The 55,274-nt window shown below is 54.7% G+C and carries 61 protein-coding genes (2 of these 61 only partly in view); 25 read left to right on the forward strand and 36 right to left on the reverse strand.

Annotated features, from left to right (window positions below; all coding sequences use genetic code 11):
* The 3 genes in view from QBD29_RS16055 to QBD29_RS16065 are tightly spaced (at most 21 nt apart) and all read left to right on the forward strand, a layout consistent with a single transcriptional unit that may run on beyond the window.
* Positions 1-150, forward strand: partial view of a DUF2157 domain-containing protein gene (locus QBD29_RS16055; protein WP_280099091.1) — the final stretch only. It extends 1,134 nt beyond the left edge of the window; 150 of the gene's 1,284 nt are visible here — the last part of the coding sequence; its start codon lies beyond the left edge, outside the window; its stop codon occupies positions 148-150.
* Positions 147-701, forward strand: a complete 555-nt coding sequence (locus QBD29_RS16060; protein WP_280099092.1) for a GDYXXLXY domain-containing protein — start codon at positions 147-149, stop codon at positions 699-701. The genes QBD29_RS16055 and QBD29_RS16060 overlap by 4 nt, the downstream gene beginning before the upstream one ends.
* Before the next feature lie 21 nt (positions 702-722).
* On the forward strand, positions 723-2,612 hold the full coding sequence (locus QBD29_RS16065; RefSeq protein WP_280099093.1) for a PhoX family phosphatase: 1,890 nt from the start codon (positions 723-725) through the stop codon (positions 2,610-2,612).
* Between the two features lies 1 nt (position 2,613).
* On the opposite strand, the gene QBD29_RS16070 is transcribed toward QBD29_RS16065, so the two are convergent.
* A complete protein-coding gene (locus QBD29_RS16070; protein ID WP_280099094.1) occupies positions 2,614-3,459 on the reverse strand; it encodes a sugar phosphate isomerase/epimerase in 846 nt (281 codons plus the stop codon).
* Positions 3,460-3,463: 4 nt separating this feature from the next.
* Complete coding sequence (locus tag QBD29_RS16075) at positions 3,464-4,450, reverse strand: fatty acid desaturase (protein ID WP_280099095.1); 987 nt, start codon at positions 4,448-4,450, stop codon at positions 3,464-3,466.
* Between the two features lie 95 nt (positions 4,451-4,545).
* On the opposite strand from QBD29_RS16075, the gene QBD29_RS16080 reads away from it, so the two are divergent.
* Positions 4,546-5,385, forward strand: coding sequence for a LysR substrate-binding domain-containing protein (locus QBD29_RS16080; protein ID WP_280099096.1), 840 nt, complete (start codon positions 4,546-4,548; stop codon positions 5,383-5,385).
* On the opposite strand, the gene QBD29_RS16085 is transcribed toward QBD29_RS16080, so the two are convergent.
* Positions 5,375-5,719, reverse strand: a complete 345-nt coding sequence (locus QBD29_RS16085; RefSeq protein ID WP_280099097.1) for a hypothetical protein — start codon at positions 5,717-5,719, stop codon at positions 5,375-5,377. The two genes, QBD29_RS16080 and QBD29_RS16085, sit on opposite strands and share 11 nt — an antisense overlap.
* A gap of 171 nt (positions 5,720-5,890) precedes the next feature.
* On the opposite strand from QBD29_RS16085, the gene QBD29_RS16090 reads away from it, so the two are divergent.
* Both QBD29_RS16090 and QBD29_RS16095 read left to right on the forward strand, forming a co-directional pair.
* Positions 5,891-7,744 carry a DEAD/DEAH box helicase gene (locus tag QBD29_RS16090; RefSeq protein WP_280099098.1) on the forward strand — a complete coding sequence of 618 codons (1,854 nt, stop codon included), beginning with the start codon at positions 5,891-5,893 and terminating at the stop codon, positions 7,742-7,744.
* A gap of 105 nt (positions 7,745-7,849) precedes the next feature.
* A complete protein-coding gene (locus QBD29_RS16095; RefSeq protein ID WP_280099099.1) occupies positions 7,850-9,187 on the forward strand; it encodes a hypothetical protein in 1,338 nt (445 codons plus the stop codon).
* On the opposite strand, the gene cobM is transcribed toward QBD29_RS16095, so the two are convergent.
* The 7 genes from cobM to QBD29_RS16130 are packed head-to-tail and all read right to left on the reverse strand — an operon-like array spanning position 9,184 to position 15,835.
* Positions 9,184-9,975: a precorrin-4 C(11)-methyltransferase gene (gene cobM / locus QBD29_RS16100; RefSeq protein WP_280099100.1), complete on the reverse strand. Its 792-nt coding sequence runs from the start codon at positions 9,973-9,975 to the stop codon at positions 9,184-9,186. The two genes, QBD29_RS16095 and cobM, sit on opposite strands and share 4 nt — an antisense overlap.
* A gap of 24 nt (positions 9,976-9,999) precedes the next feature.
* Positions 10,000-11,799 (reverse strand): precorrin-3B C(17)-methyltransferase, encoded by a 1,800-nt coding sequence (gene cobJ / locus QBD29_RS16105; protein WP_280099101.1) that lies wholly within the window; start codon positions 11,797-11,799, stop codon positions 10,000-10,002.
* A 37-nt stretch (positions 11,800-11,836) separates the two neighbouring features.
* Positions 11,837-12,538 (reverse strand): precorrin-2 C(20)-methyltransferase, encoded by a 702-nt coding sequence (gene cobI / locus QBD29_RS16110; RefSeq protein WP_280099102.1) that lies wholly within the window; start codon positions 12,536-12,538, stop codon positions 11,837-11,839.
* On the reverse strand, positions 12,535-13,734 hold the full coding sequence (gene cbiE / locus QBD29_RS16115) for a precorrin-6y C5,15-methyltransferase (decarboxylating) subunit CbiE (RefSeq protein WP_280099103.1): 1,200 nt from the start codon (positions 13,732-13,734) through the stop codon (positions 12,535-12,537). Before cbiE ends, cobI begins: the two co-directional genes overlap by 4 nt.
* The gene (locus tag QBD29_RS16120; protein ID WP_280099104.1) at positions 13,731-14,378 is read right to left on the reverse strand and encodes a precorrin-8X methylmutase; all 648 of its coding nucleotides are present in this window, start codon (positions 14,376-14,378) and stop codon (positions 13,731-13,733) included. Before QBD29_RS16120 ends, cbiE begins: the two co-directional genes overlap by 4 nt.
* On the reverse strand, positions 14,375-15,604 hold the full coding sequence (locus QBD29_RS16125; protein ID WP_280099105.1) for a sirohydrochlorin chelatase: 1,230 nt from the start codon (positions 15,602-15,604) through the stop codon (positions 14,375-14,377). The genes QBD29_RS16120 and QBD29_RS16125 overlap by 4 nt, the downstream gene beginning before the upstream one ends.
* Before the next feature lie 3 nt (positions 15,605-15,607).
* Entirely contained in the window at positions 15,608-15,835 is a 228-nt protein-coding gene (locus tag QBD29_RS16130; RefSeq protein WP_280099106.1) for a DUF6732 family protein, read from the reverse strand.
* Positions 15,836-16,175: 340 nt separating this feature from the next.
* Between QBD29_RS16130 and QBD29_RS16135 the strand changes: the two genes are divergently transcribed.
* Positions 16,176-16,850 (forward strand): gamma-glutamylcyclotransferase, encoded by a 675-nt coding sequence (locus QBD29_RS16135; protein WP_280099107.1) that lies wholly within the window; start codon positions 16,176-16,178, stop codon positions 16,848-16,850.
* Here the strand turns inward: QBD29_RS16135 and QBD29_RS16140 are convergent.
* A complete protein-coding gene (locus QBD29_RS16140) occupies positions 16,847-17,617 on the reverse strand; it encodes an MBL fold metallo-hydrolase (protein WP_280099108.1) in 771 nt (256 codons plus the stop codon). The two genes, QBD29_RS16135 and QBD29_RS16140, sit on opposite strands and share 4 nt — an antisense overlap.
* A gap of 159 nt (positions 17,618-17,776) precedes the next feature.
* On the opposite strand from QBD29_RS16140, the gene QBD29_RS16145 reads away from it, so the two are divergent.
* Together QBD29_RS16145 and QBD29_RS16150 are read left to right on the forward strand one after the other, a co-directional pair.
* Complete coding sequence (locus tag QBD29_RS16145; protein WP_280099109.1) at positions 17,777-18,754, forward strand: glutathione S-transferase family protein; 978 nt, start codon at positions 17,777-17,779, stop codon at positions 18,752-18,754.
* 51 nt (positions 18,755-18,805) lie between these two features.
* The gene (locus tag QBD29_RS16150) at positions 18,806-19,609 is read left to right on the forward strand and encodes a trypsin-like peptidase domain-containing protein (protein WP_280099110.1); all 804 of its coding nucleotides are present in this window, start codon (positions 18,806-18,808) and stop codon (positions 19,607-19,609) included.
* Here the strand turns inward: QBD29_RS16150 and QBD29_RS16155 are convergent.
* A complete protein-coding gene (locus QBD29_RS16155; RefSeq protein WP_280099111.1) occupies positions 19,606-19,977 on the reverse strand; it encodes a response regulator in 372 nt (123 codons plus the stop codon). The two genes, QBD29_RS16150 and QBD29_RS16155, sit on opposite strands and share 4 nt — an antisense overlap.
* 162 nt (positions 19,978-20,139) lie before the next feature.
* On the opposite strand from QBD29_RS16155, the gene QBD29_RS16160 reads away from it, so the two are divergent.
* The 4 genes from QBD29_RS16160 (at position 20,140) to gap (ending at position 23,525) form a co-directional block, all read left to right on the forward strand.
* Positions 20,140-20,514 (forward strand): DUF1636 domain-containing protein, encoded by a 375-nt coding sequence (locus QBD29_RS16160; protein WP_280099112.1) that lies wholly within the window; start codon positions 20,140-20,142, stop codon positions 20,512-20,514.
* Between the two features lie 2 nt (positions 20,515-20,516).
* Entirely contained in the window at positions 20,517-21,491 is a 975-nt protein-coding gene (locus QBD29_RS16165; protein ID WP_280099113.1) for a pyridoxal phosphate-dependent class II aminotransferase, read from the forward strand.
* A gap of 3 nt (positions 21,492-21,494) precedes the next feature.
* Positions 21,495-22,448, forward strand: coding sequence for an adenosylcobinamide-phosphate synthase CbiB (gene cbiB, locus QBD29_RS16170; protein ID WP_280099114.1), 954 nt, complete (start codon positions 21,495-21,497; stop codon positions 22,446-22,448).
* A 78-nt stretch (positions 22,449-22,526) separates the two neighbouring features.
* Entirely contained in the window at positions 22,527-23,525 is a 999-nt protein-coding gene (gap, locus tag QBD29_RS16175) for a type I glyceraldehyde-3-phosphate dehydrogenase (RefSeq protein ID WP_280099115.1), read from the forward strand.
* Here gap and QBD29_RS16180 read toward each other — a convergent pair.
* The 3 genes from QBD29_RS16180 to QBD29_RS16190 are packed head-to-tail and all read right to left on the reverse strand — an operon-like array spanning position 23,522 to position 25,850.
* Complete coding sequence (locus QBD29_RS16180; protein ID WP_280100988.1) at positions 23,522-24,274, reverse strand: lysophospholipid acyltransferase family protein; 753 nt, start codon at positions 24,272-24,274, stop codon at positions 23,522-23,524. The genes gap and QBD29_RS16180 overlap by 4 nt on opposite strands.
* Positions 24,271-25,173, reverse strand: a complete 903-nt coding sequence (locus tag QBD29_RS16185) for an FtsX-like permease family protein (RefSeq protein ID WP_280099116.1) — start codon at positions 25,171-25,173, stop codon at positions 24,271-24,273. Before QBD29_RS16185 ends, QBD29_RS16180 begins: the two co-directional genes overlap by 4 nt.
* Positions 25,173-25,850, reverse strand: coding sequence for an ATP-binding cassette domain-containing protein (locus QBD29_RS16190; protein WP_280099117.1), 678 nt, complete (start codon positions 25,848-25,850; stop codon positions 25,173-25,175). Before QBD29_RS16190 ends, QBD29_RS16185 begins: the two co-directional genes overlap by 1 nt.
* A gap of 178 nt (positions 25,851-26,028) precedes the next feature.
* Between QBD29_RS16190 and QBD29_RS16195 the strand changes: the two genes are divergently transcribed.
* Positions 26,029-27,705, forward strand: coding sequence for a zinc-ribbon domain-containing protein (locus QBD29_RS16195; protein WP_280099118.1), 1,677 nt, complete (start codon positions 26,029-26,031; stop codon positions 27,703-27,705).
* 37 nt (positions 27,706-27,742) lie between these two features.
* Here the strand turns inward: QBD29_RS16195 and QBD29_RS16200 are convergent, their stop codons facing one another.
* The 6 genes from QBD29_RS16200 to argH form a co-directional block, all read right to left on the reverse strand.
* Positions 27,743-28,210: a DUF1203 domain-containing protein gene (locus QBD29_RS16200; RefSeq protein ID WP_280099119.1), complete on the reverse strand. Its 468-nt coding sequence runs from the start codon at positions 28,208-28,210 to the stop codon at positions 27,743-27,745.
* Between the two features lie 74 nt (positions 28,211-28,284).
* Positions 28,285-30,876, reverse strand: a complete 2,592-nt coding sequence (locus QBD29_RS16205) for a TIGR02302 family protein (protein WP_280099120.1) — start codon at positions 30,874-30,876, stop codon at positions 28,285-28,287.
* Positions 30,877-30,903: 27 nt separating this feature from the next.
* Positions 30,904-32,175, reverse strand: coding sequence for a diaminopimelate decarboxylase (lysA, locus tag QBD29_RS16210; protein WP_280099121.1), 1,272 nt, complete (start codon positions 32,173-32,175; stop codon positions 30,904-30,906).
* A 148-nt stretch (positions 32,176-32,323) separates the two neighbouring features.
* Entirely contained in the window at positions 32,324-32,644 is a 321-nt protein-coding gene (locus tag QBD29_RS16215; protein WP_280099122.1) for a DUF2834 domain-containing protein, read from the reverse strand.
* A gap of 394 nt (positions 32,645-33,038) precedes the next feature.
* Positions 33,039-33,467: a hypothetical protein gene (locus QBD29_RS16220; RefSeq protein ID WP_280099123.1), complete on the reverse strand. Its 429-nt coding sequence runs from the start codon at positions 33,465-33,467 to the stop codon at positions 33,039-33,041.
* 384 nt (positions 33,468-33,851) lie between these two features.
* Entirely contained in the window at positions 33,852-35,249 is a 1,398-nt protein-coding gene (gene argH / locus QBD29_RS16225) for an argininosuccinate lyase (protein WP_280099124.1), read from the reverse strand.
* A gap of 43 nt (positions 35,250-35,292) precedes the next feature.
* On the opposite strand from argH, the gene QBD29_RS16230 reads away from it, so the two are divergent.
* The 3 genes from QBD29_RS16230 (at position 35,293) to QBD29_RS16240 (ending at position 37,351) form a co-directional block, all read left to right on the forward strand.
* Positions 35,293-35,898, forward strand: a complete 606-nt coding sequence (locus tag QBD29_RS16230) for a TlpA family protein disulfide reductase (RefSeq protein ID WP_280099125.1) — start codon at positions 35,293-35,295, stop codon at positions 35,896-35,898.
* A 41-nt stretch (positions 35,899-35,939) separates the two neighbouring features.
* Complete coding sequence (gene coaA, locus QBD29_RS16235; RefSeq protein WP_280099126.1) at positions 35,940-36,902, forward strand: type I pantothenate kinase; 963 nt, start codon at positions 35,940-35,942, stop codon at positions 36,900-36,902.
* 152 nt (positions 36,903-37,054) lie between these two features.
* On the forward strand, positions 37,055-37,351 hold the full coding sequence (locus QBD29_RS16240; protein WP_280099127.1) for a hypothetical protein: 297 nt from the start codon (positions 37,055-37,057) through the stop codon (positions 37,349-37,351).
* A gap of 46 nt (positions 37,352-37,397) precedes the next feature.
* On the opposite strand, the gene QBD29_RS16245 is transcribed toward QBD29_RS16240, so the two are convergent.
* The 4 genes from QBD29_RS16245 to QBD29_RS16260 all read right to left on the reverse strand — a co-directional run bounded on the left by QBD29_RS16245 (position 37,398) and on the right by QBD29_RS16260 (position 38,902).
* Positions 37,398-37,862: a hypothetical protein gene (locus QBD29_RS16245; RefSeq protein ID WP_280099128.1), complete on the reverse strand. Its 465-nt coding sequence runs from the start codon at positions 37,860-37,862 to the stop codon at positions 37,398-37,400.
* Positions 37,863-37,873: 11 nt separating this feature from the next.
* Positions 37,874-38,050 (reverse strand): hemin uptake protein HemP, encoded by a 177-nt coding sequence (locus QBD29_RS16250; RefSeq protein WP_280099129.1) that lies wholly within the window; start codon positions 38,048-38,050, stop codon positions 37,874-37,876.
* Positions 38,051-38,054: 4 nt separating this feature from the next.
* On the reverse strand, positions 38,055-38,210 hold the full coding sequence (locus QBD29_RS16255) for a hypothetical protein (protein ID WP_280099130.1): 156 nt from the start codon (positions 38,208-38,210) through the stop codon (positions 38,055-38,057).
* Positions 38,211-38,326: 116 nt separating this feature from the next.
* On the reverse strand, positions 38,327-38,902 hold the full coding sequence (locus tag QBD29_RS16260; protein ID WP_280099131.1) for a DNA-3-methyladenine glycosylase I: 576 nt from the start codon (positions 38,900-38,902) through the stop codon (positions 38,327-38,329).
* 231 nt (positions 38,903-39,133) lie between these two features.
* Between QBD29_RS16260 and QBD29_RS16265 the strand changes: the two genes are divergently transcribed.
* From QBD29_RS16265 to QBD29_RS16275, 3 genes are all read left to right on the forward strand, one after another.
* Positions 39,134-39,880, forward strand: a complete 747-nt coding sequence (locus tag QBD29_RS16265) for an EAL domain-containing protein (protein ID WP_280100989.1) — start codon at positions 39,134-39,136, stop codon at positions 39,878-39,880.
* Between the two features lie 215 nt (positions 39,881-40,095).
* Positions 40,096-41,271: an acetyl-CoA C-acetyltransferase gene (locus QBD29_RS16270; protein ID WP_280099132.1), complete on the forward strand. Its 1,176-nt coding sequence runs from the start codon at positions 40,096-40,098 to the stop codon at positions 41,269-41,271.
* Between the two features lie 72 nt (positions 41,272-41,343).
* Positions 41,344-42,066: a beta-ketoacyl-ACP reductase gene (locus tag QBD29_RS16275; RefSeq protein ID WP_280099133.1), complete on the forward strand. Its 723-nt coding sequence runs from the start codon at positions 41,344-41,346 to the stop codon at positions 42,064-42,066.
* 60 nt (positions 42,067-42,126) lie between these two features.
* On the opposite strand, the gene QBD29_RS16280 is transcribed toward QBD29_RS16275, so the two are convergent.
* From QBD29_RS16280 to QBD29_RS16290, 3 genes are all read right to left on the reverse strand, one after another.
* On the reverse strand, positions 42,127-42,291 hold the full coding sequence (locus QBD29_RS16280) for a YdcH family protein (protein WP_280099134.1): 165 nt from the start codon (positions 42,289-42,291) through the stop codon (positions 42,127-42,129).
* Positions 42,292-42,543: 252 nt separating this feature from the next.
* Entirely contained in the window at positions 42,544-43,311 is a 768-nt protein-coding gene (locus QBD29_RS16285) for a methyltransferase (protein ID WP_280099135.1), read from the reverse strand.
* Positions 43,308-43,529: a DUF2007 domain-containing protein gene (locus QBD29_RS16290; protein ID WP_280099136.1), complete on the reverse strand. Its 222-nt coding sequence runs from the start codon at positions 43,527-43,529 to the stop codon at positions 43,308-43,310. The genes QBD29_RS16285 and QBD29_RS16290 overlap by 4 nt, the downstream gene beginning before the upstream one ends.
* 116 nt (positions 43,530-43,645) lie before the next feature.
* Here QBD29_RS16290 and QBD29_RS16295 point away from each other — a divergent pair, with 116 nt between their 5' ends.
* The gene (locus QBD29_RS16295; protein ID WP_280100990.1) at positions 43,646-44,584 is read left to right on the forward strand and encodes a polyprenyl synthetase family protein; all 939 of its coding nucleotides are present in this window, start codon (positions 43,646-43,648) and stop codon (positions 44,582-44,584) included.
* Here QBD29_RS16295 and QBD29_RS16300 read toward each other — a convergent pair.
* From QBD29_RS16300 to QBD29_RS16310, 3 genes are all read right to left on the reverse strand, one after another.
* The gene (locus QBD29_RS16300) at positions 44,560-45,378 is read right to left on the reverse strand and encodes a 4-(cytidine 5'-diphospho)-2-C-methyl-D-erythritol kinase (protein WP_280099137.1); all 819 of its coding nucleotides are present in this window, start codon (positions 45,376-45,378) and stop codon (positions 44,560-44,562) included. The two genes, QBD29_RS16295 and QBD29_RS16300, sit on opposite strands and share 25 nt — an antisense overlap.
* A complete protein-coding gene (locus tag QBD29_RS16305; protein ID WP_280099138.1) occupies positions 45,368-47,083 on the reverse strand; it encodes a tetratricopeptide repeat protein in 1,716 nt (571 codons plus the stop codon). Before QBD29_RS16305 ends, QBD29_RS16300 begins: the two co-directional genes overlap by 11 nt.
* Positions 47,084-47,237: 154 nt before the next feature.
* The gene (locus QBD29_RS16310) at positions 47,238-48,893 is read right to left on the reverse strand and encodes an electron transfer flavoprotein-ubiquinone oxidoreductase (RefSeq protein WP_280099139.1); all 1,656 of its coding nucleotides are present in this window, start codon (positions 48,891-48,893) and stop codon (positions 47,238-47,240) included.
* A 247-nt stretch (positions 48,894-49,140) separates the two neighbouring features.
* Between QBD29_RS16310 and greA the strand changes: the two genes are divergently transcribed.
* A complete protein-coding gene (gene greA, locus QBD29_RS16315) occupies positions 49,141-49,611 on the forward strand; it encodes a transcription elongation factor GreA (RefSeq protein ID WP_280099140.1) in 471 nt (156 codons plus the stop codon).
* Between the two features lie 58 nt (positions 49,612-49,669).
* The gene (locus QBD29_RS16320) at positions 49,670-50,674 is read left to right on the forward strand and encodes a hypothetical protein (RefSeq protein WP_280099141.1); all 1,005 of its coding nucleotides are present in this window, start codon (positions 49,670-49,672) and stop codon (positions 50,672-50,674) included.
* A 3-nt stretch (positions 50,675-50,677) separates the two neighbouring features.
* Here the strand turns inward: QBD29_RS16320 and glp are convergent, their stop codons facing one another.
* The 4 genes from glp to fdhD are packed head-to-tail and all read right to left on the reverse strand — an operon-like array spanning position 50,678 to position 53,898.
* On the reverse strand, positions 50,678-51,934 hold the full coding sequence (gene glp / locus QBD29_RS16325; RefSeq protein ID WP_280099142.1) for a gephyrin-like molybdotransferase Glp: 1,257 nt from the start codon (positions 51,932-51,934) through the stop codon (positions 50,678-50,680).
* Positions 51,931-52,425: a molybdopterin-guanine dinucleotide biosynthesis protein B gene (gene mobB, locus QBD29_RS16330; protein ID WP_280099143.1), complete on the reverse strand. Its 495-nt coding sequence runs from the start codon at positions 52,423-52,425 to the stop codon at positions 51,931-51,933. Before mobB ends, glp begins: the two co-directional genes overlap by 4 nt.
* Positions 52,422-53,033 (reverse strand): molybdenum cofactor guanylyltransferase MobA, encoded by a 612-nt coding sequence (gene mobA, locus QBD29_RS16335; protein ID WP_280099144.1) that lies wholly within the window; start codon positions 53,031-53,033, stop codon positions 52,422-52,424. Before mobA ends, mobB begins: the two co-directional genes overlap by 4 nt.
* On the reverse strand, positions 53,026-53,898 hold the full coding sequence (gene fdhD, locus QBD29_RS16340; RefSeq protein WP_280099145.1) for a formate dehydrogenase accessory sulfurtransferase FdhD: 873 nt from the start codon (positions 53,896-53,898) through the stop codon (positions 53,026-53,028). Before fdhD ends, mobA begins: the two co-directional genes overlap by 8 nt.
* 52 nt (positions 53,899-53,950) lie before the next feature.
* Here fdhD and QBD29_RS16345 point away from each other — a divergent pair, with 52 nt between their 5' ends.
* Both QBD29_RS16345 and QBD29_RS16350 read left to right on the forward strand, forming a co-directional pair.
* The gene (locus QBD29_RS16345; protein ID WP_280099146.1) at positions 53,951-54,667 is read left to right on the forward strand and encodes an AzlC family ABC transporter permease; all 717 of its coding nucleotides are present in this window, start codon (positions 53,951-53,953) and stop codon (positions 54,665-54,667) included.
* Positions 54,664-54,999, forward strand: coding sequence for an AzlD domain-containing protein (locus QBD29_RS16350; RefSeq protein ID WP_280099147.1), 336 nt, complete (start codon positions 54,664-54,666; stop codon positions 54,997-54,999). Before QBD29_RS16345 ends, QBD29_RS16350 begins: the two co-directional genes overlap by 4 nt.
* 9 nt (positions 55,000-55,008) lie before the next feature.
* Here QBD29_RS16350 and QBD29_RS16355 read toward each other — a convergent pair whose 3' ends face one another.
* On the reverse strand, positions 55,009-55,274 hold the 3' portion of the coding sequence (locus tag QBD29_RS16355) for an Lrp/AsnC family transcriptional regulator (RefSeq protein WP_280099148.1). 193 nt of this gene lie beyond the right edge of the window; only the last 266 of its 459 coding nucleotides appear in the window; its start codon lies off the right edge, out of view; its stop codon occupies positions 55,009-55,011.

Raw genomic sequence — 55,274 nt, forward strand, 5'->3', positions numbered from 1 at the left:
GGCCTGATGATGCTGTGGGTCTATTTCGAAACCATCGGCACCTTGCTTGGAACCAGCGCGTTTTACGCTGTGGCAGGTGTGCTGCTGCTCGCGGGTGTGTTCATTGTGCCCCGTCTGACCCGAACCCCTGTCAAAGGAATGGAAAAATGAACAAACGTTTCCTAATCATCGGCACTTTGATTGCCGTGCTTTTACAAACGGCGGTGTTGGGCAAAATCATCACCGACAGAGCCAACGCGCTCGAAGCGGGGCAAGAGGTTCAGCTGGAAACAGGTTTCATAGACCCCCGCGATCTATTTCGAGGCCACTACACGACCCTGAACTTCATGATCGAAACCATCAATCGAGACAGCGTCACAGTCGATGGCACATTTACATACAATCAAGATGTGTACGTTGAACTGGACACATCAGCGGAATTTGCTACGGCCAAACGGCTTACGGCAACGTACCCAACCAATGCAACAGGCCCTGTCATTCTGGCACAAGCCCGCACCCCAATTTCAGAGGCCCAACTGCAGATTCGCCTGCGTGTCCCCTTTAAACGGTTTTACGCCGCCAAAAATCGCGCATTGGAATTGCAGAACATGCAAAGAGAGCGCAAACTCGGTGTCATCCTGTCAGTCGCAAATGACGGGTCCGCGATGATCAAAGGGCTCACCATTGAGGGCGAGAAAATCTACGAAGAGCCGCTATATTAACTGGAACCAAACGAGAGACACATGCCTGATTTTGACGATGATATCTCGTTTGATGAATATGACGATCTCCACAGCCCACGCCCTGATCACACCGCGTTTGAAGATATCGTAGACGCCGCCATTTCACGCCGTGGCCTGCTCGCAGGTGTCCTGAGCTTTGGCGTTGGGTCTTTCGTTCTGGGCACATCCGCGCTTACAAAATCAACGCAGGCAAAGACTACTCCGTTTGGATTTGTACAGGTTCCCGCATCCACCGCAGACACAGTCGTGGTGCCAGACGGATTTGAATGGGACGTGGTCGTGCAATGGGGCGATCCCCTCTGGTCTGACATCCCCGCTTTTGATCCAGAAACACGCGGCACGGCGGCTTCTCAAGCACGCGCATTCGGGGACAACAATGACGGTATGGCGTTGTTCAATTTCGATGGAAAAACCGTCCTTGTGGCCAATAACGAATACGCCAATCGCAAAATCATTTGGGGCAATCGCACCAAAGGCAAGCCCCAGTCCGACGATGATTTGCGAAAGGGTAAAATGGCCCATGGCGTTTCGATTTTGGAATTGACAGAGCGCGATGGCACGTGGCGCCCCGTGATCGACAGCCCGCTCAATCGCCGCATCACCCCTGATACGAACATGGTGCTTACGGGCCCCGCGGCGGGCCATGATTTGCTGAAAACCGCAGCCGATCCCACTGGAACCCGAACCAGGGGCACGTGGAACAACTGTGGCAACGGGGAAACGCCGTGGGGCACGTATTTGGCCTGCGAAGAAAACTTCAATGGATATTTCTCATCCTCGGACAAAGATGTGGTCATCAGCCCCGAATTGAAACGGTATGGAATCCGAACATCCGATTGGGGCTATGGTTGGGCGGAAATTGACGACCGGTTCGATGTCTCCAAACACCCAAATGAGCCGAACCGTGTGGGCTACGTGGTGGAAATTGATCCCCGCAATCCGTCTTCCACCCCGAAAAAACACACGGCTCTTGGCCGTTTCAAACACGAAAACGCAGATGTACAAATCGCCAAAGACGGTCGTGTTGTGGTCTATATGGGGGATGATGAACGGGGTGAGTATTTATACAAATACGTTTCGCACAATAAATATGTCGCAGGGGAAAACACAGACACCCTGCTAACCGATGGTACGCTGTATGCCGCGAAGTTTCACGCAGACCAGCGCGGCGAATGGCGCGCCCTCACTCCTGAAACCACGGGCATGTCCCGCGCCGACATCAGCATCCACACCCGCCAAGCCGCATCCGCCGTTGAGGCCACCACCATGGACCGCCCTGAATGGGTCGCATCCAATCCCAACAGCGTGCAATCCTATGTGGCGCTGACCAACAACAAAAACCGTGGTCGAAAACCAAACGCAGGGGGCGATGACACATCTGTGAATCCCGCCAACCCTCGAGTGAAAAACCTCTATGGCCAGATCGTACGCTGGATGCCAGACGATCAGGACCACGCGGCACACCGTTTTAACTGGGACATTTTTGTGCTGGCAGGGAACCCAACAGTTCACACCGATGCCTATGCAGGGTCTGCCAACGTCACTGCAGACAATATGTTCAATTCCCCCGATGGCCTGTCGTTTGACAGCACCGGAATGCTGTGGATTCAAACCGACGGTAAATACACCAACACGGGTGATTTTGCGGGGATGGGCAACAATCAGATGCTGGTTGGGGATCCCGCCAGTGGCGAAATTCGCCGATTCATGACGGGGCCAAAGGAATGTGAAATCACAGGCATCACATGGTCACTTGATCGTAAAACCGCCTTTGTAGGCATTCAGCACCCAGGGGACAAAGGCGGCGGTCATTTCCCCAATGGCGGCCGGTCTGTGCCCCGATCCGCCATAATTTCTGTGCGCCGCACAGACGGCGCCGCGTTTGGCTAAATCAGCTTTTAGCCTCCATCGCGGCCCACATATCCTCTACCCAGCCTTTAATGACCAGCGCCTCTTCCCAACGGTTTGACATTTCACGCCCATCAGGGCCTGTCATGGCGTATTCAGGCGGACCCAACTCACACAGAAAGATGCAATCCCCATCCGCGTTGCGCGCGCGCCAACCTTCAAGCCCTTCGCGCCACCACCCTTTAAACAGCTCCACCCATTTTTGGTTCTGCGGGAAATCCAACTGCAATTGAATTTGCTGACGGCTGGCAACCCGCCCCTGAAAACTATCTGACCGTTCTAAAATGCGGCTCATCAGCCCCATGTCACGCTCACTCAGCGGATACCAAAACTCCCGATCCACCACATAGTGGCTCAGATCCGCACACATACGCATTTCAGGGATGGAATCGAGCAGGCACAAAGTGGAATACAAATCATTCGTAATACAATTGCGGTGTGCTTCGAACTGAATGGGCATGCCCTCTTCCTCGGACATCTCAATCCACTTGCGGATTACAGGGATCATGCCATCCACCGACAATGGCATCACCTGCCCGATTACATCCACAAAAGGCGAGCCGAAGTCTTTGGCCATTTTCAATGTGTCCCGCAGGCTTTCAACCGTCTTTGGAAACGCCACAATCAACGGCGTCAGACCAGCGGCTTCCATCAACGGCTGAACTTCATAGGCTTGCGCAACATCCCCCGCGCCCAGATCGATGGCCATACCATCGTACCCAGCACCCGCCACCATTTCGACCACCTGATCATAAGGCAACTTAATCCCTGTTTGATCATGGGGCTGCATTGCCCAAAGGGATGTGTATGTTTTTAGAGTACGGGCCATCAGATCACCCTTCGGCCTGCATCCGCACCGTCCGTCCGCCAGTACGCGGAATAACCCAAACCTCGTTCATCGGATATTGTCCCTCATCCTTGGCGCTCAACTTCTTGATCACCTCAATCTGGAATTCGATCCACCCCATGCGATGCACTTCACCCGCATTGCCTTCGATTTTAGCATTCAGTTCGCGCAGTTTCCAAAACGGCACGGACGGGAAAATATGATGGGCAGTATGATACGGCATCTGCCAGCACAGCCACCGCATCACCGCATTGGTGCGTGTGGACCGCGTGTTTTCCAAAATATCATCCTCATGGCTCAGGCCCAGATGCTCGATGGTGTTTTGCAACTGATGCACAGGTTTCGTAACCAACAGCGGCACAATCCAAAACGTCAACGCAAACCAAGACCCCGTTGCCAGCGACGCGACCAAGATCAACAGATACAACCCCACGTGAATGCGGCTTTCCTTGATCAGTTTGGCCTCTTCTTCCTTGCGCACAAACGGCTCGATGATGATGCCACGCGCCCGTCGCACAATGCCAAAAATCCGATTGCGCCAATAGGTGATGCCGGACACCCACAACAGATAAGTCCCAAGCGTATAGGGTTCACGCACCAGCTCCCCATCCCGCTCCCAATTGCCCGTGTGGCTGTGATGAGCAAAGTGCATCACTTGATCAAAATCACGCGGATAAAACTGCAAAAAGCCGATGATCCGGCCAAAGACTTCGTTCAATTTGCGGGTTTTGAAAACCGTCGCGTGGGACAATTCATGTTGTGCTGCATAAAGGAAGTTCAACAACACACCCAAAACAAAACCAGTGGCCAAAACCCACCACGTGCCAAGCGCCATCCAATGCAAACTCCCTGCAACGCCAATGGCGCCCCAATGACTGGCCATTTGCAATCCACCATACAGATCAGATCGTTCATTCAACGCCCGCAACTCTGCGGGCTCTAACAATTTGCGGCGTGAAAAACTGGCATCCATGGCGTGATTCCTTCAGTTGTACTTCCCTCAACCTACAATTTGATTTTTTTCAGCACTAATGGCATATTTTCAGATAAACCCTGAAAGAAACTAACATGTCACTGCCGCCGCTGCCCTCCATAACGGCCCTGGAAACGCTCGATCGACTTGGCTCGATCAAAGCCACGTCCGAAGCGTTGAACCTGACACAATCCGCCATCAGTCATAAGTTAAAGACGCTCGAAGCCACGCTCGGCTTTCCATTAACGGTTGCCGATGGGCGCGGGATTATCCTCACGTCCCAAGCCCGCCAATATGTGCGGGCCGTTCGCCCTGCCCTGATCGCGCTGCAAGACGCGCATCAGACCATTTCAACCGCTTCTGGTTCGTTAACTGTGTCCTGCGCGTCAGGATTTGCTGCAAACTGGCTCGCTCCGCGCCTGTCTGGGTTTCGTCATCTGTTTCCGGATATCGCGCTGCACATTCAAACGCAGCCCAACGCCAACGCTGATCTTTTCATCAAATTCATCAAACATTCCGAAGAAACATCCCCCCTGATGCGGGTGCATTTCTTTCCTGTCTGCGCCCCACATTATGCGATTGAAAACCCGATCCCCAAACGCGCAGCGCAGCTCAATCCGTCCCAACTGTTGCACCTGCATACACGCAAAGATTGGGAGGCTTGGCTGCATACACAAAACGCAACGCTCGACACACAAAATGGTGTCTTGTTTGATGATGTGCAAACCATGCTGGCCGCCACGATCACGGGGCAAGGATTGTCATTAGGGGATCGGCTCACCTGTGACAGCGCTTTGCGCTCTGGGGCGTTAATCAAACCTTACGGTGATGAAATTCTGTCGGAAAAGGCGTATGTTCTGGAAACAGGCAAAGCAGGAAAAACCCCTTCGGCCCATGCCTTTGAAACGTGGTTAATCGAACAGCTTACTTTGTAATTAACGCAACGGGCGCATCATCAGCTTGTTCAAAATCCAGAATGCGGCCCTCGCTGACTTTGGTCATGCGTTTGTATTCGTAAACCATTTCGTGCCCTTCGAGCGCGCTGCACACGATCAAGCATTCATGCAGCAGCTTGCTGCCATCACAAAACTCCACCGTTCCACGCAAATGCGGCGCATCTTTGGATAAGGCAAAGCCACCATCCCAACTGCGCAACACCGCAATTTCATGATCGCCCGTGACAACGCGCAACCGCTCCTTGCGCTTTTGCGCACGTGTTTTGGCATTGTGTAACCCTGCCAAAACCTCTGGCTGCATATGAACTTCCATGACAAATACTCCCTCGCTCACCCCACCATGACAGGTCATTGTGTATTTTCAATGAATTTGGGTGCGACAAACTGTTTCCACACTGCCTGCGGTTAACCCAATATCGCGAATCTGCCTTTACACAGTTGGAACAAAGGCGTAGGCGCGCCACAACCAATCAAAGGTATTCCCGTGAAACAAGCTCTCGCCGACGCGCTCCAGCAGCGCGGCTATGAAACGTTGACCCCCGTACAAGAAGCCGTAACCGACCCAGACCTCGGCACAGCCGATCTGCTTGTGTCTGCGCAAACTGGCTCTGGTAAAACTGTGGGCTTTGGCTTGGCGCTTGGGCCAACGCTGCTTGGCGATGACGAAACCTTTGGCCCTGCGGGCAAACCGCTTGCGTTGGTAATTGCCCCCACACGCGAATTGGCGATGCAGGTGATGCGCGAATTGATGTGGCTGTATGCCAATGCCAACGCGCAGGTGACATCCTGCGTCGGCGGCATGGATATGCGCGATGAACGCCGTGCCCTGTCACGTGGTGCGCATATCGTTGTGGCAACACCAGGCCGTTTGCGCGATCACATCATGCGCGGGTCCATTGATCTGTCTGGCATCCGCGCTGTTGTTTTGGACGAAGCCGACGAAATGCTCGACCTCGGGTTTCGCGAAGACCTTGAATTCATCCTCGAAGCCTCACCAGAAACCCGCCGAACGCTGCTGTTTTCGGCCACGGTTCCGCGCACCATCGCAAACTTGGCAAAGAAATTCCAAAACAATGCCGTGCGGGTGTCTACCATTTCCGAACGCACACAACATGCTGACATCGATTACCATCTAATGACCGTTGCCATGCGTGACGAAGAAAAGGCGATTATCAACATTCTGCGGTATTACGAATCTCCAGGCAGCCTTGTGTTTTGCAACACGCGCGACATGGTGAACCGCCTGACAACACGCCTATCAAACCGTGGGTTTTCCGTTGTGTCTCTGTCTGGCGAGTTGTCGCAGAATGAACGCACCCATGCCCTACAAGCCATGCGCGATGGCCGCGCCCGCGTCTGTGTGGCCACCGATGTGGCGGCCCGTGGCATCGACCTGCCAAACCTTGATCTCGTGATCCATGCCGATCTGCCCCAAAACGTGGAAACACTGTTGCACCGCTCAGGTCGTACAGGCCGTGCAGGGCGCAAAGGCGCCTCTATCCTGATCGCCAACCCCAAAGCCGTGCGCAAAGCGAACCGCCTGCTGCACGGGGCAAAAGTCACCGCAGAGCACGGCAACGCCCCCTCGGCAGAGGCTGTAACAGCTCAAGACGAAGCCCGCATGTTGGGCGATACCGCTTGGCAAGATGCCCCCACAGACGCAGAAACAGACAGCATCGCAAAGCTGCTCGACCTGCACAGCCCAGAACAAATCGCCGCCGCCTACCTGCGCCTTTATAAATCCAAACAAACCGCACCCGAGGAATTGGGCGAACCCACTGCCTTTGACCCGAACGAAGTAAAACGCTCTTTCGGCCCTTCCGTCTGGTTCTCGGTTCTTGGCGGCCAAAACGCAGGTGTCGAAGTACGCCGTTTCCTGCCCAAACTCTGCAAAATCGGCGGTATCACCAAAGACGATATCGGTGCCATTCGCGTTCAACATCACGAAACCCTCGTGGAAATCCGCGCAGGCTCCGTTGACGGGTTTCTTCAAAATCTCGGCCCGAAATCAGAGTTCGACAAAAACTCCCCGATCACCCAGATCAAAGCGCCAAGCGCGGCACAAAGGGGGCCAAAGCCCAAGTTTCAGCCGAAGAAATCCACCAAACCCGTGGATTGGAATGATGATCCAACCCCGCGCCGCAAAAAGCCAAAACCAACAGGCGATAAAAACAAGGGTAAGCCGAAGTTTAAGAAAAAAGGCCGCCCAGAGGACACCCGCCCCGAAGGCGTCGTGACACCGCGCAAAAAAGGGGGTGGCAAAAACCTCGCGCCCGCAGTGGGCAAGCCGAACTCAAAAAAGAACAAGGCGCGGCGTGCGAAAGCTGGTGGGGGTTAACGGGAAATCCTAAACTCCCCTAAAATCCGCAAAATCACGTCATAATTCGAACAAATATCTTTGGGACATCTGGCCCAAAGATAACAAAATCGTTCGAGCAGTAATATGTATTTGATGTTTCAAGCCATCGCCAAAGGCAGTTGGAAAGCCCCCCTGATCTTGTGTTTCGTGATCATCGCAGGTGGTCTGACCCTTCAAAACTCAATCAATTCCGACATCGCGGATCAAGAAGCAGCCCTGCGCCTTGAACAACCCGCGCCTGTGTCTCTGGATGTATTTAACCGCAAAACAGATATCCATCTGGCCAAAGAGGTGCATGTCACCGCACGCATGAACACCGACTACAACTATCGCCTGATCGAAGAACGCGATGGGCGCAAAGATAAGATCCGTTACATGTACGTTTTCTTTGGCCCAAGTCAGGCCAAATCGTCAAAACAGGCCCGCGCAGCGGTGATCCTTAAACCCGAAGACAAGGATGCCTTCGTTGATCTGCTGCTCACACAGTCCGCCGCCAATTTCAAAGCGTTGTTGAAAAACGAAACCACAACCGCGCAAGCCAATCTTTACAATCTTGCTGGCACGCGCGAGCTGTCCCCCGACTTACGCAAAATTGCCAATCAAGCTTTTGACGAACAAGGCCTGAAAAAAGGTCCCAATTTCATCTACATCGAACCATTTCTCGAAGGCCGCGTTGTAGGGCTAACACCCGATTACGAACTCCTCAGCACGTGGAAATACATGTGGGGCAGCTTGCTTGCCATCTTTGCCGTCATCACGGCCATCAAATTTTTACGCCGCCACAAATGGCAGGAAAAACGCGACGCGGAGTTAGCGGCAAAGGCCTATCAAAAGGCCGCAAAAGCCGCGGCCAAACAGGCCAAACGGTCTTCACCGCACCCAATGCCAGAGGCGCAGATTGTTTCCGCCCCAATATCGACGCGCGCATTGGAAACCACATCTCAAAACGGGATTGAACAATTGCTGAGTTGGGCACGCCAGAAACCCGTCACCGCTGTGCTGATCGGTTTGTTTGTGATCCTTCTGGTCATGCCAGGACGGTTTGTTCAGGCGCTGCCGTTCATGTTCGTTTTCGGCTTTGTGGCCATACAGTTCCGCCATGAAATCCGAAAATTGTTTAATGACATAGCCCCTGCCAAGGGAACCCTGCCCGACAGCACAGTCCTAGCAGAGCCAGAACAGCCCAGCGCCCCCAAATACACCGTTCCCCCTGTGGCCACGTCCCTGAAAACGGCTCCAAAGCCGCAGGCCGCGCCAACGACGGCCAAGCCCCGCCCCACAAACCGCAAATCCGTTTTAAATCGCAGCACAGATCGCGCTGGCCCCGTGGTGCGCAAGAAATCACTCAGCGATCGGCTCAGTGGGGCGTTTTCCAGCAAGCCAACCGCGACCGATCCGTTTCGTCGATTGCACAGGGGTTAAGTATTATTCGGTTCCACCAAATCCACACCCACCACAGGACGCAGCACATGCGGTTTGGCTGGATCATACAGCGCTGAATCCACAAACTCATGGCTTTCGGCCAATGCGGGTCCCACCATAATCAGCGCCGTGCGCGTGATCTTGGATTTGCGCACCTTCATGCGAATATCTTTCAACGTCCCACGGATGATTTCCTGATCAGGCCAACTCACGCGATACCCCACAACAACGGGGCAATCCTCCCCATAATGCGGGATCAATTGCCGTTCAATCTCGCGCATATTGCGCACCGCAAGATGGATCGCAATCGTCGCGCCAGAGCGGCCGAAGTTCTCCAACGTTTCCCCTTCGGGCATAGATGTGGATTGCATCGACATCCGTGTCAGAATGATCGACTGCGCAATCTCTGGGATCGTCAACTCCTGCCCAATCGTCGCCGCCATCGCCGCGTATGCTGGCACCCCGGGGATAATCTCAAACGGGATGTCATCCTTGCGCAACCGACGGATCTGCTCCGCAATCGCTCCGTACAAAGACGGATCACCCGAATGCACCCGCGCCACATCTTCACCGCGTTTGTGCGCCGCCAAAATTTCCGCATGAGTGTCATCCAGCGTCATCGCCGCCGTGTCCATCACCTTCGCCCCTTCGGGCGCACAGGCCACCACGGCCTCAGGCACCAAAGACCCTGCAAACAGGCACACAGGGCACGCTTCAATCCGTGCCTTTGCCTTTACAGTGATCAGATCAGGATCGCCCGGACCCGCGCCAATGAAATAAACCGTCATTATACTATTCTCCTGTCGGCGAGGTTACCCTGCCAAATCTCCATCAATTTTGCGGGCATAGCCACGCGGCGTGTACATGCGTGGGCCCTCGCCCAATTGTGCGAGTTTTGAATGTGACGAGCCGATCAACACAACCGTGAGCATATCCACCTCATCCACTTCCAATTCGTCCAAACGCCGATACCGCACATGCTCCTCTGGCCGCCCAAGGCTAGACGCCAACATCACAGGGGTGTCCGCAGGACGGTGCTGCAACAGAATGTCCCGCGCTTCGGCCAACAACGTACGGCGGCGCATCGACACGGGGTTATAAAACGCAATCACAAAATCGCCCTCTGCCGCCGCTTTTAAACGCTTCACGATGTCTTCGCGCGGGGTCAGCAAATCAGACAATGAAATCGCGCAGAAATCATGCCCGAGCGGCGCACCCGCCCGTGCCGCCGCCCCTTGCAGCGCAGAAACACCTGGGGTCGAAACCACCTCAACACGGTGTGCCGCATCGCTCACACCCATCTCATCTGGCCCACGATCGAGCAGTTCAAACACCAAGGCCCCCATCGCGTAAATGCCCGCATCCCCCGAACAAATCAGCGCAACGTTTTTGCCTTTCGCCGCTTGCTCCAACGCATACCGACAGCGATCTTCCTCGCCCCCCAGCGGGAAATCAGACCGCTCCTTGCCGTGAGCCAATCCGCCCAACAGGTCGATGTACAGACCATAACCAACCAATTCCTCAGCCTCTGCAACCAGTGCAGACGCCTCTGGTGTACGCCAAGAATGCTGGCCCGGCCCAATGCCAATAATCGACAATTTCCCGCGGGACCGCCCCGCCATTTCCACAATCGGTGCATCCGCGCGAACCACCGCACAAGTCGCATTCGCTGTCTTGGTTTTCTCAACCACCAATTCGCCATTCCCAAGCGCCAATGCCGCCCCTTCGGACACACCGTGGCAACCTACTTCGGCAAACACTACATCAGACGGGTTCGCCAAACGATCCGCCTGCGCCTCCAACTCCGCCGCTGTGAACACCCGAAACGGCACGTCCAAACGCGCCGCCGTTTCGATCATTGCAGGCTCGTCACCCTTCAGGTCGAGCGAACCCACACAAGCAACCGCGCCTTGCGCAATCCCAGCATCCGCGAGCGTCTTTTGTACCAACGCCCACATCTCGTCCACGTCGCAGCCCCGCGCACAGCCTAGGCCCAGCGCGTACCGCTGTGGATGATACACCAACCGTGTCTCAGACCCATCCGCAGGCGCGTCTGTCACCAACAGTTCAACACCGCCAGCCGTATCTTCAACGTCGAAAATATTCTCGCCAGAAACGGTTACACCAGCACCGCCGAGCATCGCTGCCATCGCACCTTTGGCATCCGCACCATTGGCCAACCGATACCCGCGTGGCGGCTCATCCAGCGCAACGCCCATGGCCACATCACCCGCCGTTGTCACGGCTGCATGTGCGCCCAACCCTTCCGCAATCTGCCGTGCCAAACGGTTCGCACCGCGATGCCCCCCCAACAGCGGAATAACCGTGGACCCATCATCAGGCACCGCCACCACGGGCGGTTCAACTGTCTTGTCGTGCAACACAGGCGCAACCGCCCGCACCAGAATGCCCGCCGCACAAACACCCACAACGGGCGTGCCGCTGGCAAACAGCATCCGCACATGATCGAGCGCGTTTTCAAAATACGCATGCGCACGATCCACACGTTCCATCCGTCCATGCACCGCTGCGCCCAGCACCTCTGCCACACGCCACGCCGTTTTCTCACCAGAGCGAGACAAACAAATTACCACTGGCTCAACCATCGCCATTAACCTTCCGTAGGTCGGGCTTCAGCCCGACACATCACTACAACCAAGGATCATCCCCTTTGGTCACCAAAATCATTGAAAAATAAGGCGCTTTTTCGGGCGCCTCGCTCAGCGGCAAAACCACCTCTTGGGGCAGGCTGGCCCGTTCCACGTAACCCGCATGGTCCATCAGACCCAGCCGTTCCAGCACACGTTTGATCTTGGGCAAATGCCGTCCAACCTTCATCACCGCCACCGCTTCTGCCGCTGCGATCCGCGCTTCCATCGCGTCCTCGTCCATCGGGCCAGGGATAATCGTCAGCACTTCATTGCGCGCCGTCAGCGGCGATTGCAGCGCCGCCGCGCAGGCCGTCACAGACGTCACGCCGGGCACAACTTCACACTCAAACCGATCCGAAAGGCGCGAAAACAGATACATGAAACTGCCATAGAAAAACGGATCGCCTTCACACAGCACAACCACATCTTTGCCTGCCTCGAGCTGCACCGCAATCGCCGCCGCACCCGCGTCATAGGCCGCTTGCGCTGGCGCACGCTCCACGGACATCGGAATGGAAATCACAATCTCCTCGGTCCCGTCCTCGATCAAATCCGCTGCAATGGCGCGCGCAAAACTGTCGCCACCTTCCAAGCTGGGATAGGCAATCACATCCGCCCCCCCAATCAGACGCGCAGCTTTCAGGGTCATCAGCTCAGGATCCCCCGGCCCCAAGCCAACACCATATACCATTCCGTTCATCGCTTCACCAAGCTCCACTGGGTCACTGGCATCAGCGGACGCCAGCCCGTTAGGTTCCCCACAGGCTCCGCACGGTTCACCTGCAACTTCACCAATTGCCCGCCATGTTCCTTGTGCAGCGCCATCAAAAGCGCCTCACTCTCTAGCGTCACCGCATTACACACGAGCCGCCCCAGCGGACGCAGTGCATTCCAGCAGGTATCGAACGTTTCACGGCTCAACCCGCCACCAATGAAAATCGCATCAGGCGCCTTCAATCCATCCAGCGCCGCAGGAACAGACCCATCAATCAATTCCAGCTTCGGCGCACCCAGCGCGGCTGCATTTTGCGCCGCAAAGACACGGCGATCATCGCGCGGCTCAATGCCAATCGCATGAGAATACCGCGCGGCCCGCATCCATTCGACAGCCACGGAACCACAGCCACAGCCAACATCCCACAACAGCGCACCCCGCATCGGCATCAATTTGGCCAATGTCGCCGCGCGCACTTCTTGCTTGGTCATCGTGCCATCGTGGTGAAACAACTCATCCGCCAATCCAGGCACACGCGGCAACAACGCTGCATCAGGGGCCGCGATACACTCCACCGCCAGCGTGTTGAACGCAGGAACCTCATGATCCCAGCCCTCAGCCGTTCCCTCAAACCGCAGCTCATCCTTGCCGCCCATGGCCGCCAACACAGTCATACGCGATTGGCCGAACCCTCGATCCGCCAGAAACGCCGCGATCTGCGCAGGGGTGTCCGCACCCGTCGTCAGGATCAGCAACCGCTGATCCGGTTGAATAAACGCAATCATTTGCTCAACAGGGCGTCCATGCACAGTCAACGTTTCCACATCAGGCATCGACCAGCCCATCCGCGCCGCCGCCAATTGAAAGGCAGACAATTGCGGATGATACACAATTTCGCTCGGTGGAATGGATCGCCCAATCCGCGCCCCAACCGAATACCACAGCGGATCACCCGTGGCCAAAACCACAACCCGCTTACCCTTGTATCCCTGCAACGTGTCGATCAACGCATCAAAAGGCGACGGCCAAGCCACACGCTCCGCGCTTACCTTGTCTGATAAGGAATGATGCCGATCTCCACCGATAATCACCTCGGCGGCTTCAACCACCGTGCGTGCGGATGGCGTCAACCCATCCAGTCCATCTTCGCCAATCCCAACGATATGCAGCCAAGCGGTCATTTCGTTTCCTCTACCAATCCCGCCGCCAGCGCATTCACCGCAGCAGACGCCATGGCCGATCCGCCTTTGCGCCCCCGCAATGCCACAAACTCGCATCCACGGGACCGAGCCGCTAGTTCCGCTTTGCTCTCGGCTGCACCAACAAACCCCACAGGAAACCCAAGGATTACCGCTGGCTTTGGCCAGCCCTGATCCAGCAACTCCAGCAAATGAAACAACGCCGTCGGCGCATTGCCAATCGCCACAACCGCGCCTTCGATATGATCGCGCCAAAATTCTACAGCCGCCGCAGACCGCGTGTTGCCAATGCCCGCCGCCAATGCGGGTGTCTTGGCATCGTTCAGCGTCACAATCACATCATTGTCCGCGGGCAAGTATCGACGAATGATCCCCGATCCCACCATCTCGCAATCACACAAAACGGGCGCACCACGGCGCAACGCATCTCGTCCCGCCGCAAACGCACCTTCGGAAAACGCCAATCGATCCGCGATTTCGACCATGCCGCAGGAATGGATCAACCGAATGACCATCGGCACCATCTCCTCTGGAAACCGATCCAAATTCGCCTCGGCCCGCACAGTCGCAAAAGACTGCGCGTAAATCTCGGACGGAACCCGTTCATATGGCAAAGGGCGTATCACTTGCTCCGTGCGCTTTCTGGACCCAGCGGATGTTTTGCATGCGGATATTCAGGATGCGCATGGTCGTGGTGGTGATGATGGTGATGGTCGTGATCATGATCGTGCGAATGGTCATGATCGTGATGATGATGGTGATGGTGCGTGTCCAAATGCAAACGACACTCCCCCGTACACCACGTGGTGCAGAAATCACAATTCTCCACGGTTGCCCCAGGGGCCGATGCACCTTGCCCTTCCACATGGTGGTGATGGCTTTCCTGTACAGACCCAACCTCGGACTCAAACCCGATGACCTGTGTGCGGTATTTACACAGAACACACGTCGGTGGCGGCATATCGCTTTCGGACACATGATCGCCTGCACGTTCTTCAGCGGTGATGATCCGCGGCGCGCCACCCTCAACTTCCAAAACTTGTGTGCGATAGCGACAGGTTCCACAGTTCGGAATCGGCACTGATCCCATCTGCTCTTTCACCCGCTCTGCAAAAGTTTCCAAAACAAACTGATGGTCGTTCAAATAACCCGCTTTAACGAAATCAATCTCTGGATATTTCTCGGCACATTTGTCGGTAAACCCGTAAATCCGATCAATCAGAATGCCCGTAAACAGGAAATACGGGAAAACGATAACCCGCTTATATCCCAGCTTCGCCACATGATCCAAACACGGCTCCACCAGCGGGAATGTCACCCCAGAATAGCCAACCTCGGCCCAGCCAAAGCCCATACCTTCCCACAACATCCGCGCGATCTTGGACACATTGGAATTCGCATCAGGATCAGACGCCCCACGCCCAATCACCACGAGCGCAGTCTCGTGCAGCGGCAGCTCACCATGTTCCGCATTTGCTGCATCCACAGCCGCCTGAACCCGCGCACCAGCGGCCTTGATCATCTTCGGGTCAACGCCCAACTCGCGCCCATAAGACACGTCGATCCCGTGTTTCGCAGCATAGGTGTTCAAAACAGTAGGAATATCATTCTTAGAGTGCATAGCGGCAAACAACATGCCGGGTACCGCCAAAATCTTCGTGCAGCCTTGCTCGCGCAGCTTATCCAAACCGTCACGGATCACAGGGTTCGCAAATTCCAGATACCCGTATTCCACAGGCCAATCAGGCAGCATCGCTGGCAGCTTTTCCGCCAGCACCGAAAACTGATCCACAGCCGCTTGGGACCGCGAACCATGCCCGCAAATCATCACACCAATTTTTTCGTCAGCCATCGTCTATGCCTCCTGAGGTTCTTGGTCTGGCTCGCCTTGGTCACCCTCGTCAACTTCGGCGTCCGCGCCTTTTTTACCTTTGATCAAGTTCCAGCCTGCAATTCCAATGGCAATTCCAATGGCGCCCCCTGCAACCCAATGATCGTGCCCCGCAAACTCGCCCAAGTGCCCGACATGGGCCTGCGCACTGCTTGCACCAAACATACCTGCCAAAAAGACTGAAAAACGCATCGTGTTCCCTTTCTCATTTTCATGACAGAAAGGCCGCCCCGATGTGGCGCTCATCACGATTTCACGTTCAGTTCCCTGCTTGGGTCAACCGATTGCGAAACACCTCTCCGGCCCCTGTGGGGCATCGCTGCTGATCGTATACGCCTGCGTCTGTTCAACCGCAATCCGATTCGCGGCATTGAAACGCATGGAAACGCCATGACCGTTGTGATTTGTCCCAACGTTTCTCTGGTCACTTGCCCAAAAAACGGACACAACGTCTTTCATGCCATTTGCGCCACATGTTTTTCGACACACGCCCATTTTGCGCGGCAGTGTTACACCCCCCGAAGCATCCGAAATGCGTTTTGGGCAAGAGCGTTTTGCCGAATTAGAAGCCCAAGCCATAGAGGAAAACTGGCCATCTGACTGGTGTATGGCCGAAGCCGAGCGTGAAGCCAATCGCCAGACTGTTTTGTCAAATCGCCCCGACGCCGATCTATGGGTTTTTGCCTACGGATCCCTAATCTGGGATCCCGCCGTGCAGGTCGAAGAATACCGCTATGGCGCACTGGAGGGTTGGCAACGCAGCTTTTGTATGCAGCTTGAAGGCGGACGCGGCAGCCCATCCCAACCAGGTCTGATGGCGGCCTTGGATCAAGGCGGGCATTGCGACGGTATGGTGTTTCGAATCGCCAAAGATCACCTTGAAACTGAAACCGAGTTCATGTGGCGTCGCGAGATGTTCTCAGGCTCCTATTGCCCCATGTTTTTACCCGTCGAAACGCCCCAAGGCTCCGTCCAAGCGCTGACCTTTGTGATGGACAAAAATAATCGACGCTATCGCCCGAACCTCACGCCCGAAGAAACGGCCCAAGCCATCGCCGTAGCTCAAGGCAGTCTTGGAACCAATTTCGACTACCTCGATTCTCTGGTGCGTCATATGCGGCAACTGGGCCTGACGGACGATGCAGTTTTTAAACTGCACGCCCGCGCCCAAACTTTACGCAAAGCCGATCAAAAACTGGTTCCTTAATACCAATCACCGAGCTTTACCTTTACCGCGTCCCCGATCAGTTCTGCAAACTTGGCAGGGTCTTGTGTGCCACCGTCTTTGCCACGGTAATGATACGGGTAAACATAAGTTGGCTTAAACTCCGCCACGGCAGATGCGGCGGCTTCTACATCCATTGTGAACGGCAGGTTCATACAGACAAAAGCCAGATCAATATCTTTAAGCGCCCGCATTTCTGGGATGTCTTCCGTGTCACCTGACAGATAAACGCGGAATCCGTCCATGTTCAAAACATATCCGTTGTCACGTCCCTTGGGATGGAATTTCTCACGACCCGCAGTGGTGTTATAGGCTGGGATCGCTTCGACACGGATGCCATTCCAATCCCCACTCTCACCATTTGCCAAAGCAGTGGATTTCGCCTGCATGTCGGCTGGCAGTTTCCCCATCACTTCAGGGTTAACCATCATCACTGTGTTTTCACCTGCCACGGCAGCCAATGTGTCGGTGTTCAGATGGTCCCCGTGGTGGTGCGTGATCAAGATGAAATCAGGCGTTCCCAAATCCGCATAGGACGATGGCTCGCCCACTGGATCAACATAAATCACACCCTTTGGCGTTTTCAACACAACCGACGCATGGGCCACAGGATGAACAGACATGGTGCCTCCTGGAACGGCAAATTCATGGGTGGCATGTGCCGCCGCACCCACCGCATAGGGCAGCATAACAACGCCCCCTGCAATGGCTGCACCAGACATAAGGAAATTTCTGCGTGTGTGGGTCATAGGGGCCTCCTGTTGGTTCAATGATTGCCCAAAAACCTAGATCATACGTTGCATCTTTCAACTGTTCGGTTTTGTGGAACGCTGCAATTCGAACCAAAACCCTGACGCAGGCCCCAAAGACGTATACGATGCTTGAAACTGAAATAAGGACACACGCACATGGGTAGATTGATCGACGGCCAATGGTCCACCGAATGGTACGATACAAAATCCACTGGCGGAAAATTTGTGCGCCAAGACGCCAGCTTTCGCAATTGGATTACCGCAGACGGCTCCGCTGGCCCTTCTGGGGATGCAGGGTTTCAGGCCGAAAGCGGGCGATATCACCTCTATGTATCCCTTGCCTGTCCATGGGCGCACCGCACATTGATCTTTCGCGCGCTCAAAGAATTGACCGATCACATCAGCGTTGATGTGGTGCATCCTGATATGTTGGATCAGGGCTGGACGTTTGAAACCGATGATGGCCCCGCGAAAGGGGACAGCCTGTTTGGGTCCACCCACGCCTATCAGATTTACCAAAAGGCCGATCCAACGGTGACAACACGGGTAACGGTGCCGATCCTATGGGACAAAAAACAGGATAAGATTGTTTCCAACGAATCTTCTGAAATCATCCGCATGTTCAATTCCGCCTTTGATGCGATCACGGGCAACACCGCCGATTATTGGCCCGAAACGATGCGCGATAACATCGAAGACGTGAATGAACGGATTTACCACACATTCAACAACGGCGTTTACAAATCGGGCTTTGCCACCAGCCAAGACGCCTACACCGATGCCGTCACAAAACTGTTTGAAACCATGGACTGGCTCGAAGATCGCCTCTCCACGAACCGCTATTTGATGGGCGACACCCTCACCGAAGCGGACTGGCGGTTGTTCACAACGCTGGTGCGGTTTGATCCCGTCTATCATTTGCATTTCAAATGCAATCGCTCCCGCGTGATGGATATGCCCAATCTCTGGGCCTACACCCGCGAATTGTACCAAATGGACGGCATCGCCCAAACCTGCGATTTCAACCACATCGTGCGCCATTATCATTACAGCCACGAAACAATTAACCCCCATCGCATCATCCCGATTAATCCAGACATTGATTGGATGGCCCCCCACGGCAGAGCGTCATAAAATCGCCTATTTGTGCAAGCAGGGTCGTTCCAAATTAGTTGGAATGCCTCGATGCGCTTTATCAAAACGGCTTTTACGTCACTCTTTCTTTTCGCCACTGCGGCGGGTGCCAACACAACTGGCCTGATACCACTTACGGATCGGGATGATCTCTACGGTTGGGAAGCCGTCGGTCGCATCGACACAGGCAAGGGCTATTGCACAGGTGTTTTGATCGCCTCGGATATCGTGCTGACTGCCGCTCATTGCGTTTATGATCGTGCAACGGGCCGTTTAATGTCCCCCGATCAGTTTCGATTTTCAGCGGGTCTACGCAATGGCGTTGCTTTGACGCAACGCGTGGGCGCGCAGGTTGTGGCGCATAAACAATATATCCCCCACAGTGGCGTCCACACCAACAACATCCGATATGATGTGGCCTTAATCAAACTCGACCAGCCCATTTCCACCTTCGAAGCACCGCCTTTTGCCCTACACTCTGGTATTCGGCAGGGAAATTCGGTCAGCGTCGTGTCTTACGGTCGTGGCCGCGATGATGTTTTGTCATGGCAACGCCAGTGCGATGTGCTGGGGCGCGGTCAGGGATTAATCGCCTTCAATTGTAATGTCACATTCGGGTCTTCTGGGGCCCCTGTGTTCATTAAAGAAGGCTCACGCGCAAGGATCGTAACGTTGGTGTCTTCTGGCGCCAAGGTAAATGGTGGAACAGTGGCATACGGCATGGAGTTGTCAGAAAACATAGCAACACTCAAACGCGCATTACGCGCTATTCCCGATGCTCCCACTTCGGGGCGCAAAAGGATTCAAGTCGGTGGCGAACGTGGCGGCACTGGCGCAAAATTCATTAAAAATTAGGCGCGAACTGGCCCGCGGCCGTAATGTTCCACAAGGGCGGCCAAATCATCTGGCTGCACGGGCGTATGCAAATGCCCGCGCGCATTGGGGATCAGCTCAAAGATGGACCCGTCCGAGAAAAAGCTGTTGGCGGTCACAACAATGATCGCCACATCTGGGTTTCGATAAGTGGCAAAGTCACTGATCGCCAAAACGCTGGCATTCTTGGTGGACAAATCGAGCACGAGAACATCGAATTTCGAAAACCGCAGTTTATCAATGGCCGTCTTTTCATCAGACGCCATTTCAACATCATTCCCTTGCCGTTCTAAGTGCCTGCACCAAATGTCACCCAAAGAGGCGTCGGCTTCGATCACAAGAATTTTCACAAGCCAACCTCCTTTGCCCTTCGCCCTGACTCTGCTCATTCTATTAACAATGTATTAACAAAATCAGACCGTACGATTATGAATTGTATTTTCCTGAATTTGGTGATGAAACGAGCGAAATCTCGCTAACCAAAGCGCCTGCATGCGCAAAGAAAGGCCGCTATGACCACAACGATCACAATTTGCGACACGTGCAAGCTCGAAGGCTGGGATGCCGCAACGTCCGACCAAACCGATGGGGAACGACTGGCCGCCGATATCGAACGTGCCGCGCAAGGCAACCCAGATGTCCAAACCCGCCGCCATTCCTGTTTGATGGGCTGCTCACACGGCTGCAACATCGCCATTCAGGCAGATGGAAAGCTCACCTATGTGATGGGCCGTTTCGAACCCGGTGCAGAGGCCGCCGAAGGCATCGTTGAATACGCCACCAAACACGCGGCATCCGAAAAGGGGCAGGTTCCATTTCGCGAATGGCCACAGGCGGTAAAAGGCCATTTTGTGTCGCGCATTCCCACTTTGCCAAACGCGGATTGACGGTGACAGCCAACCATCACAACACAGGGCCAAACACCCGCGACCACGGTGGTGGTCTTGATGCGGCTGTGGCCCGTTTCGGTGGAACACGCGCCGATTGGATTGATCTATCTACGGGGATCAATCCCACATCCTATCCTTTGCCAGACATTCCCGCACGGTTTTGGCAGGCCCTGCCAGACAGCGGCGATCAAGCGGCGCTTAAGGCCGCCGCTAGATCGTTTTGGAACATTCCTGATCGGGCGGATATTGCCGCAGCTTCGGGCGTGTCTGCCCTGATAGCCGCCCTTCCGCGTCTGGGGCACAGCGGCACCGTGGGCATCGCCCAACCCACCTACAACGAACATGCCGCCAGCTTTTCTGCCTTTGGCTGGGATGTGCAAACCACTCCGTCAGACACCAATGTCTACGTCCATCCCAACAACCCCGATGGGCGACTTTGGCCACTGGATACAATTTGCGCCAACCACAAAACCCTCACCATCATTGACGAGAGTTTTTGCGACACCACCCCGGATCAAACCCATATCCACCTCACGGATCAACGCGGGTTTATTGTGCTAAAGGGTTTGGGTAAATTCTGGGGCCTTGCGGGGCTCCGCCTTGGCTTTGCTGTGGCGCATCCCGATACGATTGCGCAGCTGGAACATATGCTCGGCCCTTGGGCCATTTCAGGGCCTGCACAACACATCGGCAAAATTGCCTTGTCAGACTCAGATTGGGCGGCGGCAACCCGTCAAACACTGCAAAATGACGCAAACCGTTTGGATCAAATCATGACCAACGCAGGGGCCACATCCAGTTGCGGCACCACCCTGTTTCGCACCTATCATGTTGCAAACGCGCAAGCATGGTTCGAAAAACTGGCCGCACATCATATTCTTTCAAGGGTTTTCCCCTATTCCGACACAATGATCCGTTTGGGTTTGCCAAACGACGCCCATGACTGGGCCCGCATTGAACAGGCGATGGAGTAAGCGATGAGCGTGTTTCTGATGGTGCTGCTTGCACTTTTGCTCGACTTCTTTTTGGGGGAACCTGAAAAGGTATGGGATCGGTATCCTCACCCCGCCACTCTTATGGGCCGTGTGGTCAACTGGTTGGACGAAACGCTGAACAACGGATCACAGCGGCAGGTCAAGGGCTTTGTGGCTGTGGGCGTGATGATTGTCGTCGCCTTTATTCCAGGCCTGATCTTGGAAAAACTCAACAACATCGAATTTCTCGGTTTCGACATTCTTGTAAACCTCGTCGAAGTGGTCATCGCCGCTGTCCTGATCGCCCATCGCAGCTTGATTGATCACGTCCGCGATGTGGCGACCGCACTGCAATCTGGTCTGCCACAAGGGCGCAACGCGGTGTCGATGATTGTTGGCCGTGACACGGGCCAGATGAGCGAAACTGACGTATCCCGCGCCGCCATCGAAAGCGCAGCGGAGAATTTTTCAGACGGGGTGATCGCACCTGTGTTCTGGTTCCTGATCCTCGGCCTTCCTGGTATTTTGATCTATAAAATGATCAACACCGCAGATAGCATGATCGGCTATCGCACCGAAGAATACGCTGAATTTGGTTTTGCCGCTGCCAAACTCGATGACCTGCTCAACTGGCTCCCTGCACGCATCAGCGCCATGTTGATTTGCGCCGTACATTTCGATCGCACCGCCTTTGATGTTGTGTTCGAAGACGCGGATTTGCACCGCTCCCCCAATGCAGGCTGGCCCGAAAGCGCAATGGCCGGTGTTCTCGATGTGTCGCTGGCTGGTCCTCGCAGTTACGATGGCCAGATGAGCGATGATCTGTTCGTAAACCGCCAAGGCAAACGGGACCTCAACGCACAAGACGTTCTCGACAGCGTAAAAGCCCTGAACCGCAGTTGGTTTGGCCTTGCAGGGTTTTTCGGCCTCTTCACGCTCCTGTTCTGGATCTTGTGATCGCGTGACAACGTGATGCCTGTTGATCCTTTTGCATTTTTACGTTATCGCTAACGCAAGCTATTGAAGGACACGATCATGACTGTAAAAGTAGGCATCAACGGATTTGGCCGCATTGGTCGCAACGTATTGCGCGCCATCCTCGAAAGCGGGCGCACCGATATCGAAGTGGTGGCCATCAATGATCTGACACCCGTCGATAACTCGGCCTATCTGTTCAAATACGACAGCGTTCACAAAGTATTCCCTGGCGATGTGTCCCACAGTTCCGATGAAATCATCATCAACGGCAAGGCCATTCGCGTCACTTCCGAACGGGACCCATCCCAACTGGATTGGAACCACGTAGACATCGCACTGGAATGCACCGGTTTTTTCAAAGACCACGACAAGGCCCAGATGTATCTGACAGCAGGTGCAAAACGCGTACTGGTATCTGCACCAGGCAAAGGAGCAGATCGCACGGTTGTGTACGGCGTGAACCACACCGATTTGACCGCAGATGACATCATCGTTTCAAATGCGTCCTGCACCACCAATTGCCTCGCGCCAATGGCCAAAGTTATTCACGATACTTTCGGAATCGAAGACGGTCTGATTACAACTGTTCATGCCTACACAGGCAGCCAACCAACTCTGGATCGCGGCAACAAAAATTGGGAACGCGGGCGCGCAGCGGCCTTATCAATGGTGCCAACCACAACGGGCGCGGCCAAAGCTGTCGGCTTGGTCCTGCCAGAACTCAACGGCAAACTGAACGGCGTGGCCATTCGTGTACCAACGCCAAACGTGTCTTGCACCGATTTCAAATTCAACACATCCAAAGACCTAAGTGTCCAAGCCATCAACGATGCGATCTCCGCTGCGGCGCATGGCGCGATGAAGGGGATTTTGGGCACAGAGTCCCTACCGCTCGTGTCCATCGACCTAAACCATGATCCCCGCTCCTCCATCGTCGCTCTTGAAGAAACCCAAGTCCAAGGACGCATGGGCCGCTTGTTGTCTTGGTATGACAACGAATGGGGCTTTTCCAACCGCATGGCCGACACTGCCGTTGCGATGGGCAGATTGCTCTAACCCAGCTTTTTAACGTCGAACCCTGCTTCTGCCATCAACGCGTTAGAGGCAGGCTCGATAATCTCTTCCAACTTTGCAGTAAATTCCGCTGTATCCATATCAACTGCATCCGCAGGCTGGATCGTTGGCAAAAACTCCAAAACGGCCAATCCGGGCTTGCGGTAAATCCCATGGCGGGGCCAAAACACACCCACATTGGTGGCCGTTGGCACAACGGGTTGCCCAGTTTCTTTTTGCAACACCGCAGCACCCACCTTGTAAGGCAGATGCGCCCCCGCCGCGACGCGCGTGCCCTGTGGAAAAATAATCAACTGGCCCGGCAGGGCTTTGCCCGATTTCACATCTGCGACCATCTTTTTGATCGCAGCACCGCGTTTGCCACGTTCCACAGGAACACACCCAATTTTCAGGCCAAACCACCCCAAGATCGGCGCGTATTTCAGAATTGCTTTCATGATGAACTTAGGCCGCGGCACCGCCGACACGATCAGAATAATGTCAAAAAAGCTCTGGTGTTTTGATGCGATCAACACTTCATCGGTTGGAACCTCACCTCGAATTTCAGACTTCAGCCCAATCATCCAAGACGCCGTCCAACGCACCCAGCGGCAATAGGTATGCACCCCATGAAAGGCGTAATCGTTGTTAAGGACCGTGCGCGGAATGTAATACAACGCCAGTACAAACATCGCCAAATACATCTGCCCGATGAAAAACAGGCTCCGCAGCCATTGAATTGCATACATCAGCTTAACCTTTGCAATGTTCTGAACGCGGCCCAACGCGTGGCCCAAAACGCCACAAACGCAGCCAGCGGCGGGATCAGGAACGGCAGTATCCAATGCCAACCTTTAAACCCAAGCCCCGTTAGAAACGCCCCCTCTTCTGCGGCGGCAGGCATAAAAAACACCCCAACCAGCGCAATCGCAGTGCCAACACAGGCCCCGATCAACGCACGCAGGGTAAAGCGGCGCACAAACGCACGCGCAATATAAACATCCCGCGCACCGATCAGGCGCAGCACGCCAATCACTTGCCCATTCGCCGCCAACGCGGATTGCGCCGCAAGCGTAATCATCGCCGCTGTTGACCCTGCGATCAGCAGGATTGAAATCAACCCCAAAACCCGCAACCGCGTGGCCGCATTCACCAAAGGCCGCCGCCAACGGGTATGATCATCCAATACAGCGCCTGGTGCCTCGGCCGCCAATCGCAGTTTCAAACCCGCACTGTCAGGGCCGCGACCTTCTTCCAGAACCTCGATCAATCGGGGCACAGGCAATGTATCCAGCGGCAAATCTGGTCCGAACCACGGCTCCAGCAATTTACGCTGTTCCTCATCCGACATCACACGCGCACTGGCGATCCCGGGTGTGGTGCGCAACACTTCCAGCACAGCCTGAGATTGGGCCGCCATTTGCCCTTCGGGCGCAGAAATCCGAATGGTAGAGGTCCGCGCCAATTCCGCATCCCATCGCGCCGCCAATCGCCCTGTTGCCAGGGACAACGCCAATGCAAACACCGTCAAAAACGCCATGGCCGCAGCGGTAAATGTGGTCAGCCGCGCGGTAAAGCCGCTGGGGGGCACAACACGGTCCGCATTGCTGTCACCGCTGAAAACATCCAAAAATGCCCGAATACGTTCCATCACAAATCCGCCCCTGCCAGTTGCAGCTTTTTGTTACTGATACGCAAAACACGCGCCGACACTTCGGATTTTACTGTGCGGATCAGGTTCAGATCGTGGGTCGCAATCAGGATCGTCTTACCCATCTTGTTCAATTCCACCAACAACGCCAGCAACCGCTGCGCCATTTCCCAATCCACGTTGCCCGTGGGCTCATCCGCCAAAATCAGATCGGGCGACATAATAATCGCACGGGCCAACGCCGCACGTTGGCGCTCTCCCCCTGATAATTCAGGCGGCAAGGCATCACCACGTTCGGTCAAACCCACCCAACCAAGCAAATCGTCAATATTCGATGGATGCACGTCATCCTCACGCCCAGACACCGTTAAGGGCAGCGCGAGGTTTTCCCGCACCGACAGGTGATCCAGAAACTGACAGTTTTGATGCACAACACCGATCCGACGGCGCACTTTGGCGATATCATCACGCGTCATGGCGCGAACATCTTGTTCGAACACACGCACCATACCCGTTGTGGGCAACAACGCCTGATAACACAGGTTCAACAGCGTTGTTTTACCTGACCCAGACGGCCCCGTTAAAAAATGGAACGATCCTGGCTGCAATCGCAGCGTCATTTCGCTCAGAATGTCCTGACCACCATAGGTGAAGCCTGCGTTTTTCAGCTCGATCAAGGGGTGCCCGCCTTCTGCCTGAAACCTTGTTTTGCATCTTTTCGCCCATCCCACGCAAACATGCAATCTTTACAAAATATATGAGATGCTTGGAAAGGCGGTGTTCCGCCGCTAAAACTATAAAAAAGCTGATTCGCTAGGGGGCAATCGGCACATAATAAAAACGAGCGAGGGTGCCATGCGGATAGTATGCCCAAGATGTGTCGCGCAGTACGAAGTAGACGAAAGTGCCATTCCGGAAACTGGCCGCGAGGTTCAGTGCGCCAATTGTGAAAACATTTGGTTCCAAGACTACATCGAAATGCTGCCCACTTCGGCCGATGATGATGTGGATACCGGTGCCGAAGAAGACCAAGGCGTCTTTGACGATCTGGATGGCAAAACCGAAGCAAGTTTCTATTCCAATCGCGGCTCTGGCCCCGATGTGGTCGCAGATGATCAAGAACCGCTCGATGACGATGACCCTGCAGATCTTTTGGCGGATGATGACGCCTACGACGAAGATGCGTATGACGATGACGAGCCCGCCACAAACATTCCTGTTCCCCCCGTTGATGAAGAAGTGCTCGACGTTCTGCGTTCAGAAGCTGCATTCTCCTCTGCCCGCGATCAACTAGATGTTGCAACAGCCAATGCGCTCGACGGGGACGGTGAAGCGATCAAATCCGCCCTTGAGGACAGCACGCCCCCAGCAGCAGAGGTGGACGAACTCACTGCCTTTCTCGATGCGCACAGCGAACCAGAAACCACCGAGGCCGAACCAGAAGAATTGGTCGATGACGTCGAAGAAGACATCGAAGATGCCCCTGCGGACCCAGATTTCGATCCACTTGCCGATCTGGAAGCCATTCGCAGCCAGCTCAACGACATGGGAGAGGAACAAGCAAGCGAAACGGAATACGCGCCAAACCTGCCCATTGATGACCCAATCGAAGACGCCGCGTCGCTTGCGGATGATGGCTCAGACAATGACGCTGCCCCAGAAGAGCCGCGCTCCGATGATCCCGAATTTGATGCCGCTGCCTTAACCGCCGCACTTGATGCAGGTGGTCTGGATGTGGACGATGATTTTGACGACGAAGACGATGGCACCCGCCACGCCTATCGCGCAGATGGCATTACGCCATCGGACACCATTGATGACGCGGACGACGAAGTTGAAGACGCGCTGCCAAACACAGACGGTGTCAGCGATGATCTCGCGGCGGCCCTAAAAGAAGCATCCTCCGAAGAAACAGACGCCGAAGACGAAGCCCCAACCGAAGAGGGAGGCGAGGCCGTAACCGCCGCCGCAGCCGCCGTTGGTCTAACCCGTCCTCGTCCGCGTGCCAAAGGCTCGCGCGCGCGGGCACGTACCTTACCTGGCTTTGATGAAGGCGCAGAAACCAGCGCCCCACCCAAAGACGATCTGGCCGCGACGATCTCCGAAGCCGTCGACGATGTTGCTGACACGGTTCCAGATGACCTCGACCTGCCAGAGATTGACGAAGAAAAACTGGCAGCCGCCGTGGATACATCGCGCAAAGCCGATCCGAACCGCCGCCCAAAACGCGACGGCAAGGCATTGTTGCCTGACGTGGATGAATTGGATGCTTCGCTGCGCTCCGAACCCGAAGAACCGCGCCGCCGCGACCGCGAAATGATGGAAGCCCACGAAGAAGAGCTGGCCAATGCAGGCAAAGGCGGGTTCCGCCGCGCCTTTATCTGGACCTTGTTCATCATCGCGCTTTTAATCGCTCTTTATGTGCTGCGGCCGCAACTGGTCGCCGCCCTGCCAGCGGCCGCCATGGTTCTTGATCCCTACGCCGCCGCAATTGATAGCGTGCGGGCGCTGATCAACGGTCTTATTGGGTAAACGGATGGGCGGCTCAATTGCCGCCCGCCCAAACAGCTCAGGCCCGTGTGACCTTGGCAGCGAAACATCCCCGCCCTGCAAAATGCACATGTGCGTAGCGAATGCGATCATCCTCAAATATCTGGTCGAGCCGTTTTGCCAAATCCGCGCCGTCTACGATATCCGCATCCTGAATACAGTGATCCGCATCAAAACCGCGCACGGACAAGGTGCGACAGGTCAAAACGTCTGGCACATGCCCCGCATTCGGTTTGGTTTCAACCGCACCTTCTTGCACATAAATCGCGTGACTGGACCGATACGGGCTGTTTTCTGGCTGGTGTTCGTGGTTCACCAAAACCACGCGCGCTCCGATCTCCGCATCGACTAAACTCACACGGCACGGTGCGCCTGGTTTCGATGTCACCTCATGAATTTGCGCATTATGCGCCTTCAAGGTGTCACGATCCATCGCGAAGTATTTCTGGAAGTCCCCTTCGGGCATGGGGTGAATCTGAAACGTCATAACGCTCTCCTGTGTTGGGTAAACTCAGGACAGATTGGAAAACAGCGGATCACCACACGACCCGAACCTTGCGCTTAAAACCGGTCGAGCAATCGACGCAGATAATCCAGCTCAATCGTCGGGCGTGACCGATCCCCTGATCGACGACGAATTTCATCCATCACTTCACGCGAACGGCGGTATTGATCCTCGGTTGGCACCAAACGTTCGTTGGTTTCCACATTGCCACCCTGTGACAAAGGCCGCCCCAAAGGATCGCGCTGCTCGCCCTGCCGTTGCCCTGGCTGCGTACCCTGTTGACCTTGCTGCTGAGATTGCGCTTGGCGTTGGGCCTCGCCCAACTGGCGCATCCCCTCGCGCAGGGCTTCCATCGCATCCGCCTGATTATCGAGCGCTTCTGATGAATTGCCCCGCTCCAAATTGCGTTCGGCCTCTTCCATCTGGCGCTGTGCTTCGCCCAAACTGTCGGCAAATTCTTCGCCACCATCAACACCGTTCTGGCCAAACTCGCCCTGCTGGCGTTCCAACATTTCACGCAATGCCCTCTGTCTGTCGGCCAATTGACCAGGAGACATCCGTTCCCCGTTCTGGCCTTGCCCTTGTTGCTGGCCCTGCTGTTCGCCTTCGCCCTGCTGGTCCCCTTGCTGCTGGCCCTGTTGTTGCTGACCTTGCTGTTGGCCCTGCTGTTGGTTGCGTTCGTACTGTTCCTGCAGTTCACGATAGGTGTCATCCGCAAGATCTTGTTGTTCGCGCAACGTATCACCTAGCCCTTCCATAGCCTGCTCGTTCTCGCTTCCTTGGCCTCCTTGGCTTTCGGTCACCTGCATGTTTTCCATCATCTGCTGAAGCTGTTCCATCAACGCTTGCGCTTCGGCCATGCGGCCCTGCTCCATCAGCTCTTGGATACGGTCCATCATCTGTTGCAATTGATCCTGCGACAGCTCTTGTGACTCTCCGTTTTGTGCCTGCTGGCGATCTGGGTTGTTGCGCTGCTCTTCGGCCAGCTGACGCATGTATTCGCGCGTGGCTTGACGCAACTCGTTCATCAACTCTTCGATTTCTTGCTTCGTCGCGCCGTTTTTCATCGCCTCTGATAACCGCTCTTGCGCACGTTTCAAACGCTCCCGCGCATCGGCCAGATCACCATCTTCGATCAACAACGCAGCCTTCCACAACAGATCAGCCACCTCGTCACGAACCTGATCGCTCAAAGGCGCATCCGCATTATATTCCAAACGCCGCAGCGCAGTGCGGATCATCAAATATGGCTTTTCGCCCCGCCGTTCAAACGCCACCTCAGGATCAACAGTCACCGCTTTTAAAATCATCGTAATGCGATCTGCATTGGCGCGGTTCCACAACAAATCGCGCCGCTGCTCTGCCACCGCTGCGGCAAGCGTGTCAAAAAACCGTTTACCTGGCATAGGGCCGATTTCAGGCACAACCACACCCGTTTGCCCCAGCTCATCGCGCACAATCATCGTGATCGTCACAGGCAATCCCGCCCAAGGATGCTCCGCTAAATCCTCGATCAACGTCTCCTCAAACGCATCGGTATTTCGCGTGAACGGCATTGGCAAATCCAATTCCACAGCATCCCGCGGTTCAGGGTCCAGCATCAATCCATGCCGTCGATCCACACTATCAATCGCGAGCGATATTGTGACCGTCCCCCCCACAACACCGTAATCATCCCGCGCCTCAAACGGCATCTGCAACGCCCCTTGAATGGTGCGCGTGATATCCCCCGTTAGGGCCACTTGCGGGTCTTCATCTTCGATCACTTTGATGTCAAATTGAGCATCTGTGCCTTGGGGCGGCGTCAGTGCAATCACACCCGTTTTGGCCACCTCAAACGTGGCCTCGCCAAACCCGCTGTCGTTGGCATTCAGCGCAATCGGATCACCGCTCGACACAGTTTCAGAAAACACCGTGCCATCCAACGCGCCGTACACCCGCAGCGTGATACGCGTTCCCTCGGGCAGATTTAACGCCGTATCAGGCTCAACATCATTCAAATAAACCGCAGGTTTTCCTGTATAGGCTGGCGGTTCCGCCCAGCCTTCCCAACTGGGGCCCAGCGCCACCACAGGGTCTTCCGCCTGCAAGCTGTCCACAAGGGATTGAACGGGATCAGATCGCCCAAACAAAATTGCTGCCCCAAACAGAAACAACGCAATCAGACGAAACGCCCACGGGTCCCGTTTGGCCAGCCGCACATGCGGACGCGCCGCCTTCGACCCACGGGCCAAAGCAGCCATTTTTTCCAAATGCCGTGCCCACAAATACCGTGCACCGGCATCATGTTCTCCAATCGACAGCTTATCTTCCAGCGTTTGCAGCGGACGCCCGGGCAAATCCGCATCCAATCGCGCCTTGGCTTGTGCCTGTGTTGGCCACTCAAATGTTCGCGCCCCTTTGGCAAACAGCCACAGAAACCCGATCACGCCAGCCACCAGCACTGCAATGGCCACATTTTGGGAGGCGTTTAGCAACACCCCCATCCGCGCCACGGCCACAAACGCCAGCACCCAAGCAAACACGGGCCAGAAACTGCGCGCCACCCGTTCCACCAGCAGCGATCCACGGGTCAACCGCAGCCGCCATTTCAGCGACCGCATCGCCTGACGGGTCATCTTTCCAGTGTTGATTTCGAATTCAGCCATTCGGCCTCGCGGGCTAGGGATGCGGGATCAGTCCTGCATCCACTCTGGTAGCTTATCCCGATTTAACATTTCGTCAAATGTCGGGCGGGGTCTGATGACGGCAAATTGATCCCCATCCACCAAAACTTCGGGGATCATCGGCCTCGAATTATATTCAGACGACATCACCGCTCCATAAGCCCCCGCTGATCGAAACGCGATCATCTCTCCATCTGCCACAGGCGGCATCGGGCGCTGTTTGGTGAAGGTATCCCCACTCTCACAGACGGGTCCAACGATATCAATCGGTGCAACCGTTGTGCCTACCGCAGGCTCGATCACAGGCACAATATCATGGTGCGCGTCATACATAGCGGGGCGGATCAGATCGTTCATCGCCGCATCCACGATCAGAAAATCGCGCCCGTCACCCGATTTATTAAAGATCACTGAACTCACCATCAGACCCGCATTCCCCGCGATCAAACGGCCAGGTTCAATCTCAATCTCACAGTCCAGATGCCCAACTGTTTCGCGTACAATATCTCCGTAATCAGACGGAAGCGGAGGATCGGCGTTGCTCCGCTCATAAGGGATGCCCAATCCGCCCCCCAGATCCAGTCGCTTGATCTCATGCCCGTCTGCCCGCAACGCTTCGGTCAGTTCCGCCACCTTCAAAAACGCATCGCGGTAAGGGTCCAAATCTACCAGTTGGCTACCGATATGCACATCAATCCCAACCACTTTGATCCCTGGCAAGGACGCCGCCAACGCATACACATCCCGCGCACGGCTGATTGGAATCCCGAATTTGTTGTCCGACATCCCCGTGGCAATCTTCGGATGGGTCTTCGCATCCACATCAGGGTTCACCCGCACCGTAATCGGCACTTCAACCCCCATCTCAGCCGCCACTTTTGACAGCAAATGCAACTCAGGCTCGCTTTCCACGTTGAACTGACGAATGCCACCCGCCAGCACATGCTCCATCTCGGCTCGCGTTTTCCCCACACCCGAAAACACGATCTTGTCGCCAGGCACACCCACGGCTTTGGCGCGCATGTATTCGCCCACAGACACCACGTCCATGCCCGCACCCATATCCGCCAACAGCTTTAGAACAGCCAAATTCGAATTGGCTTTCATGGCGTAACACACCAAATGCGGCATCCCCGCCAAAGCGTCATCAAACACGGTATAATGCCGCTGCAATGTCGCCGTCGAATACACATAAAACGGCGTGCCAACGCTGGCGGCAATTTCACTGATCGACACGTCTTCTGCGTGCAACACCCCATCGCGGTACAAAAAATGATCCATGATCCAACCCTCAAATCGTTATTTTCGACATAGAGCGATTCCCAACCCCAAACCACCCTTCTTTTGTCCAAAATTACTCCAGGGTCTAAGGGACAGCGTCCCTGACCCGCCCGCAGGGCTCAAAGCAGTGTGCGCAACGCGAACGCCGTTAGCGCACAGGGCGTGATCGCAAGAACAGATACAAGGGCAAACCACAGCTCACCCCGATACAAAAAATGGTTGGAACACACACCACCAGCACCCAGTAATCTTTGCGCTGGTACACCTCGGCCACCATCCAAACAATCAACGCCGCTGCGGCCACCGTCAGATCCCACACCAACCCAGATGTGGCATTGCTGACATGCCACGCATCAATCAGACCCGCGATGTCAAATCCGTTCACTTGGAACCACGGAATAAAATACCGAAACGGCATCACAATGCCCAAAACCACCAAAATCAAATAAATGATGCGCAAACCCGACATGAGGATTCTCCTTAAACGAAAAACGCCGCACCATTTGGCGCGGCGCTCAAACTCAATCTAAACCGAGCTTAGAACAGGTGCGCTACCAGCTCTGCACCAAACACTTCACACCCTGTCGCTGTCAAAGCAACAACAGACAATGCTGCGATAATTGTCATCTTTTTCATGATCCAACTCCCAAAGTTATTGGCCCCCATCGGACCAGACCCTTTGACCCTAGCAAAGCCCGTTTCACAGGTCACGCCCTAATCATGGACGATGCGTGTTTCCAAAAAAAATGCGCCCCGAAAAGGGGCGCAGTGCAGCGTCTCCGAATGACGAGGCTGACGAGACAGTGTCAGAAAATTCGGATCGCTCGATTATGACCTTGGAGGGACATAAATTCTGTTAAAAACTAGTGTGTGATGATCCGCGCAAACATATCCTCGCGCCCTGCTTTGGCCATCAGAATGAAAAACGCTTCGGCCTGCGCCGTCAGACGCGCACGAATGTTGCCGACAGGTTGATCGTCACCGATCCGCAAACTGGCCAATACGCGTCGAGTTTGCGGGGCATCATCCAGTGGACGTTGGAACGTCACGGCGACGAAAGCTTCAATCACTTGAAAATCCCGATCCCGTTTGGCGTTCATCACCGTCGAACCAATCACTTTGGGGCTGTTGAACGCCAATACCTGCGCAGATGTCTGCGCTATATCGCGCTGCAGGAACGTGGCGAGCGCGGGCGCGGTGGACTGTTGTCCGACCACACCCAAGCTAAGCATCCCCCCAAGAGGACCACGTTTCTGTTCATGAATTTCACTGAGTGCACTGCTGCGTCTCATAATACCGACCTTTACCTCAATGCGCTCGGTTTGTCCGACCGCTTTATGTTCGATCGGGCCAGCGTGTCTGCCAGTCGTGTCGAACTTTTAAGGTATAGTTGGGGTGCCCCCGAATCAGATCAAGATTCACACAGGGAAAAGGCTAACTATTTTCAAGAAATGGAATAAAATCGCTTATTAACAGATACTTATTACGGTAACTATTTTGTCATTTATTTTACCAAACGATCAGAATTATCCGTTAAGCGTGCGCACAGAATTCTCACTACAACCGCAGTGCGTACGCTTATCATGTGTTGTTTTGCGTCACAGGCAACGGATCATCTTTGATCCCGCAGGCTGATAGACCCAAAACCACCACACACATCACAACCAAAACCCGTATCATACCAAAACCTCTCGCCACCGCTTAATCTGCGCACGAACATTGCTCGGCGCTGTCCCACCATAGCTTACACGACTGGCGACTGAATTTTGAACCCCCAGCACGCCAAACACATCATCGGTAATCGCGTCATGAATTGATTGCATGTCTGCCAAGGACAAATCAGGCAGATCACATCCCCGATCCTCGGCCATTTTCACCAACGCCCCCGTCACGTGGTGCGCATCGCGAAACGGCATGTTCAGGGCTCGCACCAGCCAATCGGCCAAATCCGTTGCCGTGGAAAACCCGCTTGCCGCCGCCACTTCCAAACTCTCGGCGTTGGGACGCATATCCGCCACCATCCCCGCCATGGCCGCCAGCGCCAGCATCAGGCTGTCGCTGGCATCAAACACCTGTTCTTTATCTTCCTGCATGTCCTTGGAATAGGTCAGCGGCAGACCCTTCATCACGGTCAACAACCCAACCAGCGCCCCATTGATGCGACCGACTTTGGCGCGGATCAACTCCGCCGCATCAGGGTTTTTCTTTTGCGGCATAATGCTCGATCCTGTGCTGAACCGATCCGAAAGAACCACAAAACGGAACTGCGCCGATGACCAGATCACCAACTCCTCGGCGAAACGGCTCAGGTGCGTGGCGCAAATGCTGGAACAAGACAGAAACTCCAACGCAAAATCGCGATCCGCGACACCGTCCAATGAATTGGCTGTTGGCCGATCAAACCCTAGCGCCGCTGCCGTCATATGCCGATCAATCGGAAACGATGTGCCCGCCAACGCCGCCGCACCCAAAGGCGATTCATTCATGCGCGCCCGCGCATCTATCATCCGCGATTTATCCCGTGCAAACATCTCTACATAAGCCATCATATGGTGGCCCCACGTCACAGGCTGCGCCACCTGCAAATGCGTGAACCCCGGCATCACCATATCGGCGCCCGCTTCTGCCTGATCCAGCAGGGCGGCTATCAGCGCATCCAAACCCGAAATCGCCGCGTCGAATTGATCGCGCACCCACAGTCTAAAATCCGTCGCCACCTGATCGTTGCGCGACCGCCCCGTGTGCAACCGCCCAGCAGGTTCGCCGATGATTTCCTTTAACCGCGCCTCTACATTCATGTGGATGTCTTCCAAAGCGGCGGAATACTGAAATGTTCCGCCTTCAATTTCTGACAACACCGTGAGCAGGCCTTCCCGAATGGCCTCGGCATCGCTATCCGTGATAATGCCTTGCTTCGCGAGCATTGCAGCGTGCGCACGCGACCCTTCAATATCCTGTCGTGCCATCCGCTTGTCAAAACTGATAGAGGCGTTAATTGCTTCCATAATGGCATCGGGACCGCTGGCAAACCGCCCGCCCCACATGGCATTCGAGGATGATTTTTTGTCCGACATTGGCTGACCTTCGGGTTTGAAACATGAAAGAGGAGACCTAAAGATGACCTTGCCCCGCCCTGCACTGATTGGTGGTGCCATCATCGCCCTCTTGATCGCCGTATACGCAACCTTTCAATTGGGTGCAAATCAGCAAACCGTTGAACCCGTCGACACATCCGAAATCAACGCCTTGCGTCAGGGCGACATGAAAAAGCTGATCTTCGCTTCAGCCCCCGTTGCCCCAGTCACCACAGCATTCACCGACGAAGCCCAAACCCCCAAAACCTTTGCCGATTACAAAGGCAAATACGTTTTGGTGAATTTTTGGGCCACATGGTGCGCCCCGTGCCGTAAAGAAATGCCTTCACTCAACAAACTGCAAAGGGAACTCGGTGGTGATAAGTTTGAGGTCGTGACCATCGCCACGGGCCACAACCCGCTACCCGCCATCAAAACCTTTTTTAGTCAGGCAAACATCACCGATCTGCCGATCCTACTGGACCCGAAACAAGACCTCGCGCGTCAAATGTCTGTTTTTGGCCTTCCCGCCACGGTGATCCTCGATCCACAAGGTCGCGAAATCGCCCGTCTGCGCGGTGATGCAGAATGGGCGGACGACAACGCCTATACGATCATTAAGGCGCTGATTGCCACGCAAGACAGCTAGGGCCTGTTGCACCGCCCTGCGCATTGCGGCACTAATCCAGAATGACCTCGTTCTGGAAAACCGCCCGCGCTGACTTATCCCCATTCGCCGTGTATTCGGCGCAGGAATGGTCCACCCTTTCCGATGGGCGCCCTGCGCAAATCTCGGAAAAAGACTTGCGCAATCTGCTTTCGGTGGGGGATGCCACTTCTTTGTCCGAAGTCGATCAAATCTACCTCACCGTATCGCGAATCCTCGCGGCCCATGCCCGTGCCACCCGCCGCCTCTACAAAAAACGCGCCAGCTTCTTGCCACACGTAAAGGCACGCACACCCTTCATCATCGCCATCGCGGGCTCCGTGGCTGTGGGCAAATCCACCACCGCACGCCTGATCCAAGAACTGATCCGCCGCTGGCCCAATAAACCGCGCGTGGATCTGGTTACAACGGACGGCTGGCTTTACCCCAACGCCGAACTGGAACGGCGCGGGATCATGCACCGCAAAGGCTTTCCAGAAAGCTATGATCGCCAAACCATGCTGCGGTTTTTGTCAGATGTTAAATCAGGCCAGACAGATGTGGCTGTCCCCGTCTACTCGCATCTAAAATACGATATCGACCCAGATGCCGCCCTCACCATCTCTCAACCTGATGTTCTTATCTTTGAAGGCCTGAACGTCCTGCAATCCCGCACGGCGCAGGCGTCTGACACCCCGACGCCACTGGCCTCTGACCATTTCGATTTCAAAATCTACGTGGACGCCTACGAACCACACATCAAATCGTGGTACATCAACCGGTTCCTCAGCTTGCGCGAAACCGCCTTTCGCGATCCAAACTCTCACTTCAACCGCTGGGCCAATCTCACCGATTCTCAGGCAACTGACCGCGCGACAGACCTGTGGGATACCATTAACGCCGTGAACCTCAGCGAAAACATCCGCCCCACCCGTCCACGTGCCGATTTGATTCTGCGCAAGGGCGAAGATCACCAAATCAACCGCATCGCATTGCGCAGACTGTAACCCAAGCTGCAAAAACTGTGGCATTTCTTGGACAGCTGCCGCAATACTCGAACAAGGGCCTGAATTTAGGCACATTTGCCCAAAAATCGACGAACATTCGCCACATTGTTTCTGAAATAGGGACAAAGTAACAAATTTCTGAGGCATTGTTCATGATTAAGCAACTATTGATCGGCGGCACTCTTGCTGCCGCAGCGGGCTATAGCATCCCTGGCGTTCCCGACATGTTGAACCTAAGCAACAGCAGCTCCTTCGCCACCACAGGTGCAAAATGGGAATCTGCCAAGTTTTCGCTGGGCAACATATCCTTCACGTCCTCCCTCACGGGCCCGCGTATTAACCGCAGCGGCAATCGCAGCGGCAATTCGATCACTGCGATCATTGACGCGTCCAACGCCGAACTTGCCCGTAAAAACGGAAATAGCGGCGCAAAGTTTATTAAACACTAAAATCATCGCTCTTGGCGGATGCCTTCTGCCAAGAGCCTCTCGTGGTTTAATGAACCGTCGCGCCTTGCGGTCTAACAGCCGTCAAAGGGGGCGCTGTTTGCTTGTTCAACAGGGACAAGGCCACGCCAAATTGCTCCGCCAGACCCGCCAAAACAGGGGCGAAATCGGCGCGCACCAAAAGCATCGAAAACAGCATTGCATCTTCGCGATTCCCTATTGCGGCCTCGGCGATTAGATTGGCGAAACACGCTTCATCCGCCCCCAAACAAGAACAACCAGAATGATGGCGCATCACAGGACGCCGCGCAAACTTACGAAACAGATCACATATCTGTCGCAGGCTTTCGACAGCCACGGACCCATGCGCGGCCCCCAGAAGATCATTCAAATCACGAACCGCTTGGCGCTGCGTGTCGTCGCTTTCGCACCACAATCGCAGAAAACAAACCGCCGCCGCTTCGGTTTCTGGCAACTCGCGCAAAAATCCAACAGGCGCTCCACCACGGGGCATAGGCTCTTGCATCACTTTGTCAGGATCAGCTTGCCATTGCGCGTAATTCGCAACGTATAGATTTGCCCATTGTGCGCAATCTGGGCCAAGTTGCCGTCATCTGTCAGATGCTTTGCAAGGTAAACAGGACCCTGCCCGTCTACAGATTGCGAACCTTCAAACACTTGTTGCGCCGTTTGATACGTCATTGGATCAGTCCTTTTTGCCATAGTCAAAATAGTCAAACAGCCACTCAAAACTCAGACCCAACGGAACAGGGGATACGATCACATGTTCCACCAATTCCAGATACGGAACCCGCAGGGTGCTTTGCAATTTCGGGAGTTCATAAACTTTCACAGATTCCATCGGGGGCTCCATCATGGATTGACGGCTGCCCTAATGGTTTAGAGTGGCTACACCTTTAACCTGACTATTTTACTCGGTTTTGTCAAATGGTTTCTGGCAACAAATATCACCGCGCCCTATCGCGCCAGTTTTTTAACCTCTTCATGCCGATGACAGGTCACAAGGTGATCGTTGATCAACCCCGTTGCTTCCATCCACGCATATACAATGGTTGGTCCACAAAACTTGAACCCTGCCTTTTTCAAGTCTTTCGAAATACGCGCTGACAAGTCCGAAGATGGGGGCACATCAGCCTGCGTTTCAAACCGATTGACGAGTGGCGTGCCGCCCACATACTTCCACATAAAGGCGTCAAACCCTTCACCCTCTTCCATCGCCAACCACGCTTGCGCCCCTGTAATCGCGGCTTCAATTTTGCCCCGATGGCGAATGATTCCCGCATCCCCCAACAGACGCTGCACATCGCTCTCATCAAAGGCGGCAACCTTTTCTGGATCAAACCCAGCAAACGCCGCACGAAATGCGTCACGTTTCTTTAGAATCGTGAGCCAGCTGAGCCCCGCCTGAAAGCCATCCAGCACCAATTTTTCCCACAAAGCGCGGCTATCATATTCCGGAACGCCCCACTCTTGATCGTGATAATTTACATAAATTGGTAAAGAGCCACACCAGTCACACCGCGATGTATCCATATTTTCCCATTACTTTCAGTACGTTGTTAATTTTATAAAAGGTTAACACGAATTGGAACAAAATGGGAACCTTAACCTTGCATTAGTGAGTTTCCCCAGAAGATTAAATCAACCAGCACACGATTCGAAAAGGAATTCAACGTGATACATTTGGACGGGCCAGACTTGAACGAACCAACTCCTATTCCATCGCATACCGACGAAAACGCGCAACGGCGCAGCATTATCGAAATGGTGTCTTCCGCCATTGACCGCAAAAACATCCTGCTGGCCTATCAACCGATTGTTCACAGCAAAAATCCAACACGCCCCGCCTATTACGAAGGATTGATCCGTGTGATGGACGATCGGCGTCAGGTTATCCCTGCCAAAGACTTCATCGAAACCGTTGAAACCATGGAACTGGGCCGCGTGCTGGATTGTTTGGCTCTTGAATTGGGTCTTGTGGCCCTTGCCGAAGAACCCAGTTTACGTTTGGCCATCAACATGTCTGCGCGATCAATTGGGTATCCCCGTTGGATGGACACGCTCAATCACGGGCTGGCTTTGGATTCAACCATTGCCGAACGTCTGATCCTCGAAATCACCGAAAGCTCGGCCATGTTGATGCCCGACATCGTAAACGTCTTTATGGCCGATCTGCACCGACGCGGCATTTCATTTGCTTTGGATGATTTTGGCGCGGGTTACACCGCATTTCGATTCTTTCGCGATTTTCAATTCGACATTGTCAAAATCGACGGCCAATTCATTCGCAACATCGACAAAGACCCAGACAATCAGGTGCTCGCCACCGCGCTCATTTCCATTGCACAGCAATTTGACATGTTCACCGTGGCAGAATGTGTGGAAAAGAAAGAAGAACTCACCTTCTTACAAGAAGCAGGAATCGACTGTTTGCAAGGGTATCTCTTTGGCAGGCCAGAAACCGTTCCCGTTTGGAAAGAAGAAGAAACTTCACTGGAAGGGTACATATAAGTCGCAAATGATACCAATTTCGTCATAATATTATAAAAATTTTGCAAAAAACGTAATATTCAATAAGCGCGGTGGTTGATCGCGACAGAATACCCTTGCGCTGCGGTGCAGCATGGTTAATACGTCCGATAACCCATCAGATTAAACCGCGTGCCGTTGCTGATTGTTCTGGGTTAAGATTCAGCATCGCGCGCCTTCTTTCGAAGGACTAGACCATGACCAATGTTGTTATCGCATCCGCCGCTCGTACCGCAGTTGGCTCTTTTCTCGGCAGCTTTGCTAATACCCCCGCACACGATCTCGGGGCCACCACGATCAAGGCCGTCTTGGATCGCGCTGGTGTCGATGCCGTAGATGTTTCCGAAACAATTCTCGGTCAGGTTCTGACAGGGGGTCAGGGTCAAAACCCTGCGCGTCAAGCACACATCAACGCTGGCCTTCCCCAAGAAGCCGCCGCATGGGGCATTAACCAAGTGTGCGGCTCTGGCCTTCGCGCCGTTGCCCTCGGTGCGCAGCATATCCAATTGGGTGATGCTGGCATCGTTGTGGCAGGTGGCCAAGAAAGCATGTCCCTCTCCCCGCATGTTGTAAACATGCGCCCAGGTCAAAAAATGGGCGATGCAAAGTTTGTCGATTCCATGATCAAAGACGGCCTCTGGGACGCGTTTAACAACTATCACATGGGCACAACCGCCGAAAACGTAGCCGCAAAATGGCAAATCTCTCGTGATATGCAGGATGAATTTGCAGTTGGCTCCCAAAACAAGGCAGAAGCCGCACAAAAAGCAGGCAAATTTGCCGATGAGATCACACCGTTCACCGTGAAAACCCGCAAAGGCGACATCATTATGGACAGTGATGAATACATCCGCCACGGCGCAACCATGGACGCCATGCAAAAACTGCGCCCCGCATTTGATCGCGAAGGCTCAGTCACCGCAGCCAACGCATCTGGTCTGAACGACGGCGCGGCCGCCGCATTGCTGATGTCCGCAGAAGAAGCAGAAAAGCGCGGCATCGAACCACTGGCCCGCATCGCCTCTTACGCGACCGCTGGCCTTGACCCATCCATCATGGGCGTTGGTCCGATCTATGCCTCCCGCAAAGCACTCGACAAAGCAGGCTGGTCCGTTGGCGACCTTGATCTGGTCGAAGCAAACGAAGCCTTTGCCGCACAGGCCTGCGCCGTGAACAAAGACATGGGTTGGGACCCTGCCATCGTAAACGTAAACGGCGGCGCAATCGCGATCGGCCACCCAATCGGCGCATCTGGCGCGCGTATCCTCAACACATTGTTGTTCGAAATGCAGCGTCGCGGTGCGAAAAAAGGCCTCGCCACATTGTGCATCGGCGGCGGCATGGGCGTTGCCATGTGCCTTGAGCGTCCATAACCCTCACCAATTTCAACCCCACCATGCAGGTGGGGCCACCCCCAATAAAACCACACCAACAGGAGACTAATCATGGCAAGAGTTGCCCTCGTAACAGGCGGGTCCCGCGGCATCGGCGCGGCCATCGCAATGAAACTGAAATCAGAAGGCTACGACGTGGCGGCATCCTATGCTGGCAATGACGAAGCCGCAGCGAAATTCACCGAAGAAACTGGCATCAAAACCTACAAATGGAACGTTGCAGATTACGACAGCTGCGTAGAAGGCATCGCCAAAGTCGAAGCAGACCTCGGCCCGGTAGAAGTTTTGGTAAACAACGCAGGCATCACCCGCGACGCCCCGTTCCACAAAATGACCCGCGAACAATGGTCCGAAGTGATGGATACAAACCTGTCTGGTGTATTCAACATGACCCACCCGCTATGGAACGGCATGCGCGAACGTAAATTTGGTCGCGTTATCACGATCTCTTCCATCAACGGTCAAAAGGGCCAGTTTGCCCAAGCCAACTACTCCGCCGCCAAAGCAGGCGACATCGGCTTTACCAAAGCATTGGCCCAAGAAGGCGCGCGCGCTGGCATCACAGTGAACGTGATCTGCCCAGGCTACATCGCAACAGACATGGTTATGGCCGTCCCTGAAAAGGTACGCGACAGCATTATTTCCACAATTCCGGTGGGTCGTTTGGGCGAACCAGAAGAAATCGCACGCTGTGTGGCATTCCTCGCATCTGACGAAGCAGGCTTCATCACTGGCTCGACAATCACAGCAAACGGCGGCCAGTACATCACATAAGCCACCGTTTCTGAAAACATTTAGGGCCGCTCATTCGAGCGGCCCTTTTCGTTACAGCGGCTAATTCGTCAGCCGCGAAATTTCTTCTTTTAGGCGGAGCTTTTCTTTCTTCAACATCGCAACCTCAAGGTCATCGGAAGCGGGTCGCCGCTGAATCATTTCGACTTTCTCAGAGAGTTCTGCGTGCTTCTTTTGGAGTTCGGAAATATGGGAACTCATGCTCATGTGGCACCTCCTATTTAGATAAGCCCCCTCATAGCAGCACAAGAATTGCAGCCTGTCACGCAATCTTTGGGAAAAATTTTGTGAATTGACCCGATCACAATTCGAATTAGCCCTTCCGCATAGCCCCAAAAATTCCCGCGATCTGTGCCGAATTCAACAATAATTTACAGTTTAGGTTTGCCCCGAAAAGGGCCCCAAAATCACAAAATTAACCAAGGTAAAATATTATTACAAAGCAGCGAAATCGCCCGTTCACCTGTTTTCCCAGCGCAGCTCTGCTCCATCTTGCAGGATGGCAGCAGCAGGTTTTGAATAATCTGATGTGCCTTGCACGTGCTGCGCTCCGCTATGAACCAGAAACGGAGCGAGCAATTTAAACGGCGCACGCGATCCTTTTTGCGCCCGCACCAAAACCCGCTTGGCAGCGCGCCCAGATCGCGCGGCCAATGGCAAAACTTCAATGTTGCCAGCACGCCCAGACAGCGCGATCAGAATTTCGGGCAACTGCACCGCCAATTGTATCATCGTAAATGTGCCATTGTGCTTTAAACGCCTTAACCCCGCATCAACCCAATCAGACAAATCCGTTTCAAAAACATGCGCCGTTGCCTTGCCAGAATTGTGCGGCGCACTGCCCGCCCCTTTGTCAAAAAACGGTGGGTTTGCGATGACATGATCAAAACTCTGGCTGCGCAGCGCATCGGGCATCTGGCCGATATCCCCATCAATTACGGTAAAATCCAAACCGTTCGAAACGGCATTGTCCCGTGCCAGTGCCGCATACTCCGCCTGCACTTCGATCCCTGTGATGGCCACCCCTGGCACACGCTTGGCCAAACACAGGCTGGCCACCCCAACGCCACAGCCCAATTCCAACAAGGTATCACCCGCTTTTGCGTCGGTTGCTGCTGCCAAAAACACAGGGTCCGTTGCAGCGCGATATCCGTCTTTGGGTTGGCGAATGCGCAATTGCCCGCCCAAAAACCCATCCAAAGTGGTGTCGTCTGGGCTCAAGCTCATCTTGGCTCCGGCAGATCGACCTCATTGTCCTTGAGGATGGCGCGCGCCATGAAATAATGTTCATCCGCGACCATAACGCGTCTTGGCATCACACCGATTGAGCCTTCTAATATGCTCATATGGACGTCCAGATCAAAGCACTCTATATCCTCAGCACGAAGTAAAGCATGAGTAAATGCGACGATAGTCGGGTCATTTGTGCGCAGTAATTCTTTCATGCCACTGCCATACGGCCAACAGGTGCGCATGTCGAGCCAAAGGGAATGAAAATAAGGTGAACGAAGTGAGCCCCCTCAAACCGCACGAACAACTCGCGGCCCTCTTGGCTGATGACATGGCCGCTGTGAACGCGCAAATCACGCAGCGCATGGCATCCAAACACGCCCCCCGCATCCCCGAAGTCACCGCGCATCTGGTTGATGCAGGCGGCAAACGTTTGCGCCCGATGCTGACATTGGCTGCGGCCCGTCTGTGTGGCTATGATGGGCCGTATCACGTGCATTTAGCCGCGACAGTTGAATTTATTCACACCGCAACCCTGCTGCATGATGATGTGGTAGACGAAAGCGAACGCCGCCGTGGCCGTCCAACGGCGAACCTGTTGTGGGACAATAAATCATCGGTTCTGGTGGGGGATTATCTGTTTTCACGCTCGTTCCAATTGATGGTGGAAACGGGGTCTTTGCGGGTTTTGGATATTCTCGCAAACGCATCCGCCACCATTGCCGAAGGCGAAGTGCTGCAACTCACAGCCGCCAGCGATCTGGCCACCACCGAAGACGTGTATCTGCAAGTGGTCCGTGGCAAAACCGCCGCGCTGTTTTCTGCCGCGACAGAAGTGGGCGGCGTGATTGCAGGCGCATCTGATGATGTAACCAAAGCACTCTATGATTACGGCGATGCGCTTGGCATCAGCTTTCAGATTGTCGATGACCTGCTCGATTACGGCGGGGCTGCGGCCAGCCTTGGCAAAAACACCGGCGATGATTTTCGCGAGCGCAAACTGACGCTACCCGTGATCAAAGCCATTGCCAAAGCCGATGAAACTGAACGCGCGTTTTGGGTCCGCACCATCGAAAAGGGCGATCAGCGCGATGGCGACTTGGATCACGCTATGTCCCTCATGGCCAAACACGATACGCTGGAATCAACACGCCAAGATGCGCTCGCTTGGGCGGCCAAGGCCCGCACAGCCCTGTCGTCTTTACCCGAAAGCGATCTGCGAAACCTGTTGATGGAACTGTCAGATTACGTGGTCAGCCGCGTGGTCTGAACCCACCAATCTGGATACTGCGCAGCAATCTGTTGTGCCGCATCGTTCGCGGCAGCCTCGGCTTCATAAACCCCAAAACAGGTGGCACCTGACCCAGACATACGCGTCAGGGTCGCCTGTGTTTCTTCAAGGGCTGCCAAGACACGGGCAATCACAGGCGCGACCGCAATCGCAGGCGGCTGCAAATCATTACGTTGATTGGAAATCCACGCCCAAGCATCCATCCCTTGTGGATCTAGCGGCGGATTTTCCTTACTTTGCAATGCCTTAAAAATAGTCGGCGTCGATACGGACACATTCGGATTCACCAAAACCATCGCCTTGGCCGTCACGTCCGTGATGGGCGAAATATCCTCGCCAATCCCGCGCATCCGAACGGTTTGATGGTCCATACACACGGGCACATCCGCCCCTAACGCCAGCTGCATCGCCACCGCGGGCAACGGTTCATTCCACAACCGCGCCAACCCGCGCAGTGCCGCAGCCGCGTCCGCCGATCCCCCGCCAATTCCCGAAGCAATGGGCAGGTTTTTCTCCAAATGGATCGCCGCACCCTTTCCACCAGAAAAACAGCGCGCAGCCTTTAGGATCAGATTATCAGCTTCCCCTGACAGCCCATCGCCAAACGGCCCACCAATGGTCAGCGTGGTTTGTTCCGCAGGTTCAAAGGTCAGCACATCACCGAATTCAGCAAAGCCAACAACACTGTCGAGCAGATGATACCCATCCGCCCGTTGACCAACCACGTGCAGGCAAAGATTGATCTTTGCCCGTGCAATTTCTTTAATTGTCATTGCTCAACGTGGTTTCGTTTTTGGCTTCGTCTTCCAACACGGCATCCAACCCAACATCCAACTTGCGCCGAATGCGATCCGCGTCTTTTTCCTCTGGCTTAAAGGACAACGCACGCTGCCACTGAAACTCTGCTTCGCGTTTGCGGCCCACCATCCAGTACACATCACCCAGATGATCGTTGATAATCGGGTCATTCGATACCAATTGCACTGCCCGTTCCATCGGCGCAACGGCCTCTTCGAATTTGCCAAGACGATACAAAACCCAACCCAGACTATCGGTGATAAATCCATCATTTGGTCGTGCGGCCACGGCGGACTCGATCATGGCTTGGGCTTCGTCCAGCTTCAGCCCAAACTCAACCAAAGAATACCCAAGATAGTTCAGCACCAACGGCTGATCAGGATTCAATTCCAACGCGCGGCGGAAATCGGCCTCTGCCGCCTCCCAATTGCCATCCCGCTCATGGGTGATGCCACGGGCATAAAATAGGAACCAATGATTTGGTGCTGGATCAGGGATCATGTCCACTGCAACGTCATAAGCAGCCGTCGCTTCGGAATACCGCTCCTGCCCGCGCAGCACATCGCCTAGCGACATATGAACCCGAGGCACATCTCCGTGCGATCGTGTCAGTCCGCGTAAAACTTCAATCGCAGCATCTGGTTTTTCCGCTTCAACCAACGCATCGGACCGCCCCAATTCCGCATTCAAAAACATCGGATCATCTTGGGGCACAGACGCATAAGATTTAGTGGCCAAATCAAACTGCTTTTGATCCTGCAAAATTTCCGCAGTCAACAAAACTGCCTCGGCATACTTTGGACGCAGATATTCCGCCAAACGGGCATAGATCAGCGCATAGCGCACATCGCCCTGTTGCTGGTCGCGATCATAAACATTGGCCAGCGTCAAAAACACCTCCGCCGCGCCTTGTTTCGCGTTGGTGATATAGGTGTAATCCACCACCCCTTGATCCGCGATTGCATCACGCAGCGTTGCCACACCTTGATCTGATGTTCCGCGCAATGCACCGTTCAACAAATCCAGCGCTTCCTGTTTGCGATCCAGTTGCGACATGATTTGTGCATGGGCAATCAGGCTGCCACGATTCAAGCGCAAGTTGCCGTTTTCATCCCCCACAAGAATACGATCCGCCGTATCAAAATCCCCAACGGACGCCACGGCCAACGCTTTGTGATATTGCCCGAACAGGCGCAACACAGTGGGGTTCTGCATGTCATCAAACGCGTTAATCGCCGCGGTCATTTTCCCATCACCAAGCGCAACCCAACCTGACAAAAGCCCATGCAACAACGGTGTGAAACGATCTTCACCATCTTTCAAAATGGCCTGCGCCTCCGCGTAATCGCCTCTTTTAATCGCATCCGCCGTAAGAACCAGATCGGCCAGCTGGCCACCAAACTGCCCAGACGCCACCTTGGTTGCAATGACCACAGCGCGGTCCACATCACCTTTGCCGACAAACGAAATCAGCGCGTTTTGGAGCAGATACGGATTGTTTGGATCACGGGCCAAAGCTTGCGCATAAAACTTCGCCGCTTGATCATAATTATTGTCGCGATTGGCTTGGTTCCCCGCCAAATACGCACCCGCGAGCCCTTGGGAAAGGGTCGGTGTCGCCACTCCAAATGCTGCAACACATCCCAAAACCATTGCGATCTTTTTGGTCAAACCTGCCACGTGGTATCCGATCTTTTTTCTGTTTGGCTAAAACCTAGCCCCAGTCCCATTGATTGACAATGAACTCAGCCGCTTTTTCGATCACAACTTCGCAGGCTCGCAAAGAAAAACCCCAGCGCAGTGGCTGGGGTTTAACATTTCCAAAAGGTCCGCCTTACATATTGGGGTAATTCGGTCCTTCGCCACCTTGCGGGGTGGCCCAATTGATGTTCTGGCTTGGATCTTTGATATCGCAGGTTTTGCAATGCACACAGTTTTGCGCGTTGATTTGGAACCGTGGATTGGACCCATCATCATCCCGCAGCACTTCGTACACGCCCGCAGGGCAATACCGTTGCGCAGGCTCTGCGTATTCTGGCAAGTTCACCCCAATCGGAATGCTCGCATCCTTCAACTGCAAATGGCTTGGCTGATCTTCGGCATGGTTTGTGGCCGAAAACGAAACGTTGGTCAGACGATCAAATGACAAAACCCCATCTGGCTTTGGATAATCAATCGTCGGGTAATCCGCTGCTTTACCAGTGGAGGCCGCATCAGATTTGCCATGCTTCACTGTGCCCAGCAGGCTGAATTTGAAAATCGACTGGAACCACATATCAAACCCACCGATGGACAACCCACCCAGCGGACCAAACTTGCCGTTCAGCGGCGCAACATTGCGAACCGTCTTCAGGTCTTTGCCAACTGGACCCGAACGCAACTCTGCATCGTATCCTGTCAACTCATCCCCTTCGCGGCCCGCTTTGATCGCTTCAACCGCGTGTTCCGCAGCGGCCTTACCAGACAGCATCGCGTTGTGGTTGCCCTTAATCCGCGGCAGGTTCACCAAACCAACGGAACACCCCAGCAGCGCACCACCTGGGAACACAGCTTTTGGCATGGATTGGAAACCACCTTTGGTCACGGCGCGTGCGCCATAGGCAACCCGTTTACCGCCTTCCAGAACCTTCGCAATCCGTGGGTGATGCTTCCACTTTTGGAATTCCATATACGGGAACAGATGTGGATTCTTGTAGTTCAGGTCGATGATGTACCCAACATACACTTGGTTATTATCTAGGTGGTACATGAATGACCCACCGCCGTTTTTGAACCCAAGCGGCCAGCCCATCGTGTGGGTCACTTCGCCTTCATTGTGGTTCTCTGGCTTCACTTCCCAGATTTCTTTCATGCCAAGGCCGAATTTGGCAACATCGCTGTCCTTGTCCAATTCGTATTTCGCGATCAACTGTTTCGCCAGCGATCCGCGAACACCTTCGGAAATCATCACGTATTTGCCATGCAACTCCATGCCCGGCTCGTAATTCGCGCCTTTGGTTCCGTCTGGCTCAATGCCAAACTCACCCGCAACCACGCCTTTGACTTCGCCGTTTTCGCCGTACACCAATTCAGAACATGCCATGCCTGGGAAAATCTCAACACCCATCTCTTCGGCTTGTTCGGCCATCCAACGGCATACGTTGCCCATGGACACAATGTAATTGCCGTGATTGTTCATCAACGGTGGCATCATCATGTTTGGCAGGCGCAGTTGGCCCGCTTCGCCCAGAACGTAAAAGTTGTCTTCTTTCACAGGCACGTTCAACGGCGCGCCTTTTTCTTTCCAGTCCGGGATCAACGCGTCCAAGCCGCACGGGTCCAGCACCGCACCAGACAGGATATGCGCCCCAACTTCAGACCCTTTTTCCAGAACCACAACATCCAGATCAGGGTCCAGTTGTTTCACACGGATCGCCGCAGACAAGCCCGATGGCCCTGCCCCAACAATCACCACGTCATATGGCATCGACTCGCGTTCAATCTCGGACATTTCTCATTCTCCCAAACAACACCGCTCATTGGGTGCAAAACTATCTGCGTTCTTCTAGTGTCATCGCCGTAATAGAGCAATAAATAAAGGATAACTTGGCGTCGCACGACCAATTATTGCGTTACAAACAACGGAACATGCCATTTGGGCATACCAATCCCCCGAAATCCAACTACAAACGGCCCTTGCGGTTGGGGCAAACCACTTTTATTGTCTCGCTCTGATACAGGCGACAGGACAGTTAAATATGGATAAGATTCCAATCACGCCCGCTGGCTTCAAGGCCGCTGAAACAGAGCTTAAACAACTGAAAACCGTTGATCGCCCCGCCGTGATCAAAGCGATTGCAGAAGCACGCGAACACGGCGATCTGTCGGAAAACGCGGAATACCATGCGGCGCGCGAACAACAAAGCCACATTGAGGGTCGCATCAAAGAACTCGAAGGGGTGATCAGCCTCGCCGATGTGATCGACGTAACCAAACTATCAGGGTCAATCAAATTTGGTGCAACCGTTGAACTCTTTGACGAAGACACCGAAGAAGAGAAAACCTATCAGATCGTTGGTGAAACCGAAGCGGACATCACCAAAAATCAGCTGAACATCAAATCACCCATCGCCCGCGCCTTGATCGGCAAAGAAGAAGGTGACAGTGTCGAGGTGCGCACGCCAGGCGGTACAAAAAATTACGAAGTTGTGAGTGTGAAGTTTATCTAACGCGGTCTTCGGAACGCAGTAATCTTTCAAATCAACTGGGTCACAAAGGCCAATCACGATGTCTGACCAAAATCAAAGCCTCGGCCCTGCTAAGCCAAACAACTCTGGCGCGGAAACGCGCATCGCCTTGGCGTTGACGCTGTTTTGGCTTTTGGCATGTTGTTTGTATATCTTTGGCGTGCCCAACGCGCTCGTCGAAGCAACCGCCAGCCTGCTCACTTTGATGATCACTTTCATGGCGATGTTTTTCCCTGTGATCGTGATTTGGACCGTGGCCTATGTGTCAAACTCTGTGCGTATCATGCAGGCCGAAACCAATGTGCTGCGCGCCTCCATGGATCAAATCAAAACGGTTTTGGCCGAAAAACCCGCCATGGACGATGGCTCCCTCAAAGAACAGTTGGCTGAAATCACGGCCCTGACCCAACAAACCGACAGCCGCCTGAACGCGCTTGCAGAACAGCAAACCGCACCCACGGAGTCTGGTCCAATTCGCACCGATGCCGCCGCGCTCGCCGAAAAAACACCAGAGCCTGAAGACCTCAGCCAAACAAAGCTGCCGCTGCAAACCCCCACAGGGCCAGAGCGGATGCCAATCACCGTGGCCGAATTTATCAAGGCACTGAATTTCCCAGAAAACGCCGAAGACAAAGAAGGCTTTCGCGTGTTGCGCCGCGCATTTGAAGAACGCGAGCTTGGCAAACTGCTTCAAGCTTCCCAAGACGTGCTGACCCTTTTGTCCCAAGACGGCATTTATATGGACGACCTCAACCCAGACAAACCGCTGCCCACCGTATGGCGGCGTTTTGCGGCTGGGCAACGAGGTCTCACCGTTTCCGCCCTTGGCGGCATTCGCGATCGCTCCGCACTGACCCTGGCAAAAACACGGTTGAAAAACGATCCCGTCTTTCGCGACGCGACCCATCATTTCTTACGCAAATTCGATCAAATCCTGATCGAATTTGAACCCACCGCCGAAGATTCCGAGCTTTTGGAAATGTCCCAAACCCGCACCGCCCGCGCCTTTATGCTGCTTGGCCGTGTGGCAGGATCCTTCGACTAGGCGCTACAGACCAAACGACCCAAACGGATAAAACCGCACAGGGTCTCCTTCGGCCACAACCTGCGCGTCGTCACCCAATTCAACCAACCCTTCGGCCCAGCTTAGCCCCGAAATGCGCCCCGACCCTTCGGATTTAAACACTTCCGCCGCGCCATTGCGGACACGGGCCCGCAGATATTCCCGCCGCCCTGCCTTTTTGTTCTTTGCAAACGCTGCTGGCACGTCAAAACCCGCAGGCTCTTGCCAAGCGGCCCCTGCCAACAAGCACAATGCAGGCCGTGCAAAAACCAAAGTGCAAACCAGCGCCGCCACAGGATTACCAGGCAACCCAAACACCGGCACACCGTCCCACAAGGCTAGCGCCAACGGGCGACCGGGTTTCACCGCAATACGCCACGTCTGCACGTCCCCTTTGGCAGACAGCACCGCCGAAACATGATCTTCATCCCCTGCCGATGCGCCACCACTTGTTAAGATCGCATCCGCCTGCGCTGCCCCTTGTGACAGCGCCGCTTCCACACGGGCGGGATCATCGGCCACATGGCCCAGATCAACCGCCTCAAATCCCCACTGCGCAATTGCATCCAACAGCATCGGGCGGTTCGCATCAAAAATCTGCGAATCCGTCGCAGGCTCCCCAACGCTTACAACCTCGTCCCCCGTGGACACCACACCAACGCGCAAACGGTGCCGCACAGAAACTTGCGAAACACCCGTTGCCGCCAACAGCGCCAAATCCTGAGACCGCAAAACATGCCCCGCTTTGAAAATGGGTGCATCCGCAACCACATCTTCACCAGCTGCACGGGTGTTCGCCCCCCGCTTCAGCCCCGAACGAAACGCAATTCTACCGTCGGCAATGCTGCAATCTTCTTCCAACACCACGGTATCAACACCGCTGGGCACACGCGCACCTGTCAGAATTCGCAACGCCGTCCCCGCGGGAACAATCCCTTCAAACGCCCCGCCCGCCGCAGAACGGCCCGCCGTCAATGGCAGTTCGCACACGTCACCTGACGGCAGATCATCAAAAGCAAACCCATACCCATCCACCGCCGAATTGGCATAGGGCGGATTGGATCGTGCCGCCTTTACATCCTCGGCCAAAATGCGCCCACCCGCATCCCCTGTGGCGATGTCCTCTGCCTTGGTCACACAGTGCAAACCAGATCGCAACATGTCTAACGCACGGTCAACAGGGGTCCAATCCACACCGGGTGGCATAGCAAAACAATCGTCTTTCAGGGGCGGTGGTTTCATCCCAAACCAACCTGTTCCAACACAAAATCCGCAATGGCAGCGGTGTCGTTTAAATCAAAAACAGGCTGTGCCAAATCCACCTGCGTATCACTGGCCAGCGCAACAATGCTGGCGTCAGTTTTGGCCAAAATATCCTTGCCTGTCGCCGCGCGATGGCATTCAATTTTACTGTGCCCTTCAGCCTTGAACCCCTCGACCAGCACCAAATCCACAGGGGTCAGCTTGGTCAAAAGATCGGCCAAGGGAACTTCAGGCGCGCCACGCAATTCGTGCATCAAAGCCCAGCGATTGCCAGACGACAACAACACCTCACGCGCCCCTGCTTCGCGGTGGCGGTAACTGTCGCGCCCTTCGTGATCCACATCAAACGAATGGTGCGCGTGTTTCACCGTGGACACCGTAAAACCACGCGCCACGATTTCGCTGACCAAGCGTTCCACCAGCCCCGTTTTGCCCGTGTTCTTCCACCCCGTGATGCCAAAAACCTTCACAGCTCAAACTCCGCAATCATCTGTTCTGCCCGTGCCATATCGTCTGGTGTGTTGACGTTAAAGAACGGATCAAACGGCTCTGCATCAAATTCCACATTCACGCAGCCATGCGGTTTGGTCCATTGCACAACCTTGCGCACCCCGTCATTCAGTGCCCCACGCAAATCATCGCGCAAAGCCACGGGCCATTTGCCAAAGGTCGGATGCCGCGCTTGCCCGCGTTCAGGATCAGGGGTCACAGCCATGGCCAAATCCGCGCCTGTCGCATCCAACCGCGCCACAAAATCAACGGGGAAAAACGGCGTATCTGCGGCCACCGTTACAATATGCGTGGCCCCTTGACTGGCGGCATAATCCATCCCTGCCAAAACACCGGCCAGCGGCCCCGCAAATCCCGCTATCGTATCATTCACCACTGGCACACCCAGCCCTTCAAACCGCGAAGGATCTCCATTGGCATTCAGAATCACGGGTGAAATTTGCTTACCCAGCCGTACTTTCACACGCCCTAGCAACGACACCCCACCAAGGGTCAAAAGCCCCTTATCACCGCCCCCCATGCGCGATGACAAACCACCCGCAAGGATCACACCAATTGCATCAACCATCCGCCGATCTCCGCTTGCCCTTGTCATCTGCCACGGCCGCCAAATCCGCGTCCCACACCAACCGATCCGCACCTGCCAAACACATAAACCGCTTGCCACGCATCCGTCCAATCAACGTCAGCCCAACCTGCTGTGCAATCTCAACGCCCCAAGCGGTAAAACCAGATCGCGACGCCAAAACAGGGATACCCATCAGCGCACATTTGATAACCATCTCGGATGTCAGCCGCCCCGTGGTGTACATAATTTTGTCACCCGCCTGCACGTTTTCAGACAGCATCCACCCTGCAATTTTATCCACTGCGTTGTGCCGCCCCACGTCTTCCATATACACAAGCGGCCGATCTTTTTGGCACAGCACAGTCCCATGGATTGCCCCTGCGGCCAGATACAGGCTCGGCGTTTGGTTAATCTTTGCAGCCAAGGAATACAGCCAACTGGTTTTCACCTGTGTCTGGGGCAAAACCACTTGGTCGAGCCCCTCCATCATATCCCCAAAAACTGTCCCCACCGCACAGCCACTGGTGCGGGTTTTCTTCTTCAGCTTTTCTTCGAAAACCGTGGCCCCATCCGTGCGCACAACAACCGTTTCCAGTTCTTCGTCGAAATCCACACCCAACACGGATTCACCGTCCGCCAGCATGCCCTGATTGCGCAAAAATCCCAGCGCGAGGTATTCAGGATAATCCCCAATGGTCATCGCCGTGACGATCTCCTGACCATTCAGGAAAATCGTCAACGGGCGTTCTTCCACCACATTGATGTCTTGGGGCGCACCCGTGTGATCGGTACCACGCACACTGCGGGTTAACCCATCACCGCCCGTGCTTGGGGCAATCACAAATTTTGACGATGGATCGGACATGTTCCAATTGCCCCTTTGTGGGTTCTCACGTATTCGGGGTCATAGTATCATTATGACCCAGCAACAAACCACATCCAAATCCGCCTTTTGGGCAGGCTATCGCGACTGCATGCCGTTTATTCTGGTGGCGGGCCCGTTTGGCATGCTGTTTGGCGTGGCGTCAACCGATCTGGGGCTGACCCTAATCGAAACCATGACCATGACAGTTTTGGTTATTGCAGGGGCCGCACAATTTACCGCTCTTCTGCTGCTCGAAGAAAACGCACCAACATTCATCATCATCCTCACCGCATTGGCCGTAAACCTGCGCATGGCGATGTATTCCGCCGCGATGGTTCCCTACCTTGGCAAGGCGCCCAAAGGGATGAAACTGCTGCTGGCCTATTTCAACGTCGATCAATCCTTTGGCTTGGCCAGCGTCCGCTTCCCCCAAGAACCCACATGGACAGTGGCCATGCGCAGCGCCTATTTTTGTGGTGCATCTTTGGCGATCATGCCGTTTTGGGTGCTGTTTACATATCTTGGCGCGGCCTTTGGCACAAAAATACCCGACGCATTCGCGCTCGATTTTGCCCTGCCCATTTGCTTCTTGGCCATCATCGCCCCAGCATTACGCACACTGCCCCACGTACTAGCCGCAGCCGTATCCGTCATTGGCGCGCTCTTGCTTAGCTGGGTTCCCTTTTCGCTTGGCCTTATCATTGCGGCCATTGCCGCCATGATGTCAGGTGCATTTGCCGAAAAATGGCTTCAGGATCGTAACTCATGATCCTCAACCACACGCAAATCTGGATCATCATCGTCGCCCTTGCCATTGGCACATTCTTTATCCGCTGGTCGTTTCTGGGCCTGCTTGGGGATCGCGACCTGCCAGAATGGGCACAACGCCACCTGCGCTACACCGCTGTTGCCATTCTACCCGGATTGATCGCACCGTTTGTGCTATGGCCAACCGCAACGGGCGGCCAAACCGATCCCGTGCGCCTCGCCGCCGCTTGCGCCGCATTGGGGCTGGGCCTGTGGCGCAAATCGGCTATCGCCGCAATCCTCGGCGGGTTCTGCACGCTCTATCTGTTGCAATATTTAACCCAAATCAGCTAGCAGATCACGCTACAGCGGCAGCGCCGTGGTTTTGAAAACCGTGCGAAGCGCAAAACTTGATTGCAGCTTCGCCACCCCTGGCAATCGCGCCAAATACCGTCTGTGGATGCGGGCAAAATCATCCGTATCTGCCGCCACAACCTTCAGCAAATAATCCGCTGTACCCGCCATCAAATGGCATTCCAAAACATCAGGAATCCGCGCCACTTCTTTTTCAAACAGCGCCAGCGTTTCATCCGCCTGACCGCTCAGCGATATTTCCACAAAAACTGTGG

The organism is Amylibacter sp. IMCC11727 (assembly GCF_029854195.1).
GTDB lineage: Bacteria > Pseudomonadota > Alphaproteobacteria > Rhodobacterales > Rhodobacteraceae > Amylibacter.

Excerpts from the sequence above, each read along its gene's own strand:
- QBD29_RS16265 (WP_280100989.1), top strand. The coding sequence starts at position 39,134 with ATGGTGTCTTCCGCCATTGACCGCAAAAACATCCTGCTGGCCTATCAA.
- QBD29_RS16270 (WP_280099132.1), top strand. The coding sequence starts at position 40,096 with ATGACCAATGTTGTTATCGCATCCGCCGCTCGTACCGCAGTTGGCTCT.
- QBD29_RS16200 (WP_280099119.1), bottom strand. The coding sequence starts at position 28,210 with ATGACGTTTCAGATTCACCCCATGCCCGAAGGGGACTTCCAGAAATAC.
- QBD29_RS16285 (WP_280099135.1), bottom strand. The coding sequence starts at position 43,311 with ATGAGCTTGAGCCCAGACGACACCACTTTGGATGGGTTTTTGGGCGGG.
- QBD29_RS16350 (WP_280099147.1), top strand. The coding sequence starts at position 54,664 with ATGATCCTCAACCACACGCAAATCTGGATCATCATCGTCGCCCTTGCC.
- QBD29_RS16310 (WP_280099139.1), bottom strand. The coding sequence starts at position 48,893 with ATGTCCGAGATTGAACGCGAGTCGATGCCATATGACGTGGTGATTGTT.
- QBD29_RS16295 (WP_280100990.1), top strand. The coding sequence starts at position 43,646 with ATGGCCGCTGTGAACGCGCAAATCACGCAGCGCATGGCATCCAAACAC.
- cobJ (WP_280099101.1), bottom strand. The coding sequence starts at position 11,799 with ATGGCGATGGTTGAGCCAGTGGTAATTTGTTTGTCTCGCTCTGGTGAG.
- QBD29_RS16085 (WP_280099097.1), bottom strand. The coding sequence starts at position 5,719 with ATGGAAGTTCATATGCAGCCAGAGGTTTTGGCAGGGTTACACAATGCC.
- greA (WP_280099140.1), top strand. The coding sequence starts at position 49,141 with ATGGATAAGATTCCAATCACGCCCGCTGGCTTCAAGGCCGCTGAAACA.
- QBD29_RS16125 (WP_280099105.1), bottom strand. The coding sequence starts at position 15,604 with ATGGCTGACGAAAAAATTGGTGTGATGATTTGCGGGCATGGTTCGCGG.
- cobM (WP_280099100.1), bottom strand. The coding sequence starts at position 9,975 with ATGACGGTTTATTTCATTGGCGCGGGTCCGGGCGATCCTGATCTGATC.
- cbiB (WP_280099114.1), top strand. The coding sequence starts at position 21,495 with ATGAGCGTGTTTCTGATGGTGCTGCTTGCACTTTTGCTCGACTTCTTT.
- QBD29_RS16135 (WP_280099107.1), top strand. The coding sequence starts at position 16,176 with ATGCGTTTTGGGCAAGAGCGTTTTGCCGAATTAGAAGCCCAAGCCATA.
- fdhD (WP_280099145.1), bottom strand. The coding sequence starts at position 53,898 with ATGTCCGATCCATCGTCAAAATTTGTGATTGCCCCAAGCACGGGCGGT.
- QBD29_RS16245 (WP_280099128.1), bottom strand. The coding sequence starts at position 37,862 with ATGCCCCGTGGTGGAGCGCCTGTTGGATTTTTGCGCGAGTTGCCAGAA.
- QBD29_RS16240 (WP_280099127.1), top strand. The coding sequence starts at position 37,055 with ATGATTAAGCAACTATTGATCGGCGGCACTCTTGCTGCCGCAGCGGGC.
- cbiE (WP_280099103.1), bottom strand. The coding sequence starts at position 13,734 with ATGACCGCTTGGCTGCATATCGTTGGGATTGGCGAAGATGGACTGGAT.
- QBD29_RS16275 (WP_280099133.1), top strand. The coding sequence starts at position 41,344 with ATGGCAAGAGTTGCCCTCGTAACAGGCGGGTCCCGCGGCATCGGCGCG.
- QBD29_RS16075 (WP_280099095.1), bottom strand. The coding sequence starts at position 4,450 with ATGGATGCCAGTTTTTCACGCCGCAAATTGTTAGAGCCCGCAGAGTTG.
- QBD29_RS16195 (WP_280099118.1), top strand. The coding sequence starts at position 26,029 with ATGCGGATAGTATGCCCAAGATGTGTCGCGCAGTACGAAGTAGACGAA.
- QBD29_RS16215 (WP_280099122.1), bottom strand. The coding sequence starts at position 32,644 with ATGTCGGGTTTGCGCATCATTTATTTGATTTTGGTGGTTTTGGGCATT.
- QBD29_RS16255 (WP_280099130.1), bottom strand. The coding sequence starts at position 38,210 with ATGGAATCTGTGAAAGTTTATGAACTCCCGAAATTGCAAAGCACCCTG.
- lysA (WP_280099121.1), bottom strand. The coding sequence starts at position 32,175 with ATGGATCATTTTTTGTACCGCGATGGGGTGTTGCACGCAGAAGACGTG.
- QBD29_RS16290 (WP_280099136.1), bottom strand. The coding sequence starts at position 43,529 with ATGAAAGAATTACTGCGCACAAATGACCCGACTATCGTCGCATTTACT.
- QBD29_RS16070 (WP_280099094.1), bottom strand. The coding sequence starts at position 3,459 with ATGGCCCGTACTCTAAAAACATACACATCCCTTTGGGCAATGCAGCCC.
- QBD29_RS16160 (WP_280099112.1), top strand. The coding sequence starts at position 20,140 with ATGACCACAACGATCACAATTTGCGACACGTGCAAGCTCGAAGGCTGG.
- QBD29_RS16280 (WP_280099134.1), bottom strand. The coding sequence starts at position 42,291 with ATGAGCATGAGTTCCCATATTTCCGAACTCCAAAAGAAGCACGCAGAA.
- mobA (WP_280099144.1), bottom strand. The coding sequence starts at position 53,033 with ATGGTTGATGCAATTGGTGTGATCCTTGCGGGTGGTTTGTCATCGCGC.
- QBD29_RS16065 (WP_280099093.1), top strand. The coding sequence starts at position 723 with ATGCCTGATTTTGACGATGATATCTCGTTTGATGAATATGACGATCTC.
- QBD29_RS16205 (WP_280099120.1), bottom strand. The coding sequence starts at position 30,876 with ATGGCTGAATTCGAAATCAACACTGGAAAGATGACCCGTCAGGCGATG.
- QBD29_RS16080 (WP_280099096.1), top strand. The coding sequence starts at position 4,546 with ATGTCACTGCCGCCGCTGCCCTCCATAACGGCCCTGGAAACGCTCGAT.
- QBD29_RS16230 (WP_280099125.1), top strand. The coding sequence starts at position 35,293 with ATGACCTTGCCCCGCCCTGCACTGATTGGTGGTGCCATCATCGCCCTC.
- QBD29_RS16345 (WP_280099146.1), top strand. The coding sequence starts at position 53,951 with ATGACCCAGCAACAAACCACATCCAAATCCGCCTTTTGGGCAGGCTAT.
- QBD29_RS16185 (WP_280099116.1), bottom strand. The coding sequence starts at position 25,173 with ATGGAACGTATTCGGGCATTTTTGGATGTTTTCAGCGGTGACAGCAAT.
- QBD29_RS16250 (WP_280099129.1), bottom strand. The coding sequence starts at position 38,050 with ATGACGTATCAAACGGCGCAACAAGTGTTTGAAGGTTCGCAATCTGTA.
- QBD29_RS16300 (WP_280099137.1), bottom strand. The coding sequence starts at position 45,378 with ATGACAATTAAAGAAATTGCACGGGCAAAGATCAATCTTTGCCTGCAC.
- QBD29_RS16130 (WP_280099106.1), bottom strand. The coding sequence starts at position 15,835 with ATGCGTTTTTCAGTCTTTTTGGCAGGTATGTTTGGTGCAAGCAGTGCG.
- QBD29_RS16320 (WP_280099141.1), top strand. The coding sequence starts at position 49,670 with ATGTCTGACCAAAATCAAAGCCTCGGCCCTGCTAAGCCAAACAACTCT.
- gap (WP_280099115.1), top strand. The coding sequence starts at position 22,527 with ATGACTGTAAAAGTAGGCATCAACGGATTTGGCCGCATTGGTCGCAAC.
- glp (WP_280099142.1), bottom strand. The coding sequence starts at position 51,934 with ATGAAACCACCGCCCCTGAAAGACGATTGTTTTGCTATGCCACCCGGT.
- QBD29_RS16260 (WP_280099131.1), bottom strand. The coding sequence starts at position 38,902 with ATGGATACATCGCGGTGTGACTGGTGTGGCTCTTTACCAATTTATGTA.
- QBD29_RS16145 (WP_280099109.1), top strand. The coding sequence starts at position 17,777 with ATGGGTAGATTGATCGACGGCCAATGGTCCACCGAATGGTACGATACA.
- QBD29_RS16140 (WP_280099108.1), bottom strand. The coding sequence starts at position 17,617 with ATGACCCACACACGCAGAAATTTCCTTATGTCTGGTGCAGCCATTGCA.
- QBD29_RS16095 (WP_280099099.1), top strand. The coding sequence starts at position 7,850 with ATGTATTTGATGTTTCAAGCCATCGCCAAAGGCAGTTGGAAAGCCCCC.
- QBD29_RS16060 (WP_280099092.1), top strand. The coding sequence starts at position 147 with ATGAACAAACGTTTCCTAATCATCGGCACTTTGATTGCCGTGCTTTTA.
- argH (WP_280099124.1), bottom strand. The coding sequence starts at position 35,249 with ATGTCGGACAAAAAATCATCCTCGAATGCCATGTGGGGCGGGCGGTTT.
- coaA (WP_280099126.1), top strand. The coding sequence starts at position 35,940 with ATGACCTCGTTCTGGAAAACCGCCCGCGCTGACTTATCCCCATTCGCC.
- QBD29_RS16220 (WP_280099123.1), bottom strand. The coding sequence starts at position 33,467 with ATGAGACGCAGCAGTGCACTCAGTGAAATTCATGAACAGAAACGTGGT.
- QBD29_RS16150 (WP_280099110.1), top strand. The coding sequence starts at position 18,806 with ATGCGCTTTATCAAAACGGCTTTTACGTCACTCTTTCTTTTCGCCACT.
- cobI (WP_280099102.1), bottom strand. The coding sequence starts at position 12,538 with ATGAACGGAATGGTATATGGTGTTGGCTTGGGGCCGGGGGATCCTGAG.